This is a genomic window from Kitasatospora sp. MBT66, from assembly GCF_000710405.2.
Taxonomy (GTDB): Bacteria; Actinomycetota; Actinomycetes; order Streptomycetales; family Streptomycetaceae; genus Kitasatospora; species Kitasatospora purpeofusca.
In genome coordinates, this window is record NZ_JAIY01000006.1 from 372,367 (window position 1) to 418,102 (window position 45,736).

Sequence of the window (45,736 nt, forward strand, 5' to 3'; positions counted from 1 at the left end):
TAGATGGTCTGCTTGCCGACGCCGGCGCGGGCGGCGATCTTCTCGATGGTGAGCTTGCCGATGCCGAGTTCGGCGACGAGTTCGGCGGCGGCGGTGAGGATGGCCGCGCGGCTCTGCTCGTTGCGGCGGCTGGGGTCGGGGGTGTTCTGCGGTCCGGTCATGGGCGCCATCCTACCGAGATGGCGAGACGGTCCGTATCGTCTTGACAGTTCGGATTCGCCGATGCATGCTGGTTGAACGTCAGCGAGACGAACCGTCTCGTCTCGACAAGAGCCCGAGTCGCAGCCTTTCGAGAGGACCACCGAGATGACCCGCTCCGCCCATGTCGTCATGGCTTCCATTCCGGCCCACGGCCACGTCAACCCGAGCCTCGCCCTCATCACCGAGCTCGTCGCCCGGGGCCACCGGGTGAGCTACGTCAACGCGCCGTCCTTCGCCGACACGGTCGCGTCCACCGGCGCCACGCACGTCCCGTACGACACCGCGCTGCCGCTCGACGGCGACCCCGCCGGGTGGCCGGAGGATCCGGTCGCGGTCCAGGACGTCTTCCTCGACGACGCCCTCGCGATGACCCCGGTGCTGCGGAAGCTCTTCGCCGAGGACCGGCCCGACCTCGTGCTGTACGACATCGGCGCCTTCGCCGCCCGGGCGGTCGCCGAGGGGCACGGCGTGCCCGCGGTGCAGCTGTCGCCCACGATGGTCGGCTGGGAGGGCTTCGAGGAGGACATGGCGCCGATGTTCGAGGCGCTCCGCACCGGGCCCGGCGGCCCCGAGCACTACCGGCGGTTCGGCGACTGGCTGACCGCCAACGGCGTCGCCGTCCGGGACGTCGAGCGGGACGTCGAGCGGTTCAAGAACCGGCCGGACCGCGCGCTGGCGCTGATCCCGCGGGCCCTGCAGCCCTGCGCGGACCGGGTCGACACCGACCGGATCACCTTCGTCGGCCAGTGCTTCGGCGACCGCTCGCACCAGGGCAGCTGGCAGCGGCCCGCCGGGGCGGACAAGGTGCTGCTGGTCTCGCTCGGCTCGGCCTTCACCGACCGTCCGGCCTTCTACCGGGCCTGCCTGGAGGCCTTCGGCGGCCTGCCCGGCTGGCACGTCGTGCTGCAGATCGGCCGGCACACCGACCGGGCCGCGCTGGGCGAGGTGCCGGCCAATGTCGAGGTGCACCGCTGGGTGCCGCAGTTCGACGTGCTGGCGCAGGCGGACGCCTTCGTCACCCACGCCGGCACCGGCGGCGCGAGCGAGGGTCTGTTCCACGGGGTGCCGATGATCGCGGTGCCGCAGGCCGTCGACCAGTTCGCCAACGCGGACTCGCTGGTGGCGCTCGGGGTGGCCCGGCGGCTGGACACCGAGGACGCGACCCCCGGGGCGCTGCGCTCCGCGCTGCTGGAGCTGACCGGGGACCCGGCGGTGGCCGGGCGGCTCGCGGAGCAGCGCGCCGCGGCCCGGGCCGAGGGCGGTACGGCGCGGGCGGCGGACCTGGTCGAGGCCGAGCTGAAGTGAGGCGGGGCTGAAGTGGGGCCGAGCTGAAGTGGGGCGGGGCTGAAGTGGGGCGGGACGGGACGCGGCGGGGTGCGGGTCAGGCGATCCGGTCGGGGCGGGTGTAGACGTTGGCGCCCTCGCCGCGCAGGAAGCCGACCAGGGTCAGGCCCAGCTCCTCGGCGAGGTCCACCGCCAGCGAGGACGGCGCCGAGACCGCGGCCAGCAGCGGCACGCCGGCCAGTGCCGCCTTCTGGGTCAGCTCGAACGAGGCCCGGCCGCTGACCAGGAGCACATGGCCGGTCAGCGGCAGCAGGCCCTCCCGCAGCGCCCAGCCGACCACCTTGTCCACCGCGTTGTGCCGGCCGACGTCCTCGCGGGCGCACAGCAGTTCGCCGGTCCGGCCGTCGAACAGGCCGGCCGCGTGCAGGCCGCCGGTGGAGTCGAAGGTGCGCTGGACGGCGCGCAGCCGGTCCGGCAGCGCGTAGAGCAGCGCGGGCGGGACGCTCAGCGGGTCCTCGCCGACCGGGTGCCGGACGTGGGTGCGCACGGCGTCCACGGTGTCGCGGCCGCACAGTCCGCAGGCACTGGTGGTGAGCAGGTTGCGGTGGGCGGAGAGCGGCAGCGGGCGGGTGGTGTCGCGCAGCGTCGCGTCCACCACGTTGTAGGTGTTGGCGCCGTCCGCGTCGGTGCCGGCGCAGTAGCGCAGTGCCGCCAGCTCCTCGCCGGTGGCGACCAGGCCCTCGCCGACCAGGAAGCCCGCGACCAGGTCGAAGTCGTGGCCGGGGGTGCGCATGGTGACGGTGAGGGGTTCGCCGCCGAGCCGGATCTCCAGCGGTTCCTCGGCGGCCAGCGCGTCGGGCCGGAAACTGCGCCCGTCCCCGCGCAGTCGGAGCACCCGCCGCCGTGCCGTCGCCCGCGTCATCGTCCCGCCCGCCTTCCCGTCCGCGCCCGGCGTTGCGCCGTCCGCCTCCCCACAGCGTGCGGCACCGGCCCGGGTATTCGAAAATCCTGGTGACCGGGCGGTTCGGTGTCGGGAGTTTCGACTGGGCCGAGATGGTTGTCATATCTCCATTCACCTGCTGAGATGATGCATATGGATATGCACAGTGCTGCGGCCGCCCACGCGCCGCTCGTCCAGGTCGGCAAGGCCGACGTCGGCGCCGAGGACGTGCTGGCCGTCGCCCGGGGCAACGCCCGGGTCGAGATCGGCCCCGACGCGATCGCCGAGATGGCGACCGCGCGCGCCCGGATCGACGCCCTCGCCGCCGAACCGCGCCCCGTCTACGGCGTCTCGACCGGCTTCGGCGCCCTCGCCGTCCGGCACATCAGCCCCGAGCTGCGCGCCCAGCTGCAGCGCTCGCTGGTGCGCTCGCACGCCGCCGGGATGGGCCCGGTGGTCGAGCGCGAGGTCGTCCGCGCGCTGATGTTCCTGCGCATGAAGACCCTCGCCAGCGGCCGCACCGGCGTCCGCCCGCTGGTCGCCCAAACCATGGCCGCGCTGCTCAACGCCGGCATCACCCCGGTGGTCCGCGAGTTCGGCTCGCTCGGCTGCTCCGGAGACCTCGCGCCGCTGTCGCACTGCGCGCTCGTCCTCATGGGCGAGGGCGTGGCCACCGGCCCCGACGGCGTCGAGAAGCCCGCCGGCGAGCTGCTCGCCGCCGCCGGCATCGAGCCCGTCGAGCTGCTGGAGAAGGAGGGCCTCGCCCTCATCAACGGCACCGACGGCATGCTCGGCATGCTGGTCATGGCCATCGCGGACCTGCAGCGGCTGTTCACCACCGCCGACATCACCGCCGCCATGACCCTGGAGGCCCTGCTCGGCAGCGACAAGGTGCTCGCCCCCGAGCTGCACGCCCCGATCCGTCCGCACCCCGGCCAGGCGGCCGCCGCCGCCAACATGCTGGCCGTGCTCCAGGGCTCCGGCCTCACCGGCCACCACCAGGACGACGCGCCGCGGGTCCAGGACGCCTACTCGATCCGCTGCGCCCCGCAGGTCGCCGGCGCCGGCCGCGACACCCTCGCGCACGCCCAGCTGGTCGCCTCCCGGGAGCTGGCCGCCTCGGTCGACAACCCGGTGGTGCTGCCCGACGGCCGGGTCGAGTCCAACGGCAACTTCCACGGCGCCCCGGTCGCCTACGTGCTGGACTTCCTCGCCATCGCCGCCGCCGACCTCGGCTCGATCTCCGAGCGCCGCACCGACCGGCTGCTCGACAAGGCCCGCTCGCACGGCCTGCCGGCCTTCCTGGCCGACGACCCGGGCGTGGACTCCGGCCTGATGATCGCCCAGTACACCCAGGCCGCGCTGGTCAGCGAGAACAAGCGGCTCGCGGTGCCGGCCTCGGTCGACTCGATCCCCTCCTCGGCCATGCAGGAGGACCACGTCTCGATGGGCTGGTCCGCCGCGCGCAAGCTGCGCCAGTCCGTGGAGAACCTCGGCCGGGTCCTGGCCGTCGAGCTCACCGCCGCCGCCCGGGCGCTGGAGATCCGCCAGCAGGCCGGAACGGGCGCCGAGCCGGCGCCGGCCACGGCCGCGGCGATGGCCGCCGCCCGGGCTGCCGGGGTCGGCGGCGCCGGTCGCGACCGCTTCCTCTCGCCGGACCTGGAGGCCGCCGCCGCGCTGGTCGCCTCGGGCGAGCTGGTGCGCGCCGTCGAGCGGGTCACCGGCCCGCTGGCCTGACCTCCGCGCCGCACCGAACGGGCGGGACGGGTAGGACGGGCGGGACGGGTGACCGGTGGCCGGAAAGGCCGCCGGTCACCCGTCACCGGTCCCAGTCGCTCTTCGGGGCCGCCGCACCGCGCTGCTCCTGGATCCGCTCGGCGAGCGCGGACGACACGTTGACGCCGAGGATGCCGCCCCAGCAGACCAGCAGGCCCAGGAAACCGCCGCTCTCGGCGGCGATCCCCGACAGCGGGATGCCGAGCACCAGCGAGACGATCGGGAGCCTGGTCGCCGAACGGCGGCCGAAGCGGCGCGGCCCGTACCCCGGACGGCCGTACCCCTCGGTGGGACCGTAGCCGTCGGCCGGGCCGAGCCGCTCGGCCACCCGGCGCTCCACCCGGGCGTCGAGCCGGGCGAGGAAGGAGTCGACGAGTTCCGACTCGTACTCCGGGCCGAGCTCCTTGCGCGCCTGCAGCGTGGCGTCCAGATCGCGCCGCAGATCGTCCTGACGAGTGTCCATGGGCACCAGCTTCCTCCCTCCGGAGGCCGCCGGTCCATCGGTCCGACGGGGATTCAGGGCGGTCTCAGGGGGATCTCAGGGTCACCCCGAGACGGTCCGCGCCCCCCTTGGCGCCCGCCCGGGCACCGCTGCGGGAGGTCTCGCCCGATGTCCCGTCGGGCGAGACGTCTTTGCCAGCGGCGCCCCACTGCTGCACAGTCGTCCGAACAGCTCGCATCCGGAGGTACCGCCATGACCGCCACCGACGACGCCGGCACGGTCGGTCCCTCCGCCCGGCTGCTCCAGCTCTTCGAGGGGCACCGGCTCACCCCGACCCAGCGGCGGATCGCGCACTCGCTGGTCCGGCACGCCACCGAGGCGCCGTTCCTCTCCAGCGTCGAGGTCGCCGAACTCGCCGGCGTCAGCCAGCCCTCGGTGACCCGCTTCGCGGTGGCCCTCGGCTACGACGGCTACCCGGCGCTGCGCAAGCAGCTGCGCGAACTCGGCGCCGGCGAGGCCGCCGCCCCCGAGACCCCGGCCGACGCCGTCCGCAACGAGCACCAGCAGGCCGTGCTCGCCGAGATCGAGCACCTGCGCCACCTGGCCGAGCTGCTCGCCGACCCCGAGCCGATCGCCCGCGCCGCCCGGCTGCTCGCCGCCTCCCGCCCGCTGCCGGTGCTCGGCCTGCGGGCCGCCTCCGCTCAGGCGCGCGGCTTCGCGTACTTCGCTGCCAAGGTGCACCCGGACATCCGGCTGCTGGACGAGGGCGGCAGCATGCTCGCCGACCGGCTGGAACAGGCCGCCGCCGCGGGCGCGAGTGTGCTGCTCTGCTTCGCCCTGCCGCGCTACCCGCGCGAGCTGATGGACGCCCTGGCGGTGGCCCGGGAGTGCGGGCTGACCGTCGTCACCGTGGCCGACAGCGTCTTCGCGCCGGTCGCCAAGCTCTCCGACCTGATGCTGCCGGCCGCCGTCGGCACCGGGCTGGTCTTCGACACCGCCTGCGCGCCGATGATGCTCGGCCGGGTGCTGCTGCAGACCATGTGCGACGAACTCCCCGGCGCCGAGGCGCGGCTGGAGGCCATCGAGCAGTCGGCGGCGGCCCGGGGGCTGTTCCTGGAGTAGCCCCGCGGAGCAGGCCCCCGGGCGGTCCGTCGCCCGTCAGGCTTCCAGGATCTGCCGGATCCGCCGCAGGGTCGCGCGCACACCGGCCCGGTTGTGCGCGGCCCGCCGCTCCGGGGCGACGCCGCTGAAGACCTTGCCGAGCAGCTCGGCGACCGGCGCACTCCGCCCGGTCCGCAGGTCCTGCCAGTACTCGGTGAGCTCGGTGCCGCCCTCGCCGTCCGGCGCGAACCGGTAGCCCCACTCGGCGATCGGCAGCCCGAGGGCGTCCACCCGGAACGCGAACTCGCTGCCGGGGCGGGCCGTCGTCACCCGGCAGACGGTGAACCAGACGAACAGGCCGCGCCGGTTGAAGCCGACGAACCGGTCCCCGGCCCGGAGCTGTCCCCGCCGCGCCCACACCGCCCGGCACTCGGGGCTCCACTCGCCGGTCCGCCGGACGGTGCTGACGGCGCGGTAGACCTCCGTCGGTGAGGCGGCCACACGGATGCTCTCCTCGATGCCCCACTCGCGGTCCATGCCGGCCCTCCCCGTTCGTCCCCGCGGCCCGGAACGCCGCCCCGGCGACCGTACCCGCAGGTTGGCGATCCGCCCAGGGTGGGCATCATTCCGGTCAGGGGGTGCCGCCATGCGTGTGATCCACGAGATGAAGTTCGTCGGCCGGCTCGCCTCCGGAGCCGACGAATGGTCCTGCCCGACCTGCGGACGGCGTGTCACCCTGCGCCGCCTGCCCGATCCCCAACTCACCGTCCTCGACCCGGGCGACGAATCCGTCGTCCACGTCGGCGTCATCGAACCCGACGCCCGAGCCGCCGCGGCCGCCGAGCAGTACGGCCTCGGCCCCGTCCAGGAGATCCCCCGACCGCCCCGGACCCCCGCGCCGCCCACGCCGTCCGGCGCCCGGGCCGCCGGTGTCCCCGACGACGCCGACCGCCGCTGGCTCGCCGAGATCGGCATCGACTGGGACGGCGACGCGGCGGCCTGAGGAAGGGTCAGCGGCGGGGGCTGTACAACGGCAGCTCGTCAGTCCGGAGCTCCGACGGAAGTGGTGCGCCGGTCAGTGGGACGGGCTCGCCGTACTTGCCATGGAGCACGCCTTGGTACATGCCGTCGCGAGGGTGTGTGTGGAGCGTCCAAGTACCGTTCCGCGGATCAGCCGTGAGCAGAGTGGTCACGCCGGCGATGGCGTACCACTCTGTCTTGGAGGCGATTCCGCTGGCGCGTTCGGAGCTGGAGATGACTTCCAGCGCGAGGGCGACATCGCGCGGGTCTGCCAGCCACTCGTCGTCGGTACCCCAGTCCTTCGGGAGAACGATCATGTCGGGGGTTGCGTAGTCGTCCTCGTCGTCCGGCATGCAGATCGAGGAGACCTCGTAGACGCGGTGGCTCCCGGGCAGCGCGGGGATGAGCTGGTCGCGAAGGACCTGCACCGTTCCCGCGTGCTTTCCGCGAGGAGTCGGGGACATCACCAGGGTTCCTCCGATGATCTGGACTCGGAGGCCGGTGCTCCGCTCGATCTCCTCCGCCGCGTCCCGGAGTCTCCCCGGCCGCACGGTGATGGCCGTCATCGCGTCCTCCATTCGTCGGCGCCTGGGCCGATTGGCTGGTGTTCGCCGGGTTCAGCGTAGCGCGGAGGGTGTTGGTCGGACGGGCGCTGATCGGATGTGCGCAGGTCTGGCCGAAGGCTGAATGTTTGGATATATTCAGCGAAGTCGAGCCTGAATGAATTCATCCGCAAGGAGACCGTGACATGGTGCAGCAGGCGAGTGGGCCGCGTGAGGTGCGGGCGGCGCGGGGGACCGGGCTGACCACGCAGGGGTGGCAGCAGGAGGCCGCCCTGCGGATGCTCATGAACAACCTCGACCCCGAGGTGGCCGAGCACCCCTCGAAGCTGGTCGTCTACGGCGGCACCGGCAAGGCCGCGCGCGACTGGCGCTCCTTCGACGCCATGGTGCGCACGCTGGAGGGCCTCAAGCAGGACGAGACCATGCTGGTCCAGTCCGGCCGGCCGGTCGGCGTCATGCAGACGCACGAGTGGGCGCCGCGGGTGCTGATCGCCAACTCCAACCTGGTCGGCGACTGGGCCAACTGGGAGGAGTTCCGCCGCCTGGAGAGCCTCGGGCTCACCATGTACGGGCAGATGACCGCCGGGTCCTGGATCTACATCGGCACCCAGGGCATCCTCCAGGGCACCTACGAGACCTTCGCCGCCGTCGCCAACAAGCGCTTCAACGGGACGCTGGAAGGCACCATCACCCTCACCGCCGGCCTCGGCGGCATGGGCGGCGCCCAGCCGCTGGCCGTCACCATGAACGGCGGCGTGGCGATCTGCATCGACTGCGACCCGTCCCGGATCTCCCGCCGGATCGAGCACCGCTACCTGGACGTCGAGGCCAAGAACCTCTCCCACGCGCTGGAGCTCGCCACCGCCGCCCGCGACAAGCGGCAGCCGCTCTCCATCGGCCTGCTGGGCAACGCCGCCGAGCTGTTCCCGCAGCTGCTGGCGATGGACGCGCCGATCGACATCGTCACCGACCAGACCAGCGCCCACGACCCGCTGAGCTACCTGCCGGTCGGCGTCTCCTTCGACGACATGGCCACCTACGCGGCCGAGAAGCCCGCCGAGTTCACCACCCGCTCGCGCGAGTCGATGGCCAAGCACGTCGAGGCGATGGTCGGCTTCCAGGACCGCGGCGCCGAGGTCTTCGACTACGGCAACTCGATCCGCGGCGAGGCCCAGCTGGCCGGCTACGACCGCGCCTTCGCCTTCCCCGGCTTCGTCCCCGCGTACATCCGGCCGCTGTTCTGCGAGGGCAAGGGCCCGTTCCGCTGGGCCGCGCTGTCCGGCGACCCGCAGGACATCGCCAAGACCGACAAGGCCGTGCTCGACCTCTTCCCGGAGAACGAGTCGCTGCACCGCTGGATCAAGATGGCCCAGGAGAAGGTGCACTTCCAGGGCCTGCCCGCGCGGATCTGCTGGCTCGGCTACGGCGAGCGCGACAAGGCCGGCGAGCGCTTCAACGACATGGTCGCCGCCGGTGAGCTGTCCGCCCCGATCGTCATCGGCCGCGACCACCTGGACTGCGGCTCGGTCGCCTCCCCCTACCGGGAGACCGAGGCGATGCTGGACGGCTCCGACGCGATCGCCGACTGGCCGCTGCTCAACGCCATGGTCAACGTCGCCTCCGGCGCGTCCTGGGTCTCCATCCACCACGGCGGCGGCGTCGGCATCGGCCGCTCGATCCACGCCGGCCAGGTCACCGTCGCCGACGGCACCGCGCTGGCCGGGGAGAAGATCCGCCGGGTGCTCACCAACGACCCGGGCATGGGCGTCATCCGCCACGTCGACGCCGGCTACGACCGGGCCGACGAGGTCGCCGCCGAGCGCGGTGTGCGCGTCCCGATGAACGAGCACGGCTCGACGGGCGAGCTGTGAGCGACCAGGGCTCCGCGAGCTTCGAACGGATGTGGGCGGAGCTGCTCCCCGTGGGCCGCTCCGCCGCGTCCGGCGGCTACCGCCGCTTCGCCTGGAACAGCGCCGACGCCGAGTGCCGGTCCTGGTTCGAGCAGCAGGCCCGCGACCGCGGCCTGCACTACGAGCTGGACCGCAACGGCAACCAGTGGGCCTGGCTCGGCGACCCGGCCGGCGAGGGCGCGGTGGTCACCGGCTCGCACCTGGACTCCGTCCCGGACGGCGGCGCCTTCGACGGCCCGCTCGGCGTGGTCTCCTCCTTCGCGGCGCTCGACGAGCTGCGCGCCCGGGGGACCGGGCTCGCCCGGCCGCTGGCGATCGTCAACTTCGGCGACGAGGAGGGCGCCCGGTTCGGGGTGGCCTGCATCGGCTCCCGGCTCACCGCCGGGGTGCTCGCCAAGGAGCAGGCGTACGAGCTGCGCGACGCCGACGGCGTCCGGCTGCCCGACGCGATGGAGCGGGCCGGCCAGGACCCGACCGCGATCGGCGCGGACGGCGACCGGCTGGCCCGGATCGGCGCCTTCGTCGAACTCCACGTCGAACAGGGCCGCTACCTGACCGAGGAGCACCCGGTCGGCGTGGCGAGCGCGATCTGGCCGCACGGCCGCTGGCGGTTCGACTTCCGCGGCGAGGCCAACCACGCCGGCACCACCCGGATCGAGGACCGCCGCGACCCGATGCTGACCTACGCCAACACCGTGCTCGCCGCGCGGAAGAAGGCGAAGCTCGCGGGCGCGCTGGCCACCTTCGGCAAGGTCGCGGTGGAGCCCAACGGCACCAACGCGATCGCCTCGCTGGTGCGCGGCTGGCTGGACTCCCGGGCGGCCGACGAGGCCACCCTCACCGCGCTGGTCGAGGAGATCGGCCGGGCCGCCGCCGAGCGCGGCGAGCGCGACGGCGTCGAGGTCGGGCTGACCCGCGAGTCCTACACCCCGGTGGTGGACTTCGACGGCCCGCTGCGCGACCGCCTGGCCGCCCGGCTGGGCGGCGTCCCCGTGCTGCCCACCGGCGCGGGACACGACGCCGGGATCCTCGCCTCGGCGGTCCCGACCGCCATGCTGTTCGTGCGCAACCCGAGCGGTGTCTCGCACTCCCCGGCGGAGCACGCCGAGCCGGCCGACTGCCTGGCCGGCGTCGCCGCCCTCGCCGACGTACTGGAGGACCTGGCGTGTCAGTAAGCCCTTCCGGAGACGCGTGGACGACAGGTCGTGCCGGAGGCGCGCAGACGACGACGTACTGGGCGCAGTACGCCTGGCTGCCGCACGCCAACGGGCCGGTGGTCGAGCCGGACGTGCTGATCACCACCGGGGCCGGCGGCAAGATCGCCCGGGTGCAGCCGGACAGCGGGCCCTGCCCGCCCGGCGCCGTCCGGCTGGAGGGGCTGCTGCTTCCCGGGCAGGCGAACGCGCACTCGCACGCCTTCCACCGGGCGCTGCGCGGCCACGTCCAGGTCGGCTCCGGCACCTTCTGGACCTGGCGCGACACCATGTACCGGTTCGCCGGCGCGCTCGACCCGGACCGCTACCTGGCGCTCGCCACCGCCGCCTACGCGGAGATGGCGCTCGCCGGGATCACCGCCGTCGGCGAGTTCCACTACCTGCACCACGCGCCCGGCGGCGCCCGGTACGACGATCCCAACGCGATGGGCGAGGCGCTGATCGAGGCCGCCGCCCGGGCCGGCATCCGGATCACCCTGCTCGACACCTGCTACCTGTCGGCCGGCTTCGGCACCGAGCCGACCAGGCCGCAGCTGCGGTTCAGCGACGGCGACGCCGGGGCCTGGGCCGAGCGGGCCGAGCAGCTGAAGGCCCGCGAGCACGCCCGGATCGGCGCCGCGATCCACTCGGTGCGCGCCGTGCCCGCCGAGCAGCTCGGCACCGTCGCCGACTGGGCGGCGGAGCGCGAGGCCCCGCTGCACGTCCACCTGTCCGAGCAGACCGCCGAGAACGACGCCTGCCTCGCCGCGCACGGCGTCACCCCGACCCGGCTGCTCGCCGACCGCGGCGCGCTCGGTCCGCGCACCTCGGTCGTGCACGCCACCCACCTCACCGAGGAGGACGTCGAGCTGCTGACCGGCTCCTCCACCACCGTCTGCATGTGCCCCACCACCGAGCGGGACCTCGCGGACGGCATCGGCCCGGCCCGGCAGCTGGCCTCCGGGGGGTGCCCGATCACCCTCGGCAGCGACAGCCACGCGGTGATCGACCCGTTCGAGGAGGCCCGGGCGCTGGAGCTGGACGAGCGGCTGCGCACCCGCACCCGCGGCCACTGGACGGCGAACGCGCTGCTCCGGGCCAGTACCGAGGACGGCCACGCCTCGCTGGGCTGGCCCGAGGCGGGGCGGATCGAGGCCGGTTCGCTGGCCGACTTCACCGTGATCGCCCTGGACTCGGTGCGCACGGCCGGTCCGCCGCCCCGGCTGGGCGCGGAGATCGCGGTGTTCGCGGCCGCCGCGGCGGACGTCCGGCACGTGGTGGTCGGCGGTCGGCACGTGGTCAAGGACGGCGCGCACACCCTGGTGCCGGACGTGCCGGGAGCGCTGCGGTCCTCGATCGCCGCGCTCGGCTGCTGAGTTCCCGGCATTCCCGCGGTGACCGGGGGCGGGCGGCATCGGACCGCCCGCCCCCGCTCCCGTTTCCCGCTCCCGTTTGCCGCCACCGCTTTCCGCCCCCGTTCTCCCCGTTCCGTCCCCGTTCCCGCTCCCCGAAAGGTTCCGACGTGAGCAGCTCGACCAGCACCCCGAGCAGCAGCCCGACCATGCCGAGCACCCTGATCACCGGGATCGGCACCCTGGTCACCAACGACCCCGCGCACGGGACCGGGCCGCTCGGCGCGCTCACCGACGCGGCGGTGGTGATCGACGGCGGCACCGTCGCCTGGGTCGGCCCGGCGGCCGGAGCCCCGGCCGCCGACGAGGTGTTCGACGCGGCGGGCCGCGCCCTGCTGCCCGGCTGGGTGGACTCGCACGCCCACCTGGTCTTCGCCGGCGACCGCACCGCCGAGTTCAACGCCCGGATGTCCGGGCAGTCCTACTCGGCCGGCGGCATCCGCACCACGGTGGCCGCCACCAGGGCCGCCGCCGACGCCGAGCTCGACGCCAACCTGGCCCGGCTGGTGCGGGAGGCGCTGCGCCAGGGCACCACGCTGGTCGAGTGCAAGTCCGGGTACGGGCTCACGGTGGAGGACGAGTCGCGGGCGCTGCGGATCGCCTCCTCGTACACGCCGGAGACCACCTACCTGGGCGCGCACGTGGTGGCCCCGGAGTTCGCCGACGACCCGGCGGCCTACGTCGAGCTGGTCACCGGCCCGATGCTGGACGCCTGCGCGCCCTACGCCCGCTGGGTGGACGTGTTCTGCGAGAAGGGCGCCTTCGACGGCGACCAGGCCCGGGCGATCCTCACCGCGGGGATCGAGCGCGGGCTGATCCCCCGGGTGCACGCCAACCAGCTCACCTACGGCCCGGGTGTGCAGCTGGCGGTGGAGCTGGGCGCGGCCTCGGCCGACCACTGCACCCACCTCACGGACGAGGACGTGGCCGCGCTGGCGGGCTCGTCGACGGTGGCGACGCTGCTGCCGGGGGCGGAGTTCTCCACCCGGGCGGTCTACCCGGACGCGCGCCGGCTGCTGGACGCGGGGGCGGTGGTGGCGCTGTCCACCGACTGCAACCCGGGCTCCAGCTTCACGAGTTCGATGGCGTTCTGCATCGCGGTGGCGGTGCGGGAGATGGGCATGACGCCGGACGAGGCGGTCTGGGCCGCGACGGCGGGCGGTGCGCGGGCGCTGCGGCGTACCGACGTGGGCACGGTGCGGGTGGGGGCCCGGGCGGACCTGCAGCTGCTGGAGGCGCCCTCGCCGGTGCACCTGGCCTACCGGCCGGGTGTGCCGCTGACGGCGGCGGTCTGGCGGGCGGGTGTGCGCGAGGTCTGACGGGAGGGTGTGCGAGGTCCGGCGGTCGCGCGTGCGCGAGGCCTGACGGGCCTTCGGGCGGTGCGCGGGGCCGGGAGGGTGTGCCTCTCCCGGCCCCGTCGTCGTCCTCGGTCAGCCGAGTCCCAGCGACCGCCGCAGGAAGTCGAGCTGGTGGTGCAGCAGGTGCTCGGCCACCCCGGGGTCGGCCGGCGAGTGGCCCGCGCCGGGCAGCGGCAGGAACTCGTGCGGGCGGCCGGCGGCGAGCAGGGCGGCGGAGAGCCGCAGGCTGTGGGCGGGCAGCACGTTGTCGTCGGCGAGGCCGTGGATCAGCAGCAGCGGGCGGCGCAGCCCGGGGGCGTCGGGGAACAGCGAGGCGGCCTCGTAGCGCTCGGGGTGTTCGTCCGGGTGGCCGAGGAAGCGTTCCTTCCAGTGGGTGTCGTAGAGCCGGTGGTCGGTGGGGGCGGCCCCGGCGACGGCGGCGTGGAACACGTCGGGGCGGCGCAGCACGGCGAGCGCGGCGAGGAAGCCGCCGAAGGACCAGCCGCGGATGCCGACCCGGTCGAGGTCCAGGAGTCCGGGGCGGAGCGCGGCGGCGGCGTGCAGGGCGTCGACCTGGTCGGCGAGGGCGGGGTCGGCGATGTCCGCGAAGACGGTCTTCTCCCAGCGGGGGCCGCGTCCGGGGGTGCCCCGGCCGTCGACGGCCAGCACGGCGAAGCCCTGGTCGGCGAACCACTGGGAGGTCAGGTCCCACCAGTGCGGGGCGGCGGTGACCTTGGCCATGGCGGGGCCGCCGTAGGGGTCGAGCAGCACGGGCAGCGGGCCGTCGCCGGGGCGGTGGTCGGCGGGCAGGAAGAGCGCGGCGCGGAGTTCGCGCGGGCCGAGCCGGAGCAGTTCGGGGCGGGCGGTGAGGACGGGTGTCTGCGCGTGGGAGACGAGGGTCGCGGCGGGCCGGTCCGGGCGGTGGACGGTGGTGCGGCCGGTGGGCGCGCCGGGGGTGCGGGCGGTGTGGACGAGCGTGCCGGCGCGGCGCACGCCGGTGTGCGTGCCGGGCTCGTGGCTGAGCCGGACGGCGCCCGAGGCCGGGCCCCACGACCATAGGTGGGTCTCGGTCGGTTCGTCGGAGGCGGTGAACAGCACCTGCTCGCCGTCGGTGCCGAGGACGGCGCGCAACTGGAGGCCGGGCGGGGTCACGGGGGCGCCGTCGACGGTGAGGTGGCGGGTGTCGCCGTGGTCGGCGGTGTCGACGAGCGAGCCGGCGGCGGTCCGGACGGGCAGGCCGGGGAGGAGTTCGACCCAGTGCTCGTCGCGGCGTTCGGCGAGGACGCGGGTGGCGCCGTCGGCGGGGTCGACCGCGAGGGTGAGCACGGTGCGCTGGTCACGGCTCTGCACGGCGGCGTACGGGCCGTGGGCGTCCCAGTCGGCGGCGGTCAGGTACTCGAAGCCGGCCCGGTCCCAGCGGACCTCGGTGCGTCCGCCGTCGAGGTCGAGCAGCCAGAGGGTGACCTCGGCGTTGTCGGTGCCGGCCAGCGGGTAGCGGTGCGTGCGCGGGGGCCGGGCCGGGTCGGCGGGGTCGGCGTGGTGGAGGCGGCGCAGCGGGCGCTCGTCGACCCGGGCGACCAGCAGCCGGGTGCCGTCGGGGGACCACCAGTGGGCGCGGTGGCGGTGCATGGACTCGGCGGCGACGTGCTCGGGCAGGCCGTAGCGGACCTCCTCGTGCTCGGGTTCGGCGAGCGCGCGGTCGTCCCGGCCGTCGGCCCCGACGACCCGCAGGGCGCCGCCGCCGACGTAGGCGATGCGGCGGCCGGTGGGGTCGGGCCTGGGGTCGTGGACCTCGGTGGCGGTGGGGATCCGGCGGACCTCGCCGGTGGCGGTGTCGGCGAGCAGCAGGGCGCCGGAGAGGGCGAGGGCGGCGGTGCGGCCGGTGGCGTCGGTCGCGTACGCGGTGATGCCGCGGCCGAGGACGCGGGCGCGTTCGCGGCGGATCCGTTCGGCCTCGGGCAGGTCGTCGCCGGTGTCGCCGAGGGCGCCGAGGGCGGCGGGGTCGGCGATCAGGCGCTCCTCGCCGGTGTCGGTGTCGAGGGCCCAGAGCCGTCCGGTCGGGTCGTCGCCGGCGGGGCTGCGCAGGAAGAGCACGGTGCGGCCGTCGGCGGTGACGGTGGGTGCGGCGGGCGCGCCGAGGGTGAGGCGTCCGGTGCGGGCGAGCTGGCGGGGGAGCGATTCGGTCGGCATGCCGGGACCATAGGCAGATCGGACCGGGGAGCGAGAGCCGGACGGGGGAGAACGGCCGGGGCCGCCGCGGATTCCAGGAATCCGCGGCGGCCCCGGGGCCGGTCGGGCAGACGTCAGTGGACGTCGCCCATCAGCCGCACGACGTTGCGGCGGTACATGTACAGCGCCGCGCCGGCGAGGATCGCCATGCCGCCCTGGACCGCGAAGTACCAGGTGGAGCCGACCACGCTGTCACCGAGGACGAGCTGGAAGATGGCGGCGACGCAGTCGCCCGCGGTGACCGCGAGGAACCACACGCCCATCATCTGGCTGGCGTACTTGGCCGGCGCCAGCTTGGTGGTGACGGACAGGCCGACCGGGGAGAGGGTCAGCTCGCCGACGGTCTGGATCAGGTAGACCGAGGCCAGCCAGAGCGGCGTGACCTTGGTGTCGCCGGAGGCGGCGGCCATCGCCAGCATCATGACGATGAACGAGGCGCCGATCATCAGCAGGCCGAAGGAGAACTTCGCGGTGGTGCTGGGGTTCTTGCCGCGGCGCGAGAGCGCCACCCAGATCCAGGCGAAGACCGGGGCCAGGGCCATGATGTACAGCGGGTTGAGCGACTGGAACCAGCTGGACGGGAAGTCGAAGCCGAGCAGCGTGGACGAGGTGTTGTCCTGCGCGAAGATGTTCAGCGTCGAACCGGACTGGTCGTAGATCATCCAGAACACGGCGGCGGCGACGAAGAACCAGATGTAGCCGCTCATCCGGGACTGCTCGGTCTCGTCGAGGTCCTTGTCGCGCTTCACCTTGGCGAAGACGAAGACCGGGATCGCGAGGCCCGCGATGGACAGCGGCCAGATCGCCCAGTTGATGGTGAAGTGGCCGGTCAGCGCGACGACCGCGTAGAAGACGACGGCGGCGGCGAGCCACAGGGCGGCCTTCTTGAAGATCGCGCTCTTCTCGGCGGCCGAGATCGGCGAGGTCACCACGTCGCTCTTGGCGCTCAGGTGGCGGGTGCCGAGCAGGAACTGGGCGAGGCCCAGGGCCATGCCGACGCCGGCCAGGGCGAAGCCCAGGTGCCAGTCGACCTTCTGGCCGATGGTGCCGATGACCAGCGGGGCGGCGAAGGCACCGAGGTTGATGCCCATGTAGAAGATGGTGAAGCCGCCGTCCCGGCGCGGGTCGTTGGGCCCGTCGTAGAGGTGGCCGACCATCGTCGAGATGTTGGCCTTGAGCAGGCCCGAGCCGAGCGCGATCAGCGCGAGGCCGGCGAAGAACGACACACCGACCGGCAGGGCCAGCAGGAAGTGGCCGACCATGATGATCGTGCCGCCGAGCGCGACGGTCTTCCGGGCGCCGAGGAAGCGGTCGGCGATCCAGCCGCCCGGGAGGGCCAGCAGGTAGACCATCGCCGTGTAGACGCTGTAGACGGCGCTCGCGACGGCCATCTTCATGCCGAGGCCGCCGTCGGTGACGGAGGCGGTCATGTAGAGCACCAGCAGGGCACGCATGCCGTAGTAGCTGAAGCGCTCCCACATCTCGCTCATGAAGAGGGTGGCGAGGCCCCGGGGGTGCCCGAGGAAGGTCTTGCCGCTGGGAGAGGCCGACTGAACGCCGGACTCCAGGGTCGTAGACGCCATGTGTAGTGGTTCCTTGCCTGACAGCGTCCGCCAAGGGGGGTGGAGGCGGACGTGGACGAAACCACTCTACGTGGCGATATTTGGCGGCATCAGCTGACAAAAGCCGTGCATCAGGTATGGAAATGGCAAAGTCCGCGAGAGATCAGCCCACGCTATCCATGGTAGAGCAGTGATTATTCCTTCGCTTTCAAGCTTGAGGAGCAGGATCTTCGCCGAACACGCGGCCCGGACGTGTTGGTTGGGGCTCGACCACCCCCCGTATAACGATCACGCACTGTGAACTACCTCACGGCGGCAACGGCCGCACCCCGGCGGACTACCATCAGCCCATGACCTGTGTGCTGCTCGCCGAGGACGACCCCGCGATCTCCGAACCGCTTGCCCGGGCGCTGCGCCGCGAGGGATACGAGGTGCTCGTCCGTGAGGACGGCCCCTCCGCACTGGCCGCCGGGCTCGGCGAGGAGGTCGACCTGGTCGTCCTCGACCTCGGCCTGCCCGAGATGGACGGGCTGGAGGTGTGCCGCAGGCTGCGCGCGGACGGCCGCAGCTGCCCCGTCCTGGTGCTCACCGCCCGCGCCGACGAGGTCGACACGGTGGTCGGCCTGGACGCCGGCGCCGACGACTACGTCACCAAGCCGTTCCGGCTCGCCGAGCTGCTCGCCCGGGTCCGGGCCCTGCTCCGGCGCGGCAACGTCGACCAGCTCACCACCGGCGCGCACGGCGTCAAGATCGACATCGAGTCGCACCGCGCCTGGCTGGGCGAGGAGGAGCTCACCCTCTCCGCCAAGGAGTTCGAGCTGCTCCGGGTGCTGGTCCGGGACGCCGGCCGGGTGGTCACCCGCGAGGAGATCATGCGGCAGGTCTGGGACACCACCTGGTGGACCTCCACCAAGACCCTCGACATGCACATCTCCTGGCTGCGCAAGAAGCTCGGCGACGATGCCGCCAACCCCCGCTACATCGCCACCGTGCGCGGGGTGGGCTTCCGCTTCGAGAAGAATTAGCCCGAGCGGACGCCCCGACCGGGGGTGCCCACCACCGTCGGGAGCGGCAGCGTGAAACGCCGAATGATCAACTCGCTGCTGGGAGTCGTCCTGGTGGTGGTCGTGGTGTTCTGCGTGCCGCTGGCGGTGGTGGAGAAGCGCACCATCGTCAGCTCCGCCCAGGACCGGGTGGACGCCGCCGCCGTCCGGGTGCTCGCCCTGGTGGAGAACCGGCTCGCCGCCAACGAGCCGGTCACCGGCGACAAGTTCGCCAACCAGGTCTCCGAGGGCCAGTACGTCGAGGTGGACATCCCCGGCCGGGCGGTCGTCTCCAGCGGGCAGCGGCCCGACGGCGACCATGTGCTCAAGGCGGTCGAACGCGGCGCCAGCGGCGAGACCGTCACCGTCGAGCAGTCCCGCGAGGCGGTCGACCACGAGATCGCCAACATGCTGCTGCTGCTCGGCGTGGTCGCGCTGCTCGCCGTGCAGGCCGCCGTCGCCCTCGCCGTCTGGCAGGCCAAACGGCTCGCCCAGCCGCTCACCGACCTCGCCGAGACCGCCGAGCGGCTCGGCTCCGGCGACCCGCGCCCGCGCGACCGCCGCTACGGCGTGCCCGAACTCGACCGGGTCGCCGAGGTGCTCGACGTCAGCGCCGAACGGATCGCCCGGATGCTCACCGCCGAGCGCCGGCTCGCCGCCGACGCCTCGCACCAGCTGCGCACCCCGCTCACCGCGCTCTCCATGCGGCTGGAGGAGATCACCGCGCTGGCCGAGGACCCGGAGACGGTCAAGGAGGAGGCCACCATCGCCCTCCAGCAGGTCGAGCGGCTCACCGACGTCGTCCAGCGGCTGCTGACCACCCAGCGCGACCCGCGCAGCCCCACCGCCGTCGCCTTCGACGTCGACGACGTGGTCAAGCAGCAGGTCGAGGAGTGGGGGCCCTCGCTGCGCGGCACCGGGCGGGTGCTCCAGGTCGAGGGCCTGCGCGGGGTCACCGCCGTCGGCACCCCCGGCACGGTCGCCCAGGTGCTGGCCACCCTGATCGAGAACTCGCTGATGCACGGCGCCGGGACGGTCACCCTGCGGGTCCGGCCGTCCGGGACGTCCGTGGTGGTCGAGGTGCAGGACGAGGGCCCCGGCGTTCCGCCCGAGCTGGGCAACCGGGTGTTCGAGCGCGCGGTCAGCGGGCGCAACTCGACCGGCATCGGGCTGGCCGTCGCCCGCGACCTCGCGGAGGCGGACGGCGGGCGGCTGGAGCTGCTCTCGCTGCGGCCGGCGGTGTTCGCGCTCTTCCTCGGCCGCAGCCGGCGCGAGGTGTGAGCGGTGTCGTCGGGGCCGGTCAGAACCGCTCGTCGCGGACCACGTCCAGGTCGGTGAAGGTGGGCGGCGCGTCGCAGAGCGCCACCATCTCGCGGTAGATCCGGTCGGTCTCGGGCAGGTTCGAGTTGCGCATGGCGTCGTCGTACGAGGCGAACTCGACGATCTCCACCACATGCCGGGGGTCCGAGCGGTCGGTGCCGACCATCGCGTGGTCGACGGTCCGCCGGCCCTCGGTCTTCTCGGCCCAGCGGTCCATCAGGCCGTTGAGCTCCTCGATCCGGTCGGTCCGGCACTCGATGATCTGGACGAAGGTCATGGCGAGCCTCCTGGGTCCCCCCGGGGCCTCGATCGTTCGCCGGCCGCGCTCGCCCTCCGTCACCACTCTCCTCCTGCCGCGGCGGGGGCGGCAACCGAGGGGAGGTCCGTTCTACTCGCTACTCGGCCTTGGCGAGCCGGACCCGCTCGGCGGCCAGCACCAGCTCGGCCTGGGCGACCACGGCGGCGGCCCCGGCGGGGGCGGCGGCGGGGGCGGCGGTGGCCTCCTGGACGGCCGGGGTCTCGGTCACCGGCTCCGGGACGGCCTTGAACACCCAGGTCCGGTACGAGACGAAGCGGAACACCGTGCCCAGCCCGAGGCCGACCACCTTCGCGGCCAGCAGTTCGAGATTGGCGAGTCCGAACATGTACTTCGCGATTCCGAGCAGCCCGGTGTCGATCAGCATGCCGATGCCGCTGAACGCCAGGAACAGCATGATCTCCCGCTTGCGCGAGGCGGCGTCCCGGTCCCGGTAAAGCCAGTAGCGGTAGCCCAGGTAGTTGGTGGCGATCGCGATCGACGTGGCGGCGATGTTGGACCGCACCGGGGCGAGGTGCAGGCCGTTGATGCAGATCCAGAAGATGGCGAAGTTGACCACGACGCCACTGAGGCCGACCGCGCCGAACTTGATCGCCTCGCCCTTCATGCCGCGCAGCTTCTGCGCCAGCGAGGGTTCCGACGCCGTGGTCGTCGCCATACCGGGCTGCCTCCATGTGCCTGCGGACGAAAGGTCGCCGGGGCAGGTGCGCCGCGGTCCCCTTGAGCCCTGCGTGCACGCACATGATCGGATCGCGCGTATCAGGACCTGGCCGACCAGGCTACCCGGTTCCGCCGATCGGCTCAGCCCCCCGGGTCCGACCGGACGGAGCCCCGCAGTAGGGACGCGGTCGCGGCGGGAGCGGTTCCACACCCTCCGACCGGCCCGGATATCCTGGCGGGGTGACTTCCCCGGGCAACGCGAATTTTCCAGTGGTGGGCATGATCGGCGGCGGGCAGCTTGCCCGCATGGCACACCAGGCGGGCATCCCGCTCGGAGTCCGGTTCAAGCTCCTCGCCGACACTCCCCAGGACTCGGCCGCACAGGTCGTCTCCGACGTCGTCCTCGGCGACTACCGCGACCTCGACACCCTGCGCCGCTTCGCGGCCGGCTGCGACGTGATCACCTTCGACCACGAGCACGTGCCGACCGAGCACCTGCGGGCCCTGCAGGCCGACGGCATCGCCGTCCGGCCCGGTCCGGACGCGCTGGTCAACGCCCAGGACAAGGGCGTGATGCGGGCCAAGCTCGACTCCATCGGCGTCCCCTGCCCCCGGCACCGGATCGTCGCCGACCCGGCCGACGTGACCGCGTTCGCGAACGAGGGCGCCGGCTACCCGGTGGTCCTGAAGACCGTCCGCGGCGGCTACGACGGCAAGGGCGTCTGGGTGGTCGGCGACGAGGAGGCGGCCGCGGCGCCGTTCCTGGCCGGCGTCCCGGTGCTCGCCGAGGAGAAGGTCGACTTCGTCCGCGAGCTGGCCGCCAACGTGGTCCGCTCTCCCAGCGGCCAGGCGGTTGCCTACCCGGTGGTGGAGAGCGTCCAGGAGAACGGCGTCTGTGCCGAGGTCACCGCCCCCGCGCCGGACCTCGACCCCGCGCTGTCCGACGAGGCCCAGCAGCTGGCCCTGCGGATCGCCGGCGAGCTGGACATCACCGGCCACCTCGCGGTCGAGCTGTTCCAGACCCGGGACGGCCGGATCCTGGTCAACGAGCTGGCCATGCGCCCGCACAACTCCGGGCACTGGAGCCAGGACGGCGCCGTCACCTCGCAGTTCGAGAACCACCTGCGGGCCGTGCTCGACCTGCCGCTCGGCGACCCCCGGCCGCGCGCCAAGTGGACCGTGATGGTCAACGTCCTCGGCGGCGACTACCCGGACATGTACCACGCCTTCCTGCACTGCATGGCCCGCGACCCGGGCCTGCGCATCCACATGTACGGCAAGGACGTGAAGCCCGGCCGCAAGGTCGGCCACGTCAACGTCTTCGGGGACGACCTCGACGACGTCCGTGAGCGCGCCCGCCACGCGGCCGCCTACCTGCGAGGAACGATCACCGAATGACCGCCCCCACCGCCCCCGCCTCCCCGCTCGTCGGCATCGTCATGGGCTCGGACTCCGACTGGCCCGTGATGGAGGCGGCCGCCCAGGCGCTCGACGAGTTCGAGATCCCCTACGAGGTCGACGTCGTCTCCGCGCACCGGATGCCGCGCGAGATGGTCGCGTACGGCGAGAGCGCCCACAAGCGCGGCCTGAAGGCGATCATCGCGGGCGCCGGCGGCGCGGCCCACCTGCCGGGCATGCTCGCCTCGGTCACCCCGCTGCCGGTGATCGGCGTGCCGGTGCCGCTGCGCTACCTGGACGGCATGGACAGCCTGCTGTCCATCGTGCAGATGCCGGCCGGCGTCCCGGTGGCCACCGTCTCGGTGGCGGGCGCGCGCAACGCGGGCCTGCTCGCGGTGCGGATGCTGGCCGCCTTCGACCCGGACCTCACCGAGCGGATGACCGAGTTCCAGGCCGAGCTGAACAGCCAGGCCACCGAGAAGGGCAAGAAGCTCCGGGCCAAGGTGGCGGGTTCCGCCTCGTTCGGCTTCGGAAAGTAGTCATAAAAGCAGCCTGGTCGGATACAACAGCTCGTATGACCTCTGAGCTGCTGGATTCCACGCCCGCCGCCCTGCTGGAGCGCGCCCGGGCCGTCCTTCGCACCGCCCCCGTGGTGGACGGCCACAACGACCTCCCGTGGGCGATGCGCGAGCAGGTCGGCTACGACCTCGACGCGCTCGACCTGGCCGCCGACCAGAGCGCCCGGCTGCACACCGACCTCGTCCGCCTCACCGCGGGCGGGGTCGGCGCGCAGTTCTGGTCCGTCTACGTGCCCAGCCGGCTGGCCGGGGACCACGCCGTCAGCGCCACCCTCGAGCAGATCGACTTCGTGCACGCCCTGGTCGACCGCTTCCCCGAGCGGCTGCGGCTCGCCCTCACCGCCGACGACCTGGAGGCCGCCCGCGCCGAGGGCCGGATCGCCTCCCTGATCGGCGCCGAGGGCGGTCACTCGATCGACTGCTCGCTCGCCACCCTGCGCGCCCTGTACGCGCTCGGCGTCCGGTACATGACGCTCACCCACAACGACAACACGCCGTGGGCCGACTCCGCGACCGACAAGCCCGCCGCCGGCGGCCTGACCGCCTTCGGCGAGGAGGTCGTCCGGGAGATGAACCGGCTCGGCATGCTGGTCGACCTCTCGCACGTCTCCGCCGACACCATGCGCGACGCCCTGCGGGTCAGCGAGGCCCCGGTGCTGTTCTCGCACTCCTCGTCCCGCGCGGTCTGCGCCCACCCGCGCAACGTCCCGGACGACGTGCTCGCCCGCCTCGCCGACAACGGCGGCGTCGCGATGGCCACCTTCGTGCCCAAGTTCATCCTGCCCGCCGCGATCGAGTGGACCGCCGCCGCCGACGAGAACATGCGCGCCCACGGCTTCGACCACCTCGACACCACCCCCGCCGGGATGGCCTGCCAGCGCGCCTACGAGGAGGCGAACCCGCGCCCGGTCGCCACCGTCACCACCGTCGCCGACCACCTCGACCACATGCGCGAGGTCGCCGGCGTCGACCACATCGGCATCGGCGGCGACTTCGACGGCACCGCCTTCCTCCCGGACGGCCTCGACGACGTCGCCGGCTACCCCAACCTGATCGCCGAACTGCTGCGCCGCGGCTGGTCGGAGACCGACCTCTCCAAGCTCACCTGGCACAACGCCGTCCGCGTCCTGCGCGACGCCGAGAGCGCCGCCGCCCGCCTCCGCGACGCGGGCCGGGCCCCGTCCCTCGCCACCCTCGCCCGACTGGACGGCTGACCCACGGAGTCCGGTGGGGCGGCCCGACCGCCCCACCCGGCCCCGGCCGGATCAGCCCAGCCGGGGAAACTCGATCGCGGGGCACTTGTCCATGACCATCTCCAGCCCGGCGGCGGTGGTCCGGGCGTAGGCGTCCTCGTCCACCACACCCAGCTGGAACCAGACCGCCTTCGCCCCCACGGCCACCGCCTGGTCCGCGACCTCCCCGGCCAGGGCACTGTTCACGAACACGTCCACCACGTCGACCTCGAACGGGACGTCCGCGAGGGAGGCGTAGCCCTGCTCGCCGAGGACCGTCTCCGCCTTCGGGTGGACCGGCACGATCCGCTTGCCGTGCTCCTGGAGGAACCGGGCCACGCCGTACGCGGCCCGGGCGGTGTTGGTGGACAGGCCGACCACCGCCCACGTGTCACCCTTGCCGGTGAGGATGGAACGGACCGTCGCTTCGTCGCCGTAGTTCGTCATGCCCGGGGCAACGAAGGCCGGCGGCCGGGGATTCCCGTCAGCTGGGGCGGCCGAGCGCGCGGTAGGTCCAGCCGGCGGCGCGCCAGGCGTCGGCGTCCAGGACGTTGCGGCCGTCCAGCAGCCGGCGCTCGGCCACGACCGCGCCCAGCTCGGCCGGGTCCAGCGCGCGGAACTCCTGCCACTCGGTGAGGTGCAGGACGACGTGCGCGCCCTCGGCGGCCTCCAGGGCGGAGTCGGCGTAGGCGAGTCCGGGGAACATCTTGCGCGCGTTGTCCATCGCCTTCGGGTCGTAGACGGTGACCTGCGCGCCCTGGAGCTGGATCTGGGCGGCGACGTTGAGCGCGGGCGAGTCGCGGATGTCGTCCGAGTTGGGCTTGAACGCGGCGCCGAGGACGGCGATCCGCCGGCCCAGGAAGCCGCCGGCGCACTGCTCGCGCGCCAGCTCGACCATCCGGGAGCGGCGGCGCATGTTGATCGAGTCGACCTCGCGGAGGAAGGTCAGCGCCTGGTCGGCGCCCAGTTCGCCGGCCCGCGCCATGAACGCCCGGATGTCCTTGGGCAGACAGCCGCCGCCGAAGCCCAGGCCGGAGTTGAGGAACTTGCCGCCGATCCGGTCGTCCAGCGCGAGCGCCGCGCTCAGCTGGGTGACGTCCGCGCCGGCCGCCTCGCAGACCTCGGCCATCGCGTTGATGAAGGAGATCTTGGTGGCCAGGAAGGAGTTGGCGGCGGTCTTCACCAGCTCGGCGGTCGCGTAGTCGGTGACCAGGAACGGCACCCCGGCGGCGATCGGCTCGGCGTACACCTCGCGCAGCAGTTCCTCGGCCCGCCCGCCGCGGGCGCCGATCACGATCCGGTCCGGGCGCAGGGTGTCCTGGACGGCGAAGCCCTCGCGCAGGAACTCCGGGTTCCAGGCGAGTTCGGCGCCCTCGCCGACGGGCGCCAGCGCGGCCAGCCGCTCGGCCAGCCGGCCCGCCGAGCCGACCGGGACGGTGGACTTGCCGACCACCAGCACCGGGCGGGTCAGATGCGGGGCGAGCGAGTCGATCGCGGCGTCCACGTACGACATATCGGCCGCGAACTCGCCCTTGCGCTGCGGGGTGTTGACGCAGACGAAGTGCACGTCGCCGAACTCGGCGGCCTCCTGCGCGGAGGTGGTGAAGCGCAGCCGGCCGGTCGAACCCTCGTGCCCCGCCACATGCTTGAGCAGCAGCTCGGACAGGCCCGGCTCGTACATCGGGACCTGGCCGGCGGTGAGGGTGGCGATCTTCTCCGGGTCGATGTCCAGACCCAGCACCTCGAAGCCGAACTCCGCCATGGCGGCGGCGTGGGTGGCGCCGAGATAGCCGGTACCGATCACGGAGATGCGGAGGGTCACGGTTTCCCCTTCGAGCGGGCGACGGGTGAGGGTGGACGCGGTCCCACCGGGCCGCGCCCACCGATGCTATCCGGCCGGGGGGAAAGCGCCCAGACCGTCCCGGTTCCGGCCGTTGTCCCGAAAGCTCCCCGCGCGGGCCGGGGCGGCGGCACAATACGCACATGGAGCCGGAGGACGAGCAGTCTGGCGAGCCCGCGCAGCGGCCGGTGCCGTCCGGCCTGAGCCTCTTCGAACCGGCGGCCGGTGCGTCCGGCGCCGAGGAGGGCCCGGCGGACAGCGGGGAGCAGCCTCCGTCGGACGGCGAGCCACCGGACCGGGAGCCGGACCGCGAGCCGGACCGCGAGCCGCCGGCCCGCCGCCGCCGGACCCGCCGGGTGCTGCTCTGGACCCTCTCCGCGCTGCTCGTCCTCGTCGTCGGCGGCTGCGGCGCCCTCTGGTGGACCGCCGAGCACTACGCCTCCTCCGTGCAGCGGATCCCGGACGCCTTCCCGACCGCGCCGGAGTCGGCCCAGCCGAAGCCGGTCCCGGGCAGCGGCCTCAATCTGCTGCTGGTCGGCCTGGACGCCCGCTCCGACACCCCCACCACCGGCAGCGCGGCCAAGGCCCCGGCCTGGCAGGCCGGGGCGGCCCGCAGCGACACCATGATGCTGCTGCACCTCTCCGACGACCGGAGCTCGGCGACCCTGGTCTCGCTGCCCCGGGACACCTGGGTGCCGATCCCGGGGCACGGCGAGGCCAAGCTGAACGCCGCCTACTCCTGGGGCGGTCCGGCCCTGATGACCGAGACCGTGCAGAACCTCACCGGCATCCGGATCGACCACCTCGCCGTGATCGACTGGAACGGCTTCCGCGCCCTCACCGACGCCGTCGGCGGGGTGGACATCACCGTTCCGCGCACCATCGAGGGCGTCGGCGAGGCCCGCGCCTGGGAGGCCGGTACCCACCACATGGACGGCGCCACGGCGTTGCTCTACGTCCGCGAGCGCTACGGGCTGCCCGGCGGCGACCTCGACCGGACCAAGCGCCAGCAGAACTTCCTGCGCGCGCTGATGCTCAAGGTGATGGACTCCGGCACGCTCACCAGCCCGTCGCGGCTGGGCGGACTGCTGGGCACCGTCGGCGAGGTGGTCAGCGTGGACGACCGGCTGTCCAACACCGACCTGTTCCAGCTCGCCTGGGGCCTGCGCTCGCTGCGCGCCGACGACGTCCGCTTCATGAACGCCCCGTTCGGCGGGTTCGCCACCCGGGGCGACCAGAGCGTGGTGCTGCTGGCGGACCGTCCGGCGGCGCAGTTGTGGGAGGCGATCCGCAACGACCGGACGGACCAGTACTTCCAGGAGCACAAGGCCGGCGACACCCTCGGCACGGACGTCGACTGACCCGGAGACATGTCCTGGGCAGCCGTGTCCTGGGCAGTTGTGTCCTAGGCAGCCGCAGGTCGGCGCCCTAGGATCTCTACCCGACGGTAACCAGTCGGCTCCACGGCGGGCACGACTCTTCGAAGAGGCAGGCATCATGGCGGGCAGCGCAGGCGCGGCGGACTTCGATCTCTTCCGGATCTCCGAGGAGCACGGGATGCTCCGTGAGGCGGTGCGTTCGCTGGCGGAGGCGAAGATCGCTCCGTTCGCGGCGGAGGTGGACGAGGTGGGGCGGTTCCCGCAGGAGGCGTTGGACGCGTTGCAGGGCAATGACCTGCATGCGGTGCATGTGCCGGAGGAGTTCGGGGGTGCGGGGGCGGACGCGCTGGCGACGGTGATCGTGATCGAGGAGGTGGCGCGGGTGTGCGCCTCGTCGTCGTTGATCCCGGCGGTGAACAAGCTGGGTTCGTTGCCGGTGCAGTTGTCGGGTTCGCAGGAGTTGAAGGCGAAGTACCTGGGGGCGTTGGCGCGCGGGGAGGGGATGTTCTCGTACTGCCTGTCGGAGCCGGAGGCGGGTTCGGACGCGGCGGGGATGAAGACCCGGGCGGTGCGGGACGGGGACTTCTGGGTTTTGAACGGTGTGAAGCGCTGGATCACCAACGCGGGGGTGTCGGAGTTCTACACGGTGATGGCGGTGACGGACCCGGAGCTGCGGTCGAAGGGGATCTCGGCGTTCGTGGTGGAGAAGGGCGACGCGGGGGTGTCGTTCGGTGCGCCGGAGCGCAAGTTGGGGATCAAGGGGTCGCCGACGCGTGAGGTGTACTTCGACGATGTGCGGATCCCGGCGGACCGGATGATCGGTGCGGAGGGCACGGGCTTCGCGACGGCGATGAGGACGCTGGACCACACGCGGGTGACGATCGCGGCGCAGGCGCTGGGGATCGCGCAGGGCGCGTTGGACTATGCGAAGGGGTATGTGCGGGAGCGTCGGCAGTTCGGTAAGCCGATCGGTGATTTCCAGGGTGTGCAGTTCATGCTGGCGGACATGGCGATGAAGCTGGAGGCGGCGCGTCAGTTGACGTACGCGGCGGCGGCGAAGTCGCAGCGGGGGGACGGGGACCTGACGTTCTTCGGTGCGGCGGCGAAGTGTTTCGCGTCGGACGCGGCGATGGAGATCACGACGGACGCGGTGCAGTTGCTGGGCGGGTACGGGTACACCCGGGACTATCCGTTGGAGCGGATGATGCGGGACGCGAAGATCACGCAGATCTACGAGGGCACCAACCAGATCCAGCGCATCGTGATGGCCCGCAACCTCCCGTAGTACTCAGGGCGGCACGGTCCGCGCCCTCCCGCGCGGACACCCGGAGCCCCCGGCCGAGCACGACTCGGCCGGGGGCTCCCGGCGTTGCGGCGGCCGGACCGGCCGGGACGGATTTTTCCTGGACGTCCGGCCCGCCGGTGCCATAGAAGTGATCGTCAACTTCCTTACTGGGAAGACGATTACGGGAGGAAACCGCTCATGGGCGACAAGTCGAACGACATCACCGACGGCCGGATCTGGCTCATCACCGGGGCCAACTCCGGCTTCGGCCTGGCCCTCGCCGAGGCCGCGCTGGCCGCCGGTGACACCGTGGTGGCCGCCGTCCGGCGGCCCGAGACCCTGGCGGAGGCGGCCGGGGCGCACCCCGGGCGGCTGCTGCCCGTCCGACTGGACGTCACCGACCACGACCGGATCGCCGCCGTGGTGGCGGAGACCGTGGAGCGCTACGGCCGGATCGACGTCCTGGTCAACAACGCCGGCCGCGGTCTGATCGGCGCCGTCGAGGAGTACACCGACCGCGAGCTGCGCGAGCTCATGGACCTGCACTTCTTCGGCCCGGCCGCGCTCACCCGGGCCGTCCTGCCGCACATGCGGGAGCGGGGCGCGGGCGCGGTGGTCCAGATGTCGAGCATGGGCGGCCGCTTCACCTTCCCGGGCGCCGGGGCCTACTCGGCGACCAAGTTCGCCCTGGAGGGCCTGTCCGAGGCGCTGGCCAAGGAGGTGGCGGGCTTCGGCATCAAGGTGCTGATCGTCGAGCCGGGTGCCTTCCGCACCTCCTTCGCCGAGCGGAGCGCGCTCGCCTTCACCACCCCCCTGCCCGCCTACGACGGGATCGTCGGGCCGGTCCGCGAGGGACTCCCGGAGACCGCCGGCAAGCAGCTCGGCGACCCGGAGAAGGCGGCCGCCGCGATCCTGGCCGCCCTGGACGCCGAGCGGACCCCGCTGCGGCTGCTGCTCGGCAGCGACGCCGTCGACGCGGTGCTCGGCGCTCTGGAGGCGTCCGTCGAGGAACTCCGGAGCTGGGAGGCGGTGGGCCGCTCCACCGACTTCGACGCCTAGGGCAGGTATGTGGGGTTCCTCCAACTCCACGGTGTTCGAATCGGTTGGCTGACGCACCTGAATGCCCCTCAGGGCCGTGGCAGTGTGGCTGATGTGGCGAGAGCTCCCCGCACGTACCTGTGCGGGGAGTTGTGGCCACTCCACAGTCCCGCACCAGCCAGGGAGTTCCTTCGATGGGTACCGAGAACCACGCGTCCCGAGCCTTCGCCCCCGAGCCGGTACTGGTCACCGGCCTCGGGGCGACCACCCCGCTCGGCGGCGACGTCCCCTCGACCTGGGCGGCGATGCTGGCCGGTGACACCGGCATCCGGCCGATCGGGGCCGACTGGGCCGCCCGGCTCCCGATCCGGATCGCCGGGCAGCTCGCGGTCGAGCCGACCGAGGTCCTGGACCGGGTCCTGGCCCGGCGGCTCGACCGCTGCGAACAGGTCGCGCTGGTCGCCGCCCGCGAGGCCTGGGCCGACGCCGGCCGACCCGAGGTGGACGGCGAGCGGCTGGCCGTGGTGATCGGCACCGGCACCGGCGGCGCGCTCACCATGCTCGGCCAGGACGACGTCCTGGAGGCCTCCGGCGTCCGGAAGGTCTCCCCGCACACCGTGCCGATGCTGATGGCCAACGGCCCGGCGGCCTGGGTGTCCATCGAACTCGGCGCCCGGGCCGGCGCGCACACCCCGGTCAGCGCCTGCGCGTCCGGGGCCGAGGCGATCGCCCTCGGCCTGGACCTGATCCGGCTCGGCCGGGCCGACGTGGTGGTGGCGGGCGGCGCCGAGGCGTGCGTCTGCCCGCTGACCCTGGCCGGCTTCGCCCAGGCCCGGGCCCACTCGCTGCGCAACGACGAACCCGGCCGGGCCTCCCGGCCCTTCGACGTCGACCGGGACGGCTTCGTGATCGGCGAGGGCGCGGCCGTCGTGGTGCTGGAGCGGGCCGGCTTCGCCGCCGCGCGCCGGGCCCGCGCCCACGCCGTGCTGGCCGGTGCGGCCGTCACCTCGGACGCCCACCACATCACCGCGGCCGCCGCCGAGGGGCAGGTCCGGGCGATCCGCCGGGCGGTGTCCGGGGCGGGGCTGTCGCCGCTGGACATCGGGCTGGTCCACGCCCACGCCACCTCCACCCAGCTGGGCGACCTGACCGAGGCGGAGTCGGTCACGGCGGCGATCGGCGCCCACCCGGTGGTGACCGCCACCAAGTCGATGACCGGCCACCTCTTCGGCGCGGCGGGCGCGCTGGGGGCGCTCGCCTCGGTCCTCGCGCTGCGCGACGGGACCGTGCCGCCCACCCGCAACCTGGAGCGGCAGGACCCGGCGGTCGGGCTGGACGTGGTCACGGGGGCCGCGCGCCGGGGGCCGGTCGGGGCGGTGCTCACCAATGCCTTCGGCTTCGGCGGGCACAACGCCTCGCTGGTGTTCACGCCCGCGCCGTGAGGGGCGGGCGGGAGGCGCCCCGAAATCCTGGCGACCTGCGGGCGGGCACTCACTAGGGTGACCGGCATGTCCACGGAACACCCGCCGCCCGCCGCTCCCCCCGCCCCGCTGCCTGCTTCTTCGCTGTCCGCTGCTCCGTCCGCTGCTCCGTCCGCCGCTCCGTCCGCCCTGCGGCTCGAACCGGTCACCCCGAGCAACATCGACGCCGCGCTGGAACTGAAGGTCCGCCCGGACCAGGAGCGCTTCGTCTCCCCGGTGGTCAAGTCGCTGGCCGAGGCCTACGCGCACGGGGAGGCCGCCTGGCCGCGACTGGTCTACGACGGCGACCGGCCGGTCGGCTTCGTGATGGCCTTCTTCGACATCACCTTCTACCCGGACCGGCCGGGCGACCTGCCGCGCTCGGGCCTCTGGCGCCTCAACATCGCCGCCGGCACCCAGGGCAGGGGCTACGGCCGCTTCGCCGTGGAGCAGGTCGCCGCGGAGATCCGCCGCCGCGGCGGCAGCCGGGTCACGGTCACCTATGTGCCGGGGGAGGACGGTCCCGAGCCGTTCTACGCCCGCCTCGGCTTCCGCCCGACCGGCGAGCTCAGCGGGGACCAGACCGTCGCGGAGCTGGACCTGTCCTGAACGGACGCGGGCGGGCGACCCGGCCGCCGCCGGGTCGCCCGCCCGTTCACCGGGGACGGGGTCAGCCGACCAGCAGGAACTTGGTGGTCGGCACACCGCGGATGGTGGCGCAGTCCAGGTTCGAGGTGGTGGTGCTGTAGGTCCAGCCGCGCGGGACGTCACAGGCCCAGAGGCCGTTGCGCGGGGTGCGGAGGTGGAAGGTGGTGGCCTGGACGCCCTGGTTCAGGCTGCACCCGGAGGTGTAGCTGACGTAGTCGTAGGTGAAGGCGGGCGTGCCCATGCAGGCGGTGAGGCCGTCGTAGGGGACGCGCAGGTGGTACATGTTGGAGGTCACGCCGGACTGCTGGCTGCAGGAGAGACCCCAGGTGATGTTGTCGTAGACGAAGCCCGGTGCGCTCATACAGGCGGTCAGCCCGTCGACCGGGGTGCGCAGGTGGAACTGCGGCGAGTTCCAGGTGCCGCCGCCGCTGCAGCTGCGGTTCATGGACACCTGGTCGTAGACGTAGCCGGCCGGGACGGAGCAGGCCCAGCTGCCGTCCAGCCCCGTGGTGGTGGCGGAGGCGTTGGTGGCGGTGACCGCGCCGGAGAGCATCAGCGCCAGTGCGGCGAGGACCGCCAGCAGGGCGTTGCGGACGGTACGGACGGTTCGTGCGACGGACATGGTTCTCCTTCGGTTGAGGAGTTGCCGGTGGGTGCACGGTGCGGGGTGACGGCGAGCGCGGGTGAGCGTTCACTGTCGCCGACGGTTCTAGCACGCACGGCGGGCCGTCACCTCGGTGGTCCGTTCGAGTTGATCATTCAGCCGCCCGCCGTCTAGTCGCCCCCGCGCGATTCCTCCGGTCCGGCTCGGTCGAACACCGCCTCCTCCTCTGCCGCAGCTGACGCAGCGCCCCCGGTGGGGTCGGTCGCGGCCCGGGTGCCCGGATCCGGCCGGCGTCGGGGGGTGTGCCGCGCGACAGGAGGCCCGGCATGCCATGATCCCTGCATGGGTTCCAACGTTTTCTTCGACATCACCATCAACGACGAGCCGGCCGGCCGGATCGTCTTCACGCTCTTCGACGACATCGTCCCGAAGACCGCGCAGAACTTCCGCGAGCTCGCCACCGGCCAGCACGGCTTCGGCTACGAGGGCTCGTCGTTCCACCGCGTCATCCCGGGCTTCATGCTCCAGGGCGGTGACTTCACCCGCGGTGACGGCACCGGCGGCAAGAGCATCTACGGCGAGAAGTTCGCGGACGAGAACTTCACGCTCAAGCACACCAAGCCGGGCCAGCTCTCGATGGCCAACGCGGGCCGCAACACCAACGGCTCGCAGTTCTTCATCACCACCATCGTCACCGACTGGCTGGACGGCAAGCACGTCGTCTTCGGCGAGGTCGTCGACGGCCTGGACCTGGTGCAGAAGATCGAGGGCCTCGGCTCGCAGAGCGGCCGCACCAAGGCCAAGGTCACCATCGCCAAGTCGGGCATCGTGGAGTAAGGGGCGCTCCCCCTTTCCCCGCATTCGGACGCGGCCCGCAACTCGAGCGGGCCGCGTCCGCGCGTTTTTCACCGCCTGCTTCCCGTCCCGGCCCGGTGCTCAGAGCGCCGCCGCGACCGCCGCCGCGACGAACAGGACCTGCAGCGCGGTGCGCGCGGGCAGCGGGGTGACGGGCTTCCCGGCGAGAGTGCCGTTGGTGCGGGCGGCGTGCACGTTGGCGGGGAACATCGCGAGCATCAGCAGGGCGAGTCCGGCGGCGGCGTACGGGGCCAGCGGCGGGACGAGCAGCCCGGCGGCGCCGGCCAGTTCGAGGACGCCGGTGAGCGTGATCAGCAGTTCGGGGCGGGGGAGCGCCGGCGGGACCATCGCGACGAAGTCGCGCCGGAAGGCCGGCAGGAAGTGCGGCACGCCGGTGGTGACGAACATCAGGGCGAGGGCGCCGCGCACGGCGGGCTGCCAGCCGTCGAGGGTGTCGACGGCGAGGAACCCGAGCAGGCGGAGGAGGGCGAAGCCGCCGAGGAGGGCGATGAGCGGGGCCATGGTGGACTCTCCAAGCTTGTCACCGGTCAATCTTGTCACTGGAAAGATTGACCCGGGCGAGCAATCTTGTCAATGCCTAGATATGATCGGAGGGTCGCCGACGAGAGGATGTGCCATGGGCAGGGCCGAGAGCTACCACCACGGGAATCTGCGGCGGGCCGTGCTGGACGCCGCGATCGCGGCGATCACGGAGTCCGGGCCGTCCGGCTGGAGCCTGCGGGAGCTGGCACGCCGGGCGGAGGTGTCGCACGCGGCGCCGGCGCACCACTTCGGTGACAAGGCGGGGGTGCTGACGGCGGTGGCGGCGGAGGGCTTCGAGCTGTTCGCGGACGCGCTGGAGCGGGCGGAGGGGGATCCCTACGGGTCGGGCGTGGCGTACGTGCGGTTCGCGGTGGACCACCGGGCGTACTTCGAGGTGATGTTCCGGCCGGAGCTGTACCGGGCGGACGACCCGGAGATGGCGCTGGCCCGCGACCGCGCCGGGGCCGTGCTCGCGGCCAGCGGCCGCCGGCTGTCCCGGGGCGAGCGGCCCGACCGGGCGACGACCATCGCCGCGTGGTCGCTGGCGCACGGCTTCGCGAGCCTCTGGCTGAACGGAGCCCTGCCGGAGAGCGGCACGGGGGCGGACGTGGAGGAGCTGGCCCAGGAGGTACTGCGGGTGGTGTTCGGCGGAGCGGAGTAGGAAGCCGGCCGGGCCGACTTCCCACTCCGCACGGAGCCCTATCGACGCTCGACGGTCACCGACTCGATGACGACGGCTTCGAGCGGACGGTCACCCGGCCCGGTCGGGACGGCCGCGATGGCGTCCACGACCTTCTGGCCGGCCGCGTCGGCGACCTCGCCGAAGATGGTGTGCTTGCGGTTCAGGTGCGGCGTGGCCCGGGTGGTGATGAAGAACTGCGAACCGTTGGTGTTCGGCCCGGCGTTGGCCATGGCCAGGAGGTACGGCTTGGTGAAGTAGAGCTCCGGGTGGAACTCGTCGGCGAACTCGTACCCGGGCCCGCCCGTACCGTCCCCGAGCGGATCGCCGCCCTGGATCATGAAGTTGGGAATGACCCGGTGGAAGGTCGTCCCGTCGTACAGCGGAGCCGTCGAAACCTCACCCGTCACCGGGTCGGTCCACTCCCGCTGCCCCTCGGCCAACTCCACGAAGTTGCGCACGGTCTTCGGAGTGTGGAACTGGAACAGCTTGACGGTGATGTCGCCGTGGTTGGTCTTGAGGACGGCGTAGTACTGCGAGCCCATGGACTGAAGACACCTTTCAACGAATCAACCGAACCCGCCCGATCCTCCCACGCCACCCCACCCCCGACCCGGCCCGCCGACCACGGGGGTCGGCCGCCCCGTCGGGGCTGCGGGGGTCACTCGGTCGGGTGGGGGCAGGGGGTGGCTGCGGCGTGGTCGGCGGGGTGGCGGGCGGGTGCGCGGTACGCCTTTGCTGCACACGCTCCCGCACACGGAATCGGTATCCCCATGACTCTCCGCCGTCTGGCGCAGGCCGCTCTGGTCCTCGCCCTGGCTTGTCCGCTCGTTCCGGCAGCCCCCGCGCTGGCCGCCGCTCCGGTCGTCCGGGCGGTCGTCCAGCCGCCGCTCCCCGTCCAGGACTTCCCGGAGCGGGTCGAACGGGCCTGCCGGATCTGGGAGAGTCTTGACTGGCCCACCAGCCCCCGCCCGGTCGACTTCCGGATTCCCGGCCCGGAGTTCATCCGGGGCAGCAACCCGTACGGCAACCGGAGCGGGGACCTGCCGGCGGGCGGCGAGTACCACGAGTACGACGTCAACCCCCGCCCGATGCCCACCACCCACCGCGATGCCGAGCGCCTGGTCCGCGACGAGCGCACCGAGCAGACCTGGTACACCGACGACCACTACGCCAACTTCCGCGAGATCTCCGAAGGCTGCTGACGTGCCCGTAGTGCCCGAGCCCCCGCTCGGCCCGGCCCGGTGGGACCTCCTGCCGGGCCGGGCCTGGGCGGGCTTCGCCACCGCCCCGGACCGGCTGCGCCTCGTCCGCGGTGCGAACTGCCGCACCAGGGCGGCCCTGTTCGCCGAGTGGGCGCGGGCGCTCTCGTTCCCCGGCTACTTCGGCCACAACTGGGACGCCTTCGAGGAGTGCCTCAACGACGCGCTCCTCCCGCCCGGTGCCGGGCCGGCCGCCACCCGCCTCCTCGTCCTCGTCACGGACGCCGACGCCCTCCTCGCGGACGAGCCGCCCGCCCAACTCGCCCTGCTGCTCGACATCCTGGATGCGGCCCCCGGCCGCGCCCTGCGCGTGCTCTTCCTCGCGGACCCGCCGGGGGCCGAGGCGGCCGAGGCCCGGCTCCGCGCGGCCGGCGGAACCGACTGAGCCCGGTCAGTCCCGGTCGGTCCCGTTCAGTCCCGGTCGGTCACCACGGGCCGCTGCTGGCGCAGCGAGACCTGGTTGCCGTCCGGGTCCCGGGCCTCGATGCGCCAGCCGAACGGGTACTCCTCGGGCTCGTCCGCATCGAACTCCACCCCGCGCTCGCGCCAGATCCCGACGTCCTTCCTCAGGTCGTCCGACTCCAGGATGATCGGACCGGGTGCGGACACCCCCTCCGCCCGCGGCGGCTGCCCGGCGGCCGGGGCGTGCGACCAGAGGATGATCTCGAACGGGTGGCCCTCGGCGCCCACGGTGAGGAAGCGGCCGTCCGGGCCGGGGTAGTCGATGCGCTTCTCCAGCCCCAGCTGTTCGGTGTAGAACCGCAGCGCGCGGTCCTGGTCGGTGACGTAGACCGTGACGTACATGACCTTGGTGAGCATGGTGCTGTCCTCTCCGTCCGGCGGCCCGGTGGTGCCGCTCCGCCTCCCTGACGGATCACGGCGGCCCTGTTGTGACAGCTGTGGGCAAGGAATCCTCCGCGCGGGAAGTCGGCCAGTCCGACTTCCCACTCCGCACCGGGCCGCCGCGCCCGATCGGTCCCCGACGCCGCGTCACCGTCCGGCTACTTTGAGCCGCACACCGGCGGGGTCGCGCAGGGCCGTCCCGCTCCGGCCGAAAGGAATGTGGACGCATGACGCAGCGACGCACGGCAACGGTTCTCGGGGCCTGGCTGGCCGCCGCCGCCCTCGCCGTCGCGGTCCCGAACACCGCGTACGCGGCCCACGGGATCCTGATCGTCGACGGTGCCCCGTACCAGGACCCGCGCGGGTGCCTCCCGCTCGGCGACTTCGTCCAGCCGGTGGTCACCAACTACACGGACTCGGTGGTCCAGGTCCGGAGCGGGACCAGCTGTGAGGGCGCGGTCGAGAAGTTCGTCGTCCCCGGCGAGACCTACGCGGTGCTGGGTGGCCGCAGCGTCCTCGTCCCCTGACGAGGCCGCGCTCGCGGTTCCCTGACGCGCCCCCGCTCGCGGTCCTCCGGTGAGGCCCGTGCCCGCGCAGGAGGTCGGCGCCTCCGACCTCCTGCGCGAGGGGCCGCCGAGGTCACCCGAACGACCTAGGTCCGAGGCCCGATGGCCGGAAGCATCCGGTCCGCTTGGATGGTGGCCATGGACGAATCCACGCAGAGCGCAGAGATCCCGACCGACGAGCAGGTGGCGGCCTACCTCGCCCGGATCGGTGCCGAGCGCCCCGCCCGCGCCGGTGCCGCCGAGCTGGCGCGGCTCCAGGAGGCGCACCTGGACGCCGTCCCGTTCGAGAACCTCAGCATCCACCTCGGCGAGCCCGTCGTGCTCGAACCGGAGGCGCTGCTGGAGAAGGTCGTGGGGCGTCGGCGCGGCGGGTTCTGCTACGAACTCAACGGTGCCTTCGCCGCGTTGCTGCGGGCCCTCGGCTACCGCGTCGAACTGCTCGCCGCCCGGGTCTTCGACGGGGCCGAGCCCGGCCCGCCGTTCGACCACCTCGCGCTGCGGGTGGAGGCGGACGGCGTCGCCTGGCTGGTGGACGTCGGCTTCGGCAGGTTCGCCCGCCGCCCGCTGCGCCTCGACGAGCGCGGCCTGCAGCAGGACCCGGCGGGAGTCCTCACCATCACCCCGAGCACCATCACCCCGAGCACCATCGCCCCGAGTACCGGCACTCCGGGCGCCGGCACCACCGGTGACCTGGACGTCCTCCTCGACGGCGCGCCGCAGTACCGCCTCGACCCCCGCCCGTACCGGCTGGCCGACTTCGCCCCGACCTGCTGGTGGCAGACCACGTCCCCCGACTCGCACTTCACCCGCGCGACCACCTGCTCCCGCCCCACCCCCGACGGCGGCCGGATCACCCTCACCAGCACCCGCGCCACCGGCGGCACCCGGCTTCTGCGCACCGCCGCCGACGGCACCCGAACCGAGGAACTCCTCAACGCCGACGCGGCCCTGGGCGCGTACCGCACCCACTTCGGCATCGCCCTGGACCGCCTGCCGACGGCACCCTGACCGCCCCGACCGGGCCCTGGCCGCGCGCCCCTGACCGCGCCCCGGCCCCGCTAGAGCAGGCCGAGGTGGTCGAGGCCCAGGTAGGCCGGGCCGACGTCGGAGAGCAGGCCGCGGCGCAGCACCGTGTCGCGGAACTCCGCCAGGTCCATCAGCACCACCTCGATGAACTCGTTGCGGTCGTGCGCGATCCGGGCGGCCGGGGTGCAGTCGGTGGCGACGCAGGCGTGGCGCACGCCGTTGGAGTAGGCGTCGTGCCAGACGGCGGTGACGTGCTCCACCTTGCCCCGGTAGCCGGTCTCCTCGGCGAGTTCGCGCGCGGCGGCGTCCTCGGGGGACTCGCCCGGGTCGATCACGCCGCCCGGCAGCTCGTACAGCAGGGCCTGCGGTCCGGGCCGGAACTGCCGGGTGAGTACGATGCGCCGGTCCGGGGTCAACGCGACGACGGCCGCGCAGGAGTACTCGTTGCCGAGGTGGTAGACCTCCTCGCGGCCGTCCGGCATCGCGAAGGTCACCCGGTCGGTGCCGCGCCCGTAGGCGCTGTGGATCGGCTCACGGCGGAGTTCCCGCCAGTGCGTGTCGCCCATCGGGGCGGGCTCCTTCCGTGCGGGCGCGCGGGCGCCCGGGGCGGCGCGTCCGGACGTCCGCGGGCGCGGACGGCACCGTGTGCACGCGCAGAATAGCCGTGCATCGCCCGCTCCGGGAGGATTCGCCGGAATCGTTCGCCGTGGTCGACGGGGCGCCGTAAGCTGCGCGGGCGTGGTCGGCCCGGCGTCCGGGAAGCGGCCGCGAATCGACGAACTCCGCACCCCGGCAAGGTGGTTCACCCATGAGGCAGACGAGTCGGCGCAAGGACGACGGTGAGGTGACCTGCGAGCAGGTGACCGTCCTCTCCTTCGAGCCCGAGCCCGAGGCCCGGGTCGACGAGGACGGCCGCGTCCTGCTGATGAGCGAGCCCGCGAGTCTGACCCGCATCCCGGTCCGGATCCTCCGGGAGGCCATGACGATCAAGCGGGTCGCGGGCTACTGGATCAGCTGGGCGGAGTGGTTCGGTCCGGACGACATCCGCAACCACGCCCGCTGGGTGCCGGACGAGGAGTACGTCCGGCCCGGCGAGGGCGGTCTCGGCGGCCGACTGGACGTGAAGGTGTCGGCGTACTGGGCGGTGGAGCGGGAGCCGCGCCGGGCGCGGCTGCGGACCAGCGAGGCCGTGGTGACCTTCCCGGCGGGGGAGGCCCGGTGCGAACTCGTCCTGGAGCGCCCCGAGTCGCAGCACCCGGCCACGCTGGTCGTCCATCTGTCGGACGCCTGGTGGTCGGGCGGCCGCGGCGGGCGGACGATCCACCACGGGCTGGCGGGCGAACTGGAGGGCCCGGGCGGGCGGCCGGGCGAAGGGCGGCGGGGCGCGGCCGTCCACCGGTACGCGGAGTGTGCGACGGGGCACCTGCCGGGGGTGGCCGTCCGCTGACCGGCGGTGTCTCAGGCGCGCGCCCCGACGGCGGCCCTGCCGCTGGTATCTGCGCCCACCGCGCCGCCCGGCCAGTCCGCCCGGGTGCCGACCTTCCGGGCGGGGACGCCGGCCCAGATCTCGCCCGGCCCGGTGGAGCGGGTCAGCACGGCGTTGGCGCCGACCACGGTGCCGGCGCCGACCGTCAGCACCCCGGCCTTGCAGACCACCTTGGCGCCCGCGCACAGCACCGCGCCGTCCTCCACCACCACCCGCCGCATCGCGCTCGCCTCCTGCGGCACCCAGGGGTCGGCCCGGCCGACGGTCACGCCGTTGTACAGCGTCACCCCGGCGCCGAGGGTGGTGTACGGGTGCAGCACGGTGCCGAAGCCCCGGTGGAACACGACGAGCCCCGGCCCGATCTCGGCGGCGGCCGGCACCTCCATGCCGTAGACGGCGAGCGCCTCCTGGACCAGGCGGCCCAGGAGGCGGTGGCGACGGCGGTAGATCAGCGCGGTGACGAGTGACATCCACCCATTGTGTCGGTGGCGTTACGCGGAGTCACGCAGGTGTGCGGGGTGCCCGTGGCGGAGGGTCGGCCGCTCCGTCCGCGGCCGCTCCGTCCGTGGTCGGTCCAGGTCCGGTCGGTCCAGGTCCGGCCGCTTCACGTCCGGTTACTTCACGTCCGGCACGGCGGTGTCGTTCTTGAAGGCGTCGAACACCTGCTTGGCCTTCGCGGTGTCCCACTTGACCGCCGACTCGCCGGTGTTGGTCTTGAAGTCCGGGTTGGCGATCGGCACGGTGATGCTCTTTCCGCTGCCGCCGTTGACGTCCTTCATGGCGAGGAAGAGCGAGCCGAGGTCGGTCAGCCCGGCGTCGTCGTCGACGATCAGCGTGCCGAGGCCGGAGGACACCAGCGGGTAGAAGGTGAACGGGTTGAGCACGGTGGCCGGCGAGGCCGCCTGCTTGGCCAGCGCGCCGAGGAACTTCTGCTGGTTGCGCATCCGGCCGAGGTCCTGGTCGGCCATCTGGTGGCGCTGGCGGACGAAGGCCAGCGCCTGGGTGCCGTTGAGGCTCTGGCAGCCGGCCTTGAGGTCGAGGCCGGAGTCCTTGTCCTGGACGTCCTGCTCGATGCACATGTCCACGCCGCCGACCGAGTCGACGATGCCGACGAAGCCGGCGAAGCCGATCTCGGCGTAGTGGTCGATGCGGATGCCGGTGTTCGTCTCCACGGTCTGCGCGAGCAGCTTGCCGCCGCCGGAGGCGAAGGCGGAGTTGATCTTCGAGGTGGTCGCCTTGACGGGCTTGCCGTTCTCGCCGGTGTGCTCGGGGATCGGCACCCAGGAGTCACGCGGGATGCTCATCAGGGTGTTCCCGTTGTCCCCGACGTGCAGGATCATCATCGAGTCGCTGCGCTTGCCGCCCGCGTGGCCGGTGTGCAGGTCCTCCTCCTGGCTGTCGGAGAGGCCGTTGCGGCTGTCCGAGCCGACGATCAGCCAGTTGGTGCCCTTGCCCGCGGCCGGGCGGCCCGGGTAGTCGGCGAGCACGCTCTCGTGGTTGAGCTTGGAGTCCGCCCAGAACCAGGTGGAGACGGTGGTGACCATCAGTGCGATCAGCACGCCGAACACCGACCACTTGATGATCCGGCGGCGCGGCCAGCGTCCGGAGCGGGCCGTGGCGGGCGACTGCGGCCCGCCGGGGGTTATCGGCCCACCGGGCGCGGAACCGGGCCCGCCGGGGCCACCCGGACCGCCCTGCGCGGGCACCGACGGGCGCGCACCGGGCTGCCCGGGCTGTCCGTAGCCCTGCCCCGGCTGCCCGTACCCCTGGGCGGGGCCGTACCCGGGCGTCTGCTGCGGCTGCCCCTGGGGCCGCCCCTGCGGCTGGGGCTGCCGGGGTGCCTGAGCGCCCGGCCCGCGCGGGTTCAGCCCGGCGGGCAGCGGCGGCTCGGCGGCCGGACCGCCGCTGCCGGGCCCGTACGCCGCGCCACCGCCACCGTTGCCGCCGTACGGGTTCCCGCCGCCGCCCGGGCGGCCCTCCTGCCACGTGTTCATGTGGGAGAGGATGCCCGACGCGGCCCCCGGTGACTCCCCCCGGGGCCCCTGCCAGGGCCCTTGTAGCAGTTTTGATGCACGCGCCGGATCGTTCCGCCGCATGGCGCCGGGCGGGCGCACGCCCCGTGTCCGTCCGGCCACCCGACCGCCACCCGACCGCCGCCCGGCCCCCGTCCGACCGGTCACCCTCACGATTCTCCGTCTCACCGTCCGTCTCACCTGGTGTTCGGTTGTCGGGACGATCCTTGACCGTCCCGAACGCTGCGTGTTTGCATGACTGCCATGGATCAGCGATGGACTCTCACGCGTCGGCGGCACGTCGACCTTCAGCGTGTGTCCTGTTCGCTCTGTTGTGGCTGACGCTCGCCCGTCGAACCCCCACCACTCCTCCTCTTCCCCCGTTCCGCCGCTGCCCGTGCGGCGTGCCCACCGCTGACTGTCGCCGCCCCGCCGGGCCGGCCGACGTGCCTGCGGTCGGTGCCGCGCGCCGCCGAAGCGGCGTCCCGCTTCCTCCCCGAGGTGAATCCATGGCCACCGTCCTGTCCGTCTCCGGCTCGCCGTCCCCGACGTCCCGCACCACCCGCCTGCTGCGTCTGATCGACGCGCAGCTGGAGGAGCGCGGCCACCGCGTCGTCCCGTTCGAGGTGCGCAGCCTGCCCGCGCACGCGCTGCTCTCCGCCGACCTGTCGCATCCGCAGCTGGCGGCCGCCCTGGAGCTGTTCGCCGAGGCGGACGGCGTGGTGATCGGCACCCCCGTCTACAAGGCCGCCTACTCGGGGCTGCTGAAGGCGCTGCTGGACGTGCTGCCGCAGTACGCGCTGCGCGACAAGGCCGTCCTGCCGCTCGCCACCGGCGGCTCCACCGCGCACGTGCTGGCGGTGGACTACGCGCTCCGGCCGGTGCTCAGCTCGATGGGCGCCGACCACATCACCCGGGGCTGGTTCGTGCTGGACCGCCACATCACCGCCCGGGAGGACGGCACGACCGTGCTGGAGCGCGAGACGGACGTGCTGCTGCGGCCGGTGGTGGACGCCTTCGCGGGCACCCTGGAGCGCCTCGCCGCCCCCGCCCTGACGGCCTGACGGCCCGCACGGCCTGACGTCAGGTCAACTCCTCGCGGGAGCAGCCTCGTCGGCCCCCTCGGACGTCCTCCCGTCGCCCCTCCCGGGCGGTCCGGCGAGGGGCGGCGAGGGGGCCGAACGGCGTTCCGGCCCCGCTCGGCGGAGCACCCGCGGACCGCTTCCCGCGTCGCCGCGCCGGGGCTCCGTAAGGGGGGTCCCTGAGGGGGGTCCGGCCTACCCCTAGGGGGAGGGGTGGCCCACCCCGTACAACTCCGGTTGGGCCGCTTCCTCCCGTCGGATGACGAGGAGGAGTGGCCCCGACTCCTAACGTGGTTCACATCCCCGCCCGTCCGAGGCGGACCCGCTCCGGTCGGGTCCGGGTCCCCGGTTCACCGGGAGGGTGGGGCTGACTCCCGGTCGAAAACTATCCCCTGCGCGATGTCGCCGGGCGGGTGGCACGGAGCAGGCTGGGGGCAACGGGTGGGACCACTTCTTAGGAGACGACAGTGACGACGGCAGCAGCAGCCGTGTACGACCCCCAGCTTCCCGGCGGTGCCCCCGCCGTCGCCGCTTCGGCCCGCCAGGTGACCAAGTCCTACGGTGCCGGTGAGACCAGGGTGACGGCCCTGGACGCGGTGGACGTCGACATCCAGCGGGGCCGGTTCACCGCGATCATGGGTCCCTCGGGCTCCGGCAAGTCGACGCTGATGCACTGCCTGGCCGGTCTGGACACGGTGACCGAGGGGCGGATCTGGATCGGCGAGACCGAGATCACCGGTCTGAAGGACAAGCAGCTCACCAGGCTGCGCCGGGACAAGATCGGCTTCATCTTCCAGGCCTTCAACCTCCTCCCGACGCTGAACGCGCTGGAGAACATCACCCTCCCGATGGACATCGCCGGCCGCAAGCCCGACCAGGCCTGGCTGGACCGGGTGGTGGAGACGGTCGGGCTGTCCGACCGGCTCAAGCACCGGCCGACCCAGCTCTCCGGCGGCCAGCAGCAGCGCGTCGCGGTGGCCCGGGCGCTGGCGGCCCGGCCCGAGATCATCTTCGGCGACGAGCCCACCGGGAACCTCGACTCGCGCTCCGGCGCCGAGGTGCTGTCCTTCCTGCGCCGCAGCGTCGACGAGCTGGGCCAGACCATCGTCATGGTCACCCACGACCCGGTCGCGGCCGGCTACGCGGACCGCGTGCTGTTCCTCGCGGACGGCGTGATGGTCGACGAGATGCACGCCCCGACGGCGGACTCCGTCCTCGAGCGCATGCGCCGTTTCGACGGCAAGCGCACGAGCTGAGCGGGCGGGAGCTGACAGGACCATGTTGCTCAAGACATCACTTCGGAGCTTCTTCGCCCACAAGGGGCGAATGGCGCTATCCCTCGTCGCGGTCGTCCTCTCGGTCGCGTTCGTGTCCGGGACGCTGGTGTTCTCCAACACCGCGACCAGCACCTTCGACACCCTCTTCGCCTCGACCGCCTCCGACGTCTCGGTCGGGCCCGCCGAGCCGGAGCTCGGCGGCAAGGACACCCGCGCCAAGACGCGGACGGTCCCCGTCGACAGCGTGCGGAAGGTCGCCGCGGTCCCCGGGGTTAAGACGGCGATCGGCCAGGTCACGGTGGAGAACGCCACCCTGGCGGACCCGGCGACCCTCAAGAAGGTCGGCCCGACCACCGGTGCCCCGACCCTCGTCGGCAACTGGGTGGACAGCCCGCGCAGCCCGGTAGAGATCACCTCCGGTCACGTACCGCAGGGCCCCGACCAGGTCGTGCTCGACGCGGACACCGCGAAGAAGGCCAAGCTCGGCCTGGGCGGCAAGCTGCGGGTGATCGTCAACGACAACCGCGACTTCACGATCGTCGGCATCGCCGCGTTCAAGACCACCAACCCGGGCGCGGCGCTGGCCTTCCTGGACACCGCCACCGCGCAGAGCGTCCTGCTCGGGGGCCCCGCCTACACCTCGGTCGAGGTGTACGGGGACGGCAGCCGGTCCGACGAGCAGCTCAAGTCCGACGCGCTGGCCGGGCTGGGCGCCGGCTTCGAGGCGAAGACGGCGGCCGAGCAGAAGGCGGACGGCCAGAAGAGCGTCGGTTCCTTCCTCGACTTCATGAAGTACGCGATGCTCGGCTTCGCCGGCATCTCGCTGCTGGTCGGCGGCTTCCTGATCATCAACACCTTCTCGATGCTGGTCGCCCAGCGCACCCGGGAGATCGGCCTGCTGCGGGCCGTCGGCGGCAGCCGTGGGCAGGTCAACCGCTCGGTGCTGGTGGAGGCGCTGCTGCTGGGCCTGGCCGGGTCCACCATCGGCATCGCGGCCGGCCTCGGCCTGGCGGTCGGGCTCATCCAGCTGATGAACGCAATCGGGATGCACCTCGACGCCTCGGACCTGAAGATCGGCGCGGACGTGTTCGTCGCCGGGTACGCGGTGGGTGTCGTGATCACCGTTCTCGCGGCCTTGGTCCCGGCTCTCCGGGCGAGCCGGATCGCCCCGATCGCCGCGCTGCGCGACCACGGGACCCCGGTCGAGGCCCGCTCCAACACCGTCCGGGCGATCATCGGCCTGGTGCTCACCGCAGGTGGTGGCGGTCTGCTGGTGCTGGCCGCCGGAGCGGAGAAGGCCGCCACCGGGGGCCGACTGCTCGGGCTCGGCGTGCTGCTGACCCTGGTCGGCTTCGTCGTCCTCGGCCCGCTGCTGGCCACCACCGTGGTCCGGGTGCTCGGCGCGCTGCTGCCCACCCTGTTCGGCCCGTCCGGCAGGCTCGCCCAGCGCAACGCGATGCGCAACCCGCGTCGTACCGGTGCCACGGCCGCCGCGCTGATGATCGGACTGGCGCTGGTGATCGGGGCCTCGGTCTTCACCTCCTCGGTGATCAAGTCCACCAACAACCAGATCGACAGCTCGGTGGGCGCCGACTACATCGTCTCGGCCGGACCGAACGGGGTCTCCCCGGAGATCGTCGCCGCCGTGCGGCAGACCCAGGGCGTGGACCACACCACCGAGCAGAAGTACCTCGAGGCGTACTTCACCGCGCCTGACGGGAAGACCGAGAAGAACGGCATATCCGCCGTGACCGCGCGGTTCACCGAGGACTTCCGGCTGCCGGTCAAGGAGGGCTCCCCGGACTCCCTCAAGCAGGGCGCGCTGGCGATCGGCGAGGACTACGCCAAGGACCACGGCCTGAAGGTGGGCGACCCGATCAAGGTCGACTACGGCAACGGGTGGGTCCAGTCGCTGCCGGTCGGCGTCGTCATGACCAAGGGCAACCAGCTCTTCGACGGCAACACCTTCGCCTCGCTCGACACCGTCAGCAAGGCGGTGCCGGCCGCGGACCAGCCGGTGGACGCCATCCTGTTCGCCAAGGCGGCCGCCGGGGCGGACGTCGCCAGGACACTCACCGGCCTGGAGGACGCGCTCAAGCAGTACCCGCAGGCCTCGGTCCGCGACCAGGCCGGCTACAAGGACCTCGTCCAGGAGCAGGTCAACACCCTGCTCTACATGATCTACGGCCTGCTCGGGCTGGCGATCGTGGTCGCGGTGCTCGGCGTCGTCAACACGCTGGCGCTCTCGGTGGTGGAGCGGACCCGTGAGATCGGCCTGCTGCGGGCGATCGGGCTCTCCCGCCGCCAGCTGCGCCGGATGATCCGGCTGGAGTC

The 45,736-nt window shown here is 73.1% G+C and carries 46 protein-coding genes and 1 pseudogene; 29 read left to right on the forward strand and 18 right to left on the reverse strand.

Translation table 11 applies throughout. The annotated features are described in order from the left end of the window. Positions 1 to 170, reverse strand: a 170-nt coding sequence (locus tag BI06_RS50745; protein ID WP_199523292.1) for a helix-turn-helix domain-containing protein, incomplete at its 3' end; no start/stop codon positions are given. A gap of 136 nt (positions 171 to 306) precedes the next feature. Here BI06_RS50745 and BI06_RS14185 point away from each other — a divergent pair. Continuing rightward, on the forward strand, positions 307 to 1,506 hold the full coding sequence (locus tag BI06_RS14185) for a macrolide family glycosyltransferase (protein ID WP_043468416.1): 1,200 nt from the start codon (positions 307 to 309) through the stop codon (positions 1,504 to 1,506). 76 nt (positions 1,507 to 1,582) lie between these two features. Here the strand turns inward: BI06_RS14185 and fdhD are convergent, their stop codons facing one another. Further along, entirely contained in the window at positions 1,583 to 2,407 is an 825-nt protein-coding gene (gene fdhD / locus BI06_RS14190; protein WP_030393439.1) for a formate dehydrogenase accessory sulfurtransferase FdhD, read from the reverse strand. 171 nt (positions 2,408 to 2,578) lie between these two features. Between fdhD and hutH the strand changes: the two genes are divergently transcribed. Beyond that, complete coding sequence (gene hutH, locus BI06_RS14195) at positions 2,579 to 4,162, forward strand: histidine ammonia-lyase (protein WP_051741016.1); 1,584 nt, start codon at positions 2,579 to 2,581, stop codon at positions 4,160 to 4,162. 82 nt (positions 4,163 to 4,244) lie between these two features. Here hutH and BI06_RS14200 read toward each other — a convergent pair whose 3' ends face one another. Further along, positions 4,245 to 4,664 carry a hypothetical protein gene (locus tag BI06_RS14200; RefSeq protein WP_043468420.1) on the reverse strand — a complete coding sequence of 140 codons (420 nt, stop codon included), beginning with the start codon at positions 4,662 to 4,664 and terminating at the stop codon, positions 4,245 to 4,247. 231 nt (positions 4,665 to 4,895) lie between these two features. Between BI06_RS14200 and BI06_RS14205 the strand changes: the two genes are divergently transcribed. Further along, on the forward strand, positions 4,896 to 5,765 hold the full coding sequence (locus tag BI06_RS14205; protein WP_030393442.1) for a MurR/RpiR family transcriptional regulator: 870 nt from the start codon (positions 4,896 to 4,898) through the stop codon (positions 5,763 to 5,765). Between the two features lie 36 nt (positions 5,766 to 5,801). Here BI06_RS14205 and BI06_RS14210 read toward each other — a convergent pair whose 3' ends face one another. Beyond that, positions 5,802 to 6,281, reverse strand: coding sequence for an SRPBCC family protein (locus BI06_RS14210; protein ID WP_043468423.1), 480 nt, complete (start codon positions 6,279 to 6,281; stop codon positions 5,802 to 5,804). Between the two features lie 109 nt (positions 6,282 to 6,390). Here BI06_RS14210 and BI06_RS14215 point away from each other — a divergent pair, with 109 nt between their 5' ends. Beyond that, on the forward strand, positions 6,391 to 6,747 hold the full coding sequence (locus tag BI06_RS14215; RefSeq protein WP_043468425.1) for a hypothetical protein: 357 nt from the start codon (positions 6,391 to 6,393) through the stop codon (positions 6,745 to 6,747). Between the two features lie 7 nt (positions 6,748 to 6,754). On the opposite strand, the gene BI06_RS14220 is transcribed toward BI06_RS14215, so the two are convergent. After that, positions 6,755 to 7,330: a Uma2 family endonuclease gene (locus BI06_RS14220; RefSeq protein ID WP_051741301.1), complete on the reverse strand. Its 576-nt coding sequence runs from the start codon at positions 7,328 to 7,330 to the stop codon at positions 6,755 to 6,757. Positions 7,331 to 7,512: 182 nt separating this feature from the next. Here BI06_RS14220 and hutU point away from each other — a divergent pair, with 182 nt between their 5' ends. From hutU to hutI, 4 genes are all read left to right on the forward strand, one after another. Further along, positions 7,513 to 9,198: a urocanate hydratase gene (gene hutU / locus BI06_RS14225; protein ID WP_043468428.1), complete on the forward strand. Its 1,686-nt coding sequence runs from the start codon at positions 7,513 to 7,515 to the stop codon at positions 9,196 to 9,198. Between the two features lie 29 nt (positions 9,199 to 9,227). After that, positions 9,228 to 10,412, forward strand: coding sequence for an allantoate amidohydrolase (locus BI06_RS14230; RefSeq protein ID WP_030393446.1), 1,185 nt, complete (start codon positions 9,228 to 9,230; stop codon positions 10,410 to 10,412). Further along, the gene (locus tag BI06_RS14235; RefSeq protein WP_082558474.1) at positions 10,403 to 11,806 is read left to right on the forward strand and encodes a formimidoylglutamate deiminase; all 1,404 of its coding nucleotides are present in this window, start codon (positions 10,403 to 10,405) and stop codon (positions 11,804 to 11,806) included. Before BI06_RS14230 ends, BI06_RS14235 begins: the two co-directional genes overlap by 10 nt. 185 nt (positions 11,807 to 11,991) lie before the next feature. Then, positions 11,992 to 13,161 (forward strand): imidazolonepropionase, encoded by a 1,170-nt coding sequence (gene hutI / locus BI06_RS14240; protein ID WP_030393448.1) that lies wholly within the window; start codon positions 11,992 to 11,994, stop codon positions 13,159 to 13,161. Positions 13,162 to 13,272: 111 nt separating this feature from the next. On the opposite strand, the gene BI06_RS14245 is transcribed toward hutI, so the two are convergent. Together BI06_RS14245 and BI06_RS14250 are read right to left on the reverse strand one after the other, a co-directional pair. Next, positions 13,273 to 15,369, reverse strand: coding sequence for a prolyl oligopeptidase family serine peptidase (locus tag BI06_RS14245; RefSeq protein WP_043468434.1), 2,097 nt, complete (start codon positions 15,367 to 15,369; stop codon positions 13,273 to 13,275). A 113-nt stretch (positions 15,370 to 15,482) separates the two neighbouring features. Continuing rightward, positions 15,483 to 16,991 carry a peptide MFS transporter gene (locus tag BI06_RS14250; RefSeq protein ID WP_043468437.1) on the reverse strand — a complete coding sequence of 503 codons (1,509 nt, stop codon included), beginning with the start codon at positions 16,989 to 16,991 and terminating at the stop codon, positions 15,483 to 15,485. A 329-nt stretch (positions 16,992 to 17,320) separates the two neighbouring features. On the opposite strand from BI06_RS14250, the gene BI06_RS14255 reads away from it, so the two are divergent. After that, entirely contained in the window at positions 17,321 to 17,995 is a 675-nt protein-coding gene (locus BI06_RS14255; RefSeq protein WP_030300686.1) for a response regulator transcription factor, read from the forward strand. A 51-nt stretch (positions 17,996 to 18,046) separates the two neighbouring features. Continuing rightward, positions 18,047 to 19,294: an ATP-binding protein gene (locus BI06_RS14260; RefSeq protein WP_030393451.1), complete on the forward strand. Its 1,248-nt coding sequence runs from the start codon at positions 18,047 to 18,049 to the stop codon at positions 19,292 to 19,294. A 25-nt stretch (positions 19,295 to 19,319) separates the two neighbouring features. On the opposite strand, the pseudogene BI06_RS14265 reads toward BI06_RS14260, so the two are convergent. Further along, positions 19,320 to 19,610: pseudogene (locus tag BI06_RS14265) on the reverse strand (ester cyclase); the annotation flags it as partial. Positions 19,611 to 19,728: 118 nt separating this feature from the next. Continuing rightward, a complete protein-coding gene (locus tag BI06_RS14270) occupies positions 19,729 to 20,307 on the reverse strand; it encodes a GtrA family protein (protein WP_063794968.1) in 579 nt (192 codons plus the stop codon). A 242-nt stretch (positions 20,308 to 20,549) separates the two neighbouring features. Between BI06_RS14270 and BI06_RS14275 the strand changes: the two genes are divergently transcribed. The 3 genes from BI06_RS14275 to BI06_RS14285 are packed head-to-tail and all read left to right on the forward strand — an operon-like array spanning position 20,550 to position 23,499. Beyond that, positions 20,550 to 21,707: a 5-(carboxyamino)imidazole ribonucleotide synthase gene (locus tag BI06_RS14275; RefSeq protein ID WP_082558475.1), complete on the forward strand. Its 1,158-nt coding sequence runs from the start codon at positions 20,550 to 20,552 to the stop codon at positions 21,705 to 21,707. Continuing rightward, a complete protein-coding gene (gene purE / locus BI06_RS14280; RefSeq protein ID WP_030393454.1) occupies positions 21,704 to 22,246 on the forward strand; it encodes a 5-(carboxyamino)imidazole ribonucleotide mutase in 543 nt (180 codons plus the stop codon). The genes BI06_RS14275 and purE overlap by 4 nt, the downstream gene beginning before the upstream one ends. A gap of 35 nt (positions 22,247 to 22,281) precedes the next feature. Next, entirely contained in the window at positions 22,282 to 23,499 is a 1,218-nt protein-coding gene (locus BI06_RS14285) for a dipeptidase (protein WP_043468440.1), read from the forward strand. Positions 23,500 to 23,550: 51 nt separating this feature from the next. Here BI06_RS14285 and BI06_RS14290 read toward each other — a convergent pair whose 3' ends face one another. Together BI06_RS14290 and BI06_RS14295 are read right to left on the reverse strand one after the other, a co-directional pair. Beyond that, a complete protein-coding gene (locus tag BI06_RS14290) occupies positions 23,551 to 23,964 on the reverse strand; it encodes a CoA-binding protein (RefSeq protein ID WP_030393456.1) in 414 nt (137 codons plus the stop codon). 37 nt (positions 23,965 to 24,001) lie between these two features. Beyond that, a complete protein-coding gene (locus tag BI06_RS14295; RefSeq protein ID WP_030393457.1) occupies positions 24,002 to 25,339 on the reverse strand; it encodes a UDP-glucose/GDP-mannose dehydrogenase family protein in 1,338 nt (445 codons plus the stop codon). 161 nt (positions 25,340 to 25,500) lie between these two features. Between BI06_RS14295 and BI06_RS14300 the strand changes: the two genes are divergently transcribed. The 5 genes from BI06_RS14300 (at position 25,501) to BI06_RS14320 (ending at position 31,128) form a co-directional block, all read left to right on the forward strand. After that, the gene (locus tag BI06_RS14300; protein WP_082558476.1) at positions 25,501 to 26,718 is read left to right on the forward strand and encodes an LCP family protein; all 1,218 of its coding nucleotides are present in this window, start codon (positions 25,501 to 25,503) and stop codon (positions 26,716 to 26,718) included. 136 nt (positions 26,719 to 26,854) lie between these two features. Continuing rightward, positions 26,855 to 28,021 carry an acyl-CoA dehydrogenase family protein gene (locus tag BI06_RS14305; RefSeq protein ID WP_043468442.1) on the forward strand — a complete coding sequence of 389 codons (1,167 nt, stop codon included), beginning with the start codon at positions 26,855 to 26,857 and terminating at the stop codon, positions 28,019 to 28,021. A 198-nt stretch (positions 28,022 to 28,219) separates the two neighbouring features. Then, positions 28,220 to 29,080 (forward strand): oxidoreductase, encoded by an 861-nt coding sequence (locus BI06_RS14310; RefSeq protein WP_030398046.1) that lies wholly within the window; start codon positions 28,220 to 28,222, stop codon positions 29,078 to 29,080. A 173-nt stretch (positions 29,081 to 29,253) separates the two neighbouring features. Continuing rightward, positions 29,254 to 30,501, forward strand: a complete 1,248-nt coding sequence (locus tag BI06_RS14315; RefSeq protein ID WP_051741020.1) for a beta-ketoacyl synthase — start codon at positions 29,254 to 29,256, stop codon at positions 30,499 to 30,501. A 66-nt stretch (positions 30,502 to 30,567) separates the two neighbouring features. Beyond that, the gene (locus tag BI06_RS14320) at positions 30,568 to 31,128 is read left to right on the forward strand and encodes a GNAT family N-acetyltransferase (protein ID WP_082558477.1); all 561 of its coding nucleotides are present in this window, start codon (positions 30,568 to 30,570) and stop codon (positions 31,126 to 31,128) included. Positions 31,129 to 31,189: 61 nt separating this feature from the next. On the opposite strand, the gene BI06_RS14325 is transcribed toward BI06_RS14320, so the two are convergent. Further along, complete coding sequence (locus BI06_RS14325; protein ID WP_030398049.1) at positions 31,190 to 31,789, reverse strand: hypothetical protein; 600 nt, start codon at positions 31,787 to 31,789, stop codon at positions 31,190 to 31,192. A 324-nt stretch (positions 31,790 to 32,113) separates the two neighbouring features. Between BI06_RS14325 and BI06_RS14330 the strand changes: the two genes are divergently transcribed. Further along, on the forward strand, positions 32,114 to 32,608 hold the full coding sequence (locus tag BI06_RS14330) for a peptidylprolyl isomerase (protein ID WP_030398050.1): 495 nt from the start codon (positions 32,114 to 32,116) through the stop codon (positions 32,606 to 32,608). A gap of 99 nt (positions 32,609 to 32,707) precedes the next feature. Here the strand turns inward: BI06_RS14330 and BI06_RS14335 are convergent, their stop codons facing one another. Then, entirely contained in the window at positions 32,708 to 33,178 is a 471-nt protein-coding gene (locus BI06_RS14335) for a DoxX family protein (protein ID WP_199523293.1), read from the reverse strand. Between the two features lie 85 nt (positions 33,179 to 33,263). On the opposite strand from BI06_RS14335, the gene BI06_RS14340 reads away from it, so the two are divergent. Further along, the gene (locus BI06_RS14340) at positions 33,264 to 33,830 is read left to right on the forward strand and encodes a TetR/AcrR family transcriptional regulator (RefSeq protein ID WP_030398052.1); all 567 of its coding nucleotides are present in this window, start codon (positions 33,264 to 33,266) and stop codon (positions 33,828 to 33,830) included. A gap of 38 nt (positions 33,831 to 33,868) precedes the next feature. On the opposite strand, the gene BI06_RS14345 is transcribed toward BI06_RS14340, so the two are convergent. Continuing rightward, the gene (locus BI06_RS14345) at positions 33,869 to 34,393 is read right to left on the reverse strand and encodes a peptidylprolyl isomerase (protein ID WP_043468444.1); all 525 of its coding nucleotides are present in this window, start codon (positions 34,391 to 34,393) and stop codon (positions 33,869 to 33,871) included. A 228-nt stretch (positions 34,394 to 34,621) separates the two neighbouring features. Between BI06_RS14345 and BI06_RS14350 the strand changes: the two genes are divergently transcribed. Then, a complete protein-coding gene (locus BI06_RS14350; RefSeq protein WP_233290152.1) occupies positions 34,622 to 35,053 on the forward strand; it encodes a ribonuclease domain-containing protein in 432 nt (143 codons plus the stop codon). Between the two features lies 1 nt (position 35,054). Next, positions 35,055 to 35,495 carry a barstar family protein gene (locus tag BI06_RS14355; protein ID WP_158516431.1) on the forward strand — a complete coding sequence of 147 codons (441 nt, stop codon included), beginning with the start codon at positions 35,055 to 35,057 and terminating at the stop codon, positions 35,493 to 35,495. A gap of 26 nt (positions 35,496 to 35,521) precedes the next feature. Here the strand turns inward: BI06_RS14355 and BI06_RS14360 are convergent, their stop codons facing one another. Then, positions 35,522 to 35,929: a VOC family protein gene (locus tag BI06_RS14360; protein ID WP_043468447.1), complete on the reverse strand. Its 408-nt coding sequence runs from the start codon at positions 35,927 to 35,929 to the stop codon at positions 35,522 to 35,524. Between the two features lie 251 nt (positions 35,930 to 36,180). Here BI06_RS14360 and BI06_RS14365 point away from each other — a divergent pair, with 251 nt between their 5' ends. After that, entirely contained in the window at positions 36,181 to 36,480 is a 300-nt protein-coding gene (locus tag BI06_RS14365) for a hypothetical protein (RefSeq protein ID WP_043468451.1), read from the forward strand. A gap of 177 nt (positions 36,481 to 36,657) precedes the next feature. After that, the gene (locus BI06_RS14370; RefSeq protein WP_043469532.1) at positions 36,658 to 37,527 is read left to right on the forward strand and encodes an arylamine N-acetyltransferase; all 870 of its coding nucleotides are present in this window, start codon (positions 36,658 to 36,660) and stop codon (positions 37,525 to 37,527) included. A 50-nt stretch (positions 37,528 to 37,577) separates the two neighbouring features. Here the strand turns inward: BI06_RS14370 and BI06_RS14375 are convergent, their stop codons facing one another. Beyond that, positions 37,578 to 38,111, reverse strand: a complete 534-nt coding sequence (locus BI06_RS14375; protein WP_030398059.1) for an NUDIX hydrolase — start codon at positions 38,109 to 38,111, stop codon at positions 37,578 to 37,580. A 242-nt stretch (positions 38,112 to 38,353) separates the two neighbouring features. Here BI06_RS14375 and BI06_RS14380 point away from each other — a divergent pair, with 242 nt between their 5' ends. Continuing rightward, positions 38,354 to 38,992, forward strand: coding sequence for a hypothetical protein (locus BI06_RS14380; RefSeq protein WP_149030375.1), 639 nt, complete (start codon positions 38,354 to 38,356; stop codon positions 38,990 to 38,992). A gap of 11 nt (positions 38,993 to 39,003) precedes the next feature. On the opposite strand, the gene BI06_RS14385 is transcribed toward BI06_RS14380, so the two are convergent. Next, positions 39,004 to 39,501 carry a hypothetical protein gene (locus BI06_RS14385; RefSeq protein ID WP_051741023.1) on the reverse strand — a complete coding sequence of 166 codons (498 nt, stop codon included), beginning with the start codon at positions 39,499 to 39,501 and terminating at the stop codon, positions 39,004 to 39,006. Positions 39,502 to 39,645: 144 nt separating this feature from the next. Beyond that, positions 39,646 to 41,025, reverse strand: coding sequence for an LCP family protein (locus BI06_RS14390; protein ID WP_030398062.1), 1,380 nt, complete (start codon positions 41,023 to 41,025; stop codon positions 39,646 to 39,648). Between the two features lie 282 nt (positions 41,026 to 41,307). Between BI06_RS14390 and BI06_RS55495 the strand changes: the two genes are divergently transcribed. The 4 genes from BI06_RS55495 to BI06_RS14405 form a co-directional block, all read left to right on the forward strand. After that, the gene (locus BI06_RS55495; protein ID WP_353653584.1) at positions 41,308 to 41,385 is read left to right on the forward strand and encodes a putative leader peptide; all 78 of its coding nucleotides are present in this window, start codon (positions 41,308 to 41,310) and stop codon (positions 41,383 to 41,385) included. A gap of 167 nt (positions 41,386 to 41,552) precedes the next feature. Next, positions 41,553 to 42,107, forward strand: coding sequence for an NADPH-dependent FMN reductase (ssuE, locus tag BI06_RS14395; RefSeq protein WP_030398063.1), 555 nt, complete (start codon positions 41,553 to 41,555; stop codon positions 42,105 to 42,107). A 485-nt stretch (positions 42,108 to 42,592) separates the two neighbouring features. Beyond that, positions 42,593 to 43,381, forward strand: coding sequence for an ABC transporter ATP-binding protein (locus BI06_RS14400; RefSeq protein ID WP_051741025.1), 789 nt, complete (start codon positions 42,593 to 42,595; stop codon positions 43,379 to 43,381). A gap of 70 nt (positions 43,382 to 43,451) precedes the next feature. Beyond that, the coding region (locus BI06_RS14405; RefSeq protein WP_051741027.1) for an ABC transporter permease at positions 43,452 to 45,736 on the forward strand (2,285 nt) is incomplete at its 3' end.

What these genes read in the sequence shown, in the direction of transcription:
- BI06_RS14310 (WP_030398046.1), top strand. Translation starts at nt 28,220, where the DNA reads ATGGGCGACAAGTCGAACGACATCACCGACGGCCGGATCTGGCTCATC.
- BI06_RS14365 (WP_043468451.1), top strand. Translation starts at nt 36,181, where the DNA reads ATGACGCAGCGACGCACGGCAACGGTTCTCGGGGCCTGGCTGGCCGCC.
- fdhD (WP_030393439.1), bottom strand. Translation starts at nt 2,407, where the DNA reads ATGACGCGGGCGACGGCACGGCGGCGGGTGCTCCGACTGCGCGGGGAC.
- BI06_RS14320 (WP_082558477.1), top strand. Translation starts at nt 30,568, where the DNA reads ATGTCCACGGAACACCCGCCGCCCGCCGCTCCCCCCGCCCCGCTGCCT.
- purE (WP_030393454.1), top strand. Translation starts at nt 21,704, where the DNA reads ATGACCGCCCCCACCGCCCCCGCCTCCCCGCTCGTCGGCATCGTCATG.
- BI06_RS14375 (WP_030398059.1), bottom strand. Translation starts at nt 38,111, where the DNA reads ATGGGCGACACGCACTGGCGGGAACTCCGCCGTGAGCCGATCCACAGC.
- BI06_RS14390 (WP_030398062.1), bottom strand. Translation starts at nt 41,025, where the DNA reads ATGAACACGTGGCAGGAGGGCCGCCCGGGCGGCGGCGGGAACCCGTAC.
- BI06_RS14350 (WP_233290152.1), top strand. Translation starts at nt 34,622, where the DNA reads ATGACTCTCCGCCGTCTGGCGCAGGCCGCTCTGGTCCTCGCCCTGGCT.
- BI06_RS14385 (WP_051741023.1), bottom strand. Translation starts at nt 39,501, where the DNA reads ATGTCACTCGTCACCGCGCTGATCTACCGCCGTCGCCACCGCCTCCTG.
- BI06_RS14215 (WP_043468425.1), top strand. Translation starts at nt 6,391, where the DNA reads ATGCGTGTGATCCACGAGATGAAGTTCGTCGGCCGGCTCGCCTCCGGA.
- BI06_RS14220 (WP_051741301.1), bottom strand. Translation starts at nt 7,330, where the DNA reads ATGACGGCCATCACCGTGCGGCCGGGGAGACTCCGGGACGCGGCGGAG.
- BI06_RS14245 (WP_043468434.1), bottom strand. Translation starts at nt 15,369, where the DNA reads ATGCCGACCGAATCGCTCCCCCGCCAGCTCGCCCGCACCGGACGCCTC.
- BI06_RS14370 (WP_043469532.1), top strand. Translation starts at nt 36,658, where the DNA reads ATGGACGAATCCACGCAGAGCGCAGAGATCCCGACCGACGAGCAGGTG.
- hutI (WP_030393448.1), top strand. Translation starts at nt 11,992, where the DNA reads ATGCCGAGCACCCTGATCACCGGGATCGGCACCCTGGTCACCAACGAC.
- BI06_RS14300 (WP_082558476.1), top strand. Translation starts at nt 25,501, where the DNA reads ATGGAGCCGGAGGACGAGCAGTCTGGCGAGCCCGCGCAGCGGCCGGTG.
- BI06_RS14330 (WP_030398050.1), top strand. Translation starts at nt 32,114, where the DNA reads ATGGGTTCCAACGTTTTCTTCGACATCACCATCAACGACGAGCCGGCC.
- BI06_RS14270 (WP_063794968.1), bottom strand. Translation starts at nt 20,307, where the DNA reads ATGGCGACGACCACGGCGTCGGAACCCTCGCTGGCGCAGAAGCTGCGC.
- BI06_RS55495 (WP_353653584.1), top strand. Translation starts at nt 41,308, where the DNA reads ATGGATCAGCGATGGACTCTCACGCGTCGGCGGCACGTCGACCTTCAG.
- BI06_RS14285 (WP_043468440.1), top strand. Translation starts at nt 22,282, where the DNA reads ATGACCTCTGAGCTGCTGGATTCCACGCCCGCCGCCCTGCTGGAGCGC.
- BI06_RS14305 (WP_043468442.1), top strand. Translation starts at nt 26,855, where the DNA reads ATGGCGGGCAGCGCAGGCGCGGCGGACTTCGATCTCTTCCGGATCTCC.
- BI06_RS14250 (WP_043468437.1), bottom strand. Translation starts at nt 16,991, where the DNA reads ATGGCGTCTACGACCCTGGAGTCCGGCGTTCAGTCGGCCTCTCCCAGC.
- ssuE (WP_030398063.1), top strand. Translation starts at nt 41,553, where the DNA reads ATGGCCACCGTCCTGTCCGTCTCCGGCTCGCCGTCCCCGACGTCCCGC.
- hutU (WP_043468428.1), top strand. Translation starts at nt 7,513, where the DNA reads ATGGTGCAGCAGGCGAGTGGGCCGCGTGAGGTGCGGGCGGCGCGGGGG.
- BI06_RS14315 (WP_051741020.1), top strand. Translation starts at nt 29,254, where the DNA reads ATGGGTACCGAGAACCACGCGTCCCGAGCCTTCGCCCCCGAGCCGGTA.
- BI06_RS14230 (WP_030393446.1), top strand. Translation starts at nt 9,228, where the DNA reads ATGTGGGCGGAGCTGCTCCCCGTGGGCCGCTCCGCCGCGTCCGGCGGC.
- BI06_RS14360 (WP_043468447.1), bottom strand. Translation starts at nt 35,929, where the DNA reads ATGCTCACCAAGGTCATGTACGTCACGGTCTACGTCACCGACCAGGAC.
- BI06_RS14255 (WP_030300686.1), top strand. Translation starts at nt 17,321, where the DNA reads ATGACCTGTGTGCTGCTCGCCGAGGACGACCCCGCGATCTCCGAACCG.
- BI06_RS14210 (WP_043468423.1), bottom strand. Translation starts at nt 6,281, where the DNA reads ATGGACCGCGAGTGGGGCATCGAGGAGAGCATCCGTGTGGCCGCCTCA.
- BI06_RS14340 (WP_030398052.1), top strand. Translation starts at nt 33,264, where the DNA reads ATGGGCAGGGCCGAGAGCTACCACCACGGGAATCTGCGGCGGGCCGTG.
- BI06_RS14200 (WP_043468420.1), bottom strand. Translation starts at nt 4,664, where the DNA reads ATGGACACTCGTCAGGACGATCTGCGGCGCGATCTGGACGCCACGCTG.
- hutH (WP_051741016.1), top strand. Translation starts at nt 2,579, where the DNA reads ATGGATATGCACAGTGCTGCGGCCGCCCACGCGCCGCTCGTCCAGGTC.
- BI06_RS14185 (WP_043468416.1), top strand. Translation starts at nt 307, where the DNA reads ATGACCCGCTCCGCCCATGTCGTCATGGCTTCCATTCCGGCCCACGGC.
- BI06_RS14345 (WP_043468444.1), bottom strand. Translation starts at nt 34,393, where the DNA reads ATGGGCTCGCAGTACTACGCCGTCCTCAAGACCAACCACGGCGACATC.
- BI06_RS14290 (WP_030393456.1), bottom strand. Translation starts at nt 23,964, where the DNA reads ATGACGAACTACGGCGACGAAGCGACGGTCCGTTCCATCCTCACCGGC.
- BI06_RS14325 (WP_030398049.1), bottom strand. Translation starts at nt 31,789, where the DNA reads ATGTCCGTCGCACGAACCGTCCGTACCGTCCGCAACGCCCTGCTGGCG.
- BI06_RS14205 (WP_030393442.1), top strand. Translation starts at nt 4,896, where the DNA reads ATGACCGCCACCGACGACGCCGGCACGGTCGGTCCCTCCGCCCGGCTG.
- BI06_RS14380 (WP_149030375.1), top strand. Translation starts at nt 38,354, where the DNA reads ATGAGGCAGACGAGTCGGCGCAAGGACGACGGTGAGGTGACCTGCGAG.